This is a genomic window from Shinella sp. (assembly GCF_035998705.1).
Classification (GTDB): domain Bacteria; phylum Pseudomonadota; class Alphaproteobacteria; order Rhizobiales; family Rhizobiaceae; genus Shinella.
On the sequence record NZ_DASYHH010000019.1, the window covers coordinates 55,412 to 111,129 of the forward strand.

55 protein-coding genes (1 of these 55 cut by a window edge) are annotated in these 55,718 nt (G+C 64.9%); 40 read left to right on the top strand and 15 right to left on the bottom strand.

Going from position 1 to position 55,718, the window contains the following annotated elements:
* The first annotated feature begins 183 nt into the window (after positions 1-183).
* From VGN93_RS14680 to VGN93_RS14695, 4 genes are all read left to right on the top strand, one after another.
* Complete coding sequence (locus tag VGN93_RS14680) at positions 184-2,244, top strand: M3 family metallopeptidase (RefSeq protein ID WP_327508032.1); 2,061 nt, start codon at positions 184-186, stop codon at positions 2,242-2,244.
* A 325-nt stretch (positions 2,245-2,569) separates the two neighbouring features.
* Positions 2,570-4,132, top strand: coding sequence for an alkaline phosphatase D family protein (locus VGN93_RS14685; protein ID WP_327508033.1), 1,563 nt, complete (start codon positions 2,570-2,572; stop codon positions 4,130-4,132).
* Positions 4,133-4,280: 148 nt separating this feature from the next.
* A complete protein-coding gene (typA, locus tag VGN93_RS14690) occupies positions 4,281-6,107 on the top strand; it encodes a translational GTPase TypA (RefSeq protein WP_327508034.1) in 1,827 nt (608 codons plus the stop codon).
* Positions 6,108-6,311: 204 nt separating this feature from the next.
* Positions 6,312-6,818: a GNAT family N-acetyltransferase gene (locus tag VGN93_RS14695; RefSeq protein ID WP_256119449.1), complete on the top strand. Its 507-nt coding sequence runs from the start codon at positions 6,312-6,314 to the stop codon at positions 6,816-6,818.
* A 3-nt stretch (positions 6,819-6,821) separates the two neighbouring features.
* On the opposite strand, the gene VGN93_RS14700 is transcribed toward VGN93_RS14695, so the two are convergent.
* Positions 6,822-7,436, bottom strand: coding sequence for a hypothetical protein (locus VGN93_RS14700; RefSeq protein WP_327508035.1), 615 nt, complete (start codon positions 7,434-7,436; stop codon positions 6,822-6,824).
* Positions 7,437-7,574: 138 nt separating this feature from the next.
* Here VGN93_RS14700 and ppa point away from each other — a divergent pair, with 138 nt between their 5' ends.
* A complete protein-coding gene (ppa, locus tag VGN93_RS14705) occupies positions 7,575-8,108 on the top strand; it encodes an inorganic diphosphatase (RefSeq protein WP_327508036.1) in 534 nt (177 codons plus the stop codon).
* A gap of 76 nt (positions 8,109-8,184) precedes the next feature.
* Here ppa and VGN93_RS14710 read toward each other — a convergent pair whose 3' ends face one another.
* The 7 genes from VGN93_RS14710 to hemC form a co-directional block, all read right to left on the bottom strand.
* Complete coding sequence (locus VGN93_RS14710) at positions 8,185-8,478, bottom strand: YggT family protein (RefSeq protein ID WP_256119446.1); 294 nt, start codon at positions 8,476-8,478, stop codon at positions 8,185-8,187.
* A 96-nt stretch (positions 8,479-8,574) separates the two neighbouring features.
* Positions 8,575-9,291 (bottom strand): glutamine amidotransferase, encoded by a 717-nt coding sequence (locus VGN93_RS14715; RefSeq protein ID WP_327508037.1) that lies wholly within the window; start codon positions 9,289-9,291, stop codon positions 8,575-8,577.
* A gap of 3 nt (positions 9,292-9,294) precedes the next feature.
* Entirely contained in the window at positions 9,295-9,783 is a 489-nt protein-coding gene (locus VGN93_RS14720; protein WP_319315716.1) for a TerB family tellurite resistance protein, read from the bottom strand.
* A gap of 80 nt (positions 9,784-9,863) precedes the next feature.
* On the bottom strand, positions 9,864-11,471 hold the full coding sequence (locus VGN93_RS14725) for a heme biosynthesis protein HemY (protein WP_327508038.1): 1,608 nt from the start codon (positions 11,469-11,471) through the stop codon (positions 9,864-9,866).
* A gap of 12 nt (positions 11,472-11,483) precedes the next feature.
* Complete coding sequence (locus VGN93_RS14730; protein WP_327508039.1) at positions 11,484-12,737, bottom strand: hypothetical protein; 1,254 nt, start codon at positions 12,735-12,737, stop codon at positions 11,484-11,486.
* 98 nt (positions 12,738-12,835) lie between these two features.
* Complete coding sequence (locus VGN93_RS14735) at positions 12,836-13,561, bottom strand: uroporphyrinogen-III synthase (protein ID WP_327508040.1); 726 nt, start codon at positions 13,559-13,561, stop codon at positions 12,836-12,838.
* 3 nt (positions 13,562-13,564) lie between these two features.
* On the bottom strand, positions 13,565-14,494 hold the full coding sequence (gene hemC / locus VGN93_RS14740) for a hydroxymethylbilane synthase (RefSeq protein ID WP_327508041.1): 930 nt from the start codon (positions 14,492-14,494) through the stop codon (positions 13,565-13,567).
* A 73-nt stretch (positions 14,495-14,567) separates the two neighbouring features.
* Here hemC and tsaD point away from each other — a divergent pair, with 73 nt between their 5' ends.
* Genes tsaD through VGN93_RS14765 form a run of 5 tightly spaced genes read left to right on the top strand, consistent with a single transcriptional unit; the run spans position 14,568 to position 18,044 of the window.
* The gene (gene tsaD, locus VGN93_RS14745) at positions 14,568-15,662 is read left to right on the top strand and encodes a tRNA (adenosine(37)-N6)-threonylcarbamoyltransferase complex transferase subunit TsaD (protein WP_327508042.1); all 1,095 of its coding nucleotides are present in this window, start codon (positions 14,568-14,570) and stop codon (positions 15,660-15,662) included.
* Positions 15,659-16,645 carry an NAD(P)H-dependent glycerol-3-phosphate dehydrogenase gene (locus tag VGN93_RS14750; RefSeq protein WP_327508043.1) on the top strand — a complete coding sequence of 329 codons (987 nt, stop codon included), beginning with the start codon at positions 15,659-15,661 and terminating at the stop codon, positions 16,643-16,645. The genes tsaD and VGN93_RS14750 overlap by 4 nt, the downstream gene beginning before the upstream one ends.
* A 16-nt stretch (positions 16,646-16,661) precedes the next feature.
* Positions 16,662-16,955 carry a YciI-like protein gene (locus tag VGN93_RS14755; protein ID WP_327508044.1) on the top strand — a complete coding sequence of 98 codons (294 nt, stop codon included), beginning with the start codon at positions 16,662-16,664 and terminating at the stop codon, positions 16,953-16,955.
* A gap of 5 nt (positions 16,956-16,960) precedes the next feature.
* On the top strand, positions 16,961-17,392 hold the full coding sequence (locus VGN93_RS14760; protein WP_327508045.1) for an EVE domain-containing protein: 432 nt from the start codon (positions 16,961-16,963) through the stop codon (positions 17,390-17,392).
* A gap of 4 nt (positions 17,393-17,396) precedes the next feature.
* On the top strand, positions 17,397-18,044 hold the full coding sequence (locus VGN93_RS14765; RefSeq protein WP_327508046.1) for a methyltransferase: 648 nt from the start codon (positions 17,397-17,399) through the stop codon (positions 18,042-18,044).
* Here VGN93_RS14765 and VGN93_RS14770 read toward each other — a convergent pair.
* Entirely contained in the window at positions 18,041-18,487 is a 447-nt protein-coding gene (locus tag VGN93_RS14770) for a hypothetical protein (RefSeq protein ID WP_319315742.1), read from the bottom strand. The genes VGN93_RS14765 and VGN93_RS14770 overlap by 4 nt on opposite strands.
* Before the next feature lie 301 nt (positions 18,488-18,788).
* Between VGN93_RS14770 and sdhC the strand changes: the two genes are divergently transcribed.
* The 18 genes from sdhC to VGN93_RS14860 all read left to right on the top strand — a co-directional run bounded on the left by sdhC (position 18,789) and on the right by VGN93_RS14860 (position 36,533).
* Positions 18,789-19,181: a succinate dehydrogenase, cytochrome b556 subunit gene (gene sdhC / locus VGN93_RS14775; RefSeq protein ID WP_327508047.1), complete on the top strand. Its 393-nt coding sequence runs from the start codon at positions 18,789-18,791 to the stop codon at positions 19,179-19,181.
* Between the two features lie 10 nt (positions 19,182-19,191).
* Positions 19,192-19,572 carry a succinate dehydrogenase, hydrophobic membrane anchor protein gene (gene sdhD, locus VGN93_RS14780; protein WP_327508048.1) on the top strand — a complete coding sequence of 127 codons (381 nt, stop codon included), beginning with the start codon at positions 19,192-19,194 and terminating at the stop codon, positions 19,570-19,572.
* A gap of 6 nt (positions 19,573-19,578) precedes the next feature.
* Positions 19,579-21,420, top strand: coding sequence for a succinate dehydrogenase flavoprotein subunit (sdhA, locus tag VGN93_RS14785; protein WP_319315749.1), 1,842 nt, complete (start codon positions 19,579-19,581; stop codon positions 21,418-21,420).
* An 18-nt stretch (positions 21,421-21,438) separates the two neighbouring features.
* A complete protein-coding gene (locus tag VGN93_RS14790) occupies positions 21,439-22,218 on the top strand; it encodes a succinate dehydrogenase iron-sulfur subunit (RefSeq protein WP_256119430.1) in 780 nt (259 codons plus the stop codon).
* A gap of 141 nt (positions 22,219-22,359) precedes the next feature.
* Positions 22,360-22,896: a protease inhibitor Inh/omp19 family protein gene (locus tag VGN93_RS14795; protein WP_319315754.1), complete on the top strand. Its 537-nt coding sequence runs from the start codon at positions 22,360-22,362 to the stop codon at positions 22,894-22,896.
* Between the two features lie 36 nt (positions 22,897-22,932).
* Complete coding sequence (gene zapE, locus VGN93_RS14800) at positions 22,933-24,126, top strand: cell division protein ZapE (protein ID WP_327508049.1); 1,194 nt, start codon at positions 22,933-22,935, stop codon at positions 24,124-24,126.
* Positions 24,127-24,291: 165 nt separating this feature from the next.
* Positions 24,292-25,254: a malate dehydrogenase gene (gene mdh / locus VGN93_RS14805; protein ID WP_069060766.1), complete on the top strand. Its 963-nt coding sequence runs from the start codon at positions 24,292-24,294 to the stop codon at positions 25,252-25,254.
* Between the two features lie 16 nt (positions 25,255-25,270).
* Positions 25,271-26,464: an ADP-forming succinate--CoA ligase subunit beta gene (gene sucC / locus VGN93_RS14810; protein WP_327508050.1), complete on the top strand. Its 1,194-nt coding sequence runs from the start codon at positions 25,271-25,273 to the stop codon at positions 26,462-26,464.
* 4 nt (positions 26,465-26,468) lie between these two features.
* Positions 26,469-26,840 (top strand): cupin domain-containing protein, encoded by a 372-nt coding sequence (locus VGN93_RS14815; protein ID WP_319315765.1) that lies wholly within the window; start codon positions 26,469-26,471, stop codon positions 26,838-26,840.
* Positions 26,841-26,848: 8 nt separating this feature from the next.
* On the top strand, positions 26,849-27,751 hold the full coding sequence (gene sucD / locus VGN93_RS14820; RefSeq protein WP_327508051.1) for a succinate--CoA ligase subunit alpha: 903 nt from the start codon (positions 26,849-26,851) through the stop codon (positions 27,749-27,751).
* A 147-nt stretch (positions 27,752-27,898) separates the two neighbouring features.
* A complete protein-coding gene (locus VGN93_RS14825; protein ID WP_327508052.1) occupies positions 27,899-30,895 on the top strand; it encodes a 2-oxoglutarate dehydrogenase E1 component in 2,997 nt (998 codons plus the stop codon).
* A gap of 49 nt (positions 30,896-30,944) precedes the next feature.
* On the top strand, positions 30,945-32,177 hold the full coding sequence (gene odhB / locus VGN93_RS14830) for a 2-oxoglutarate dehydrogenase complex dihydrolipoyllysine-residue succinyltransferase (protein WP_327508053.1): 1,233 nt from the start codon (positions 30,945-30,947) through the stop codon (positions 32,175-32,177).
* A gap of 12 nt (positions 32,178-32,189) precedes the next feature.
* Entirely contained in the window at positions 32,190-32,603 is a 414-nt protein-coding gene (locus VGN93_RS14835) for an MAPEG family protein (RefSeq protein ID WP_327508054.1), read from the top strand.
* A gap of 14 nt (positions 32,604-32,617) precedes the next feature.
* Positions 32,618-33,262: a LysE family translocator gene (locus tag VGN93_RS14840; RefSeq protein WP_327508055.1), complete on the top strand. Its 645-nt coding sequence runs from the start codon at positions 32,618-32,620 to the stop codon at positions 33,260-33,262.
* 3 nt (positions 33,263-33,265) lie between these two features.
* Positions 33,266-33,757: a hypothetical protein gene (locus VGN93_RS14845; RefSeq protein WP_327508056.1), complete on the top strand. Its 492-nt coding sequence runs from the start codon at positions 33,266-33,268 to the stop codon at positions 33,755-33,757.
* Positions 33,754-34,506, top strand: coding sequence for an SDR family oxidoreductase (locus tag VGN93_RS14850; RefSeq protein ID WP_256119420.1), 753 nt, complete (start codon positions 33,754-33,756; stop codon positions 34,504-34,506). Before VGN93_RS14845 ends, VGN93_RS14850 begins: the two co-directional genes overlap by 4 nt.
* A 23-nt stretch (positions 34,507-34,529) precedes the next feature.
* Positions 34,530-35,936: a dihydrolipoyl dehydrogenase gene (lpdA, locus tag VGN93_RS14855; protein ID WP_327508057.1), complete on the top strand. Its 1,407-nt coding sequence runs from the start codon at positions 34,530-34,532 to the stop codon at positions 35,934-35,936.
* Between the two features lie 99 nt (positions 35,937-36,035).
* Positions 36,036-36,533, top strand: a complete 498-nt coding sequence (locus VGN93_RS14860) for a DUF2867 domain-containing protein (protein WP_327508058.1) — start codon at positions 36,036-36,038, stop codon at positions 36,531-36,533.
* Here VGN93_RS14860 and VGN93_RS14865 read toward each other — a convergent pair.
* On the bottom strand, positions 36,511-37,593 hold the full coding sequence (locus VGN93_RS14865) for a TraB/GumN family protein (RefSeq protein ID WP_327508059.1): 1,083 nt from the start codon (positions 37,591-37,593) through the stop codon (positions 36,511-36,513). The genes VGN93_RS14860 and VGN93_RS14865 overlap by 23 nt on opposite strands.
* Positions 37,594-37,645: 52 nt before the next feature.
* Complete coding sequence (locus VGN93_RS14870) at positions 37,646-38,581, bottom strand: tyrosine recombinase XerC (protein ID WP_327508060.1); 936 nt, start codon at positions 38,579-38,581, stop codon at positions 37,646-37,648.
* A 126-nt stretch (positions 38,582-38,707) separates the two neighbouring features.
* Between VGN93_RS14870 and VGN93_RS14875 the strand changes: the two genes are divergently transcribed.
* From VGN93_RS14875 to VGN93_RS14915, 9 genes are all read left to right on the top strand, one after another.
* Positions 38,708-39,844 (top strand): AAA family ATPase, encoded by a 1,137-nt coding sequence (locus VGN93_RS14875; RefSeq protein ID WP_327508061.1) that lies wholly within the window; start codon positions 38,708-38,710, stop codon positions 39,842-39,844.
* Positions 39,845-39,902: 58 nt separating this feature from the next.
* Positions 39,903-42,107, top strand: a complete 2,205-nt coding sequence (locus VGN93_RS14880) for a primosomal protein N' (protein ID WP_327508062.1) — start codon at positions 39,903-39,905, stop codon at positions 42,105-42,107.
* 102 nt (positions 42,108-42,209) lie between these two features.
* On the top strand, positions 42,210-42,593 hold the full coding sequence (locus VGN93_RS14885) for a DUF4345 domain-containing protein (protein ID WP_327508063.1): 384 nt from the start codon (positions 42,210-42,212) through the stop codon (positions 42,591-42,593).
* 262 nt (positions 42,594-42,855) lie between these two features.
* A complete protein-coding gene (locus VGN93_RS14890; protein ID WP_319315803.1) occupies positions 42,856-43,422 on the top strand; it encodes a F0F1 ATP synthase subunit delta in 567 nt (188 codons plus the stop codon).
* The gene (gene atpA, locus VGN93_RS14895; RefSeq protein ID WP_319315805.1) at positions 43,422-44,951 is read left to right on the top strand and encodes a F0F1 ATP synthase subunit alpha; all 1,530 of its coding nucleotides are present in this window, start codon (positions 43,422-43,424) and stop codon (positions 44,949-44,951) included. Before VGN93_RS14890 ends, atpA begins: the two co-directional genes overlap by 1 nt.
* Positions 44,952-45,054: 103 nt before the next feature.
* Positions 45,055-45,936, top strand: a complete 882-nt coding sequence (locus VGN93_RS14900; protein WP_319315807.1) for a F0F1 ATP synthase subunit gamma — start codon at positions 45,055-45,057, stop codon at positions 45,934-45,936.
* A 26-nt stretch (positions 45,937-45,962) separates the two neighbouring features.
* The gene (gene atpD, locus VGN93_RS14905) at positions 45,963-47,576 is read left to right on the top strand and encodes a F0F1 ATP synthase subunit beta (RefSeq protein ID WP_327508064.1); all 1,614 of its coding nucleotides are present in this window, start codon (positions 45,963-45,965) and stop codon (positions 47,574-47,576) included.
* Between the two features lie 67 nt (positions 47,577-47,643).
* A complete protein-coding gene (locus tag VGN93_RS14910) occupies positions 47,644-48,051 on the top strand; it encodes a F0F1 ATP synthase subunit epsilon (RefSeq protein ID WP_319315813.1) in 408 nt (135 codons plus the stop codon).
* A gap of 207 nt (positions 48,052-48,258) precedes the next feature.
* The gene (locus tag VGN93_RS14915) at positions 48,259-49,686 is read left to right on the top strand and encodes a mannose-1-phosphate guanylyltransferase/mannose-6-phosphate isomerase (RefSeq protein WP_327508136.1); all 1,428 of its coding nucleotides are present in this window, start codon (positions 48,259-48,261) and stop codon (positions 49,684-49,686) included.
* Here VGN93_RS14915 and VGN93_RS14920 read toward each other — a convergent pair whose 3' ends face one another.
* The 4 genes from VGN93_RS14920 to VGN93_RS14935 all read right to left on the bottom strand — a co-directional run bounded on the left by VGN93_RS14920 (position 49,687) and on the right by VGN93_RS14935 (position 52,918).
* Positions 49,687-50,436, bottom strand: coding sequence for a metallophosphoesterase (locus VGN93_RS14920; protein WP_327508065.1), 750 nt, complete (start codon positions 50,434-50,436; stop codon positions 49,687-49,689). It abuts the gene before it with no gap.
* A gap of 56 nt (positions 50,437-50,492) precedes the next feature.
* Positions 50,493-51,086, bottom strand: a complete 594-nt coding sequence (locus VGN93_RS14925; protein WP_327508066.1) for a hypothetical protein — start codon at positions 51,084-51,086, stop codon at positions 50,493-50,495.
* Positions 51,086-51,847 (bottom strand): DUF6030 family protein, encoded by a 762-nt coding sequence (locus VGN93_RS14930; RefSeq protein WP_327508067.1) that lies wholly within the window; start codon positions 51,845-51,847, stop codon positions 51,086-51,088. Before VGN93_RS14930 ends, VGN93_RS14925 begins: the two co-directional genes overlap by 1 nt.
* 144 nt (positions 51,848-51,991) lie before the next feature.
* Positions 51,992-52,918, bottom strand: coding sequence for a LysR substrate-binding domain-containing protein (locus VGN93_RS14935; RefSeq protein ID WP_327508068.1), 927 nt, complete (start codon positions 52,916-52,918; stop codon positions 51,992-51,994).
* A gap of 92 nt (positions 52,919-53,010) precedes the next feature.
* Between VGN93_RS14935 and VGN93_RS14940 the strand changes: the two genes are divergently transcribed.
* The 3 genes in view from VGN93_RS14940 to VGN93_RS14950 are tightly spaced (at most 12 nt apart) and all read left to right on the top strand, a layout consistent with a single transcriptional unit that may run on beyond the window.
* Positions 53,011-54,153 (top strand): iron-containing alcohol dehydrogenase, encoded by a 1,143-nt coding sequence (locus tag VGN93_RS14940; RefSeq protein WP_327508069.1) that lies wholly within the window; start codon positions 53,011-53,013, stop codon positions 54,151-54,153.
* Positions 54,154-54,162: 9 nt separating this feature from the next.
* A complete protein-coding gene (locus tag VGN93_RS14945) occupies positions 54,163-55,662 on the top strand; it encodes an aldehyde dehydrogenase (RefSeq protein ID WP_327508070.1) in 1,500 nt (499 codons plus the stop codon).
* A gap of 12 nt (positions 55,663-55,674) precedes the next feature.
* A protein-coding gene (locus tag VGN93_RS14950) for a mandelate racemase/muconate lactonizing enzyme family protein (RefSeq protein ID WP_327508071.1) crosses the window boundary here: on the top strand, positions 55,675-55,718 show its start. The gene runs 1,081 nt beyond the window's last position; only the first 44 of its 1,125 coding nucleotides appear in the window; it begins with the start codon at positions 55,675-55,677; its stop codon lies beyond the right edge, outside the window.

A 55,718-nucleotide genomic window follows, 5' to 3' on the forward strand; every position in this document is an offset into this window, starting at 1 on the left:
TCAAAGGCCGCGGATGGCGTTGTTCTCTCCGAAGTTGCCGTCCGCGTCAAGAGGCAGGGTGCCACATCGCCCTAACGCGGGTAGGCGCGTCCGGTTCCCGTATTTTCTGACGGCGCCCTGTACCAATGCCCCTGTCCCTTCCTATATTCGCCGCACGATGATTTGCCAGGAAGGACCTGCCCCATGACCGAAACGCGCATCGATCCCGCCCTCGTCGAATGGACCGGCCTCAACGGCCTGCCGCGTTTCGATCTCGTCAAGGACGAGGCCTTCGCGGCGAGCTTCGATGCGGCGCTGGCGTCGCACGAGGCGGAGATCGACGCGATCGCCGGCAATCCGGAGCCGGCGACCTTCGACAATACCATCGTCGCGCTGGAAACCGCCGGCGACGAGCTTTCCCGCGTCTCGGCGCTGTTCTGGAGCCGGGCGGGCGCCAACACCAACGACGTGATCCAGGCGCTGGAACGCGACATCGCGCCAAAAATGTCGCGGCACTATTCGAAGATCGGCACCAATGCCGCCCTCTTCCAGCGCATCGATGCGCTGTGGGAAGGCCGCGCGGCGCTTGGCCTTTCGCTGGAGCAGACCCGCGTGCTGGAGCGGCACTGGAAGGGTTTCGTCAAGTCCGGCGCCAAGCTTGAAAAGCCGGAGCAGGAGCGGCTGTCCTCGATCAACGAGACGCTTGCCGGGCTCGGTGCGAAATTCGGCCAGAACGTGCTCGCCGACGAGAAGGAGTGGGTGCTCTATCTCGACGAGGGCGATGCGCTGGACGGCCTGCCGGACTTCCTGAAGGATGCCATGGCGGCGGCGGCGCGCGAACGGGGCCATGACGGGCGCTATGCGGTGACGCTGTCGCGCTCGATCATCGAGCCGTTCCTCACAGCCTCGGCGCGGCGTGACCTGCGCGAACAGGCGTTCAGGGCCTGGGTGGCGCGCGGCGAGAACGAAGGGGCGACGGACAACCGCGGCATCGTCAAGGAGACGCTGGCGCTGCGCGCCGAAAAGGCCGGCCTGCTCGGCTACGAGAATTTCGCGGCGCTGAAGCTCGACAACACGATGGCGAAGACGCCGGAGGCGGTGAACGGGCTCTTGATGCAGGTCTGGGAAAAGGCCGTGGCGCGGGCGCGCGAGGAGGAGGCGGAGCTTGCCTCCCTCGTCGCGGAAGAGGGGCGCAACCACGAGGTCATGCCTTGGGACTGGCGCTATTATGCGGAAAAGCAGCGCTCCCGGAAATTCAACTTCTCCGAGGCCGAGCTGAAACCCTATCTCCAGCTCGAAAAGATCATCGAGGCCTGCTTCGACGTTGCCGAACGCCTGTTCGATATCCATGCGATCGAGAAGAAGGACGTGCCCGTCTATCATCCGGATGTGCGGGTCTTCGAAATCCGCGACCGCAACGACAAGCTCGTCGCCATGTTCCTCGGCGATTATTTCGCCCGTTCCTCGAAACGCTCCGGCGCCTGGATGAGCTCCTACCAGAGCCAGCATCGCCTGCCGCTCAAGAATGGCACCGTCGGCGAAATCCCGATCATCTACAATGTCTGCAATTTCGCCAAGCCTGCCGAAGGCAAGCCGGCGCTGCTTTCGATCGACGATGCGCGCACGCTGTTCCACGAATTCGGCCATGCGCTGCACGGCATGCTCTCCGACGTCACCTATCCCTCGGTCTCGGGCACCGGCGTGTCGCGCGATTTCGTCGAACTGCCCTCGCAGCTCTACGAACATTGGCTGACCGTGCCGGAAATTTTGACGCGCTATGCGGTGCATTACCAGACAGGCGAGGCGATGCCGCAGGCGCTGCTCGACAAGGTTCTCGCCGCCCGCACCTTCAATTCCGGCTTCGCGACCGTGGAGTTCACCTCCTCGGCGCTGGTCGACATGGCGTTCCATATCCGCGGTCCGGTGGACGATCCGATGGCTGTGCAGGCGGAGGTGCTGGACAAGATCGGCCTGCCGAAGTCCATCGTCATGCGCCACGCGACGCCGCACTTCCAGCACGTCTTCTCCGGTGACGGCTACTCGGCCGGCTACTATTCCTACATGTGGTCGGAGGTACTGGATGCCGACGCCTTCGCCGCCTTCACCGAGACCGGCGACGCCTTCAACCCGGCGATGGCCGAACGCTTGAAGACCTACATCTACGCCGTGGGCGGCTCCGTCGACCCGGAAGACGCCTACAAGGCCTTCCGCGGCAAGCTGCCGAGCCCGGAGGCGATGCTGGAGAAGAAGGGGCTGGCAGCCTGACGGGCCGTCTTCTCTCGCGAAGGTCGTCCCCCACCCACCAACGTCAGCCTCGGGCTTGACCCGAGGATCCACATACACGGCGTGCCGGTGGGTGGATGGTCGGGTCAGGCCCGACCATGACGGAGGAGAGGTTGCAGCTGTGGCCGGAAACCTGCCGCATGGGGGCGGTGGCTTCTGCTGGCAACTGCTCGCGCCATCTCGTGTCGTCATGCTCCCGTCACCGAACTTTCGGCAAAACGTCATGCTCCCGTTACCGGACTGACATGGCGAAGACTCATGGTCTGCCCGCCTGGCGTTTCGATTCGCGGGTCAGGCCGGAGGTGGCATGGCGATTGTTCCCGAGACGCTGACGCGGCGCTCGTTTCTTCTGACTGCGGGCGCCGGCGCGTTGGCCACATCCTCGGCGCTGGCGGTTCCCTATTATGCGCGGCGGCATGGCAGTCCGGTCTTCTCCCACGGCGTGCAGTCCGGCGACGTCGATTGTTCCTCCGGTATGGTCTGGGCGCGGACCGACCGCCCGGCGGAGGTGATGCTCGAATATTCGACCACCGACAGTTTCACCAATGCGGCCCGGATGCCGGTGCAGAGGGCGCTGGGGACGTCCGACAACACGGTCAAGGCCATGCTGCAGGGCCTGCTGCCGGACCAGGACATTTTTTACCGCTTCACGGCGAATGATCCCTATTCCAGCCATCTCGTCTCCGAGCCGATCGTCGGGCGCTTCCGCACGGCGCCGATGCGCAAGCGCTCGGTGCGCTTTGTCTGGTCGGGCGATACGGCGGGGCAGGGCTGGGGTATCGACGATGTCGGCATGAAGACCTATTCGACGATGTTGCGCCACGAGCCGGATTTCTTCATCCATTCGGGCGATACGGTCTATGCGGACGGACCGATTCCGGATGAAATCCCGCTACGCGACGGCGGGGTGTGGAAAAACCGCATCGTCACCGACGAAAAACGCAATGTGGCGCGCACGCTGGAAGAGTTCCGGGGTCAGTGGAAATACAATCTGCTCGACGACCACCTGCTCGCCTTCAATAGCCAGTGCCCGACCCTCTTCCAGTGGGACGACCACGAGGTGCTGAACAACTGGTCGGAATCGAGCGATCTCACCGGCGACCGGCGCTATCCGGACAAGGAGATCGGCATCTACGAAGCCCGTGCGCGGCGCGCCTTCCACGAGATGACGTCGATCCGTTACTTTCCCACAGAGCCCGGCCGCATCTTCCGCAAGGTCGCCTATGGGCCGCTGCTCGATGTATTCTTCGTCGACCTGCGCTCCTATCGCAGCCCCAACCGGGGCGGCACGGAGAACGGCCTGTTCGGCTGGCGGCAGGCGGACTGGCTGCGGCGCGAGCTTGCGGCGTCCAAGGCGGTCTGGAAGGTGATCGCCTGCGACATGCCGCTCGGCCTCGTCATCTGGGACGATTTTTCCAGCAGCCTCGGCTACGAGGGCGTGGCGGACGGGTTGAACGGGCCGCCGGCGGCGCGCGAGCGGGAAATCGCCGACCTGCTCTCCTTCATGCGCGACAATGCCATCCACAATGTCGTCTGGCTGACGGCGGACGTGCACTATACCGCTGCGCATCACTACGATCCGTCGCGGGCGAAATTCCAGGCGTTCAATCCGTTCTGGGAATTCGTCTCCGGCCCGCTGCATTCCGGCACCTATGGGCCAAAGCCGCTCGACAGCACCTTCGGGCCGGAAGTCCGCTTCATCAAATCGTCGAAGGGCGGCGTCGACAGCAATCTTCCGCCGTCCGCCGGCCTGCAATTCTTCGGCCTCGTCGACATCCATGGGGCGAGCGAGGAGATGACCGTGCGGCTGATGGACCGGGAGGACCAGGAGCTCTGGCGGGTGACGCTGCCGCCGGTGCGTACGTCGTGAGATGTGGCATCCGGGCGAGCCTTGAGCCGGAAGGATAACAGAGTTGCGTCCCGCCCCTTTCGCAATTGCGGAAAAACATGTAAGAGCCCGGCCATTGAAGACGGCGCCCTCATACCCTGCGCGCCCCGAACCTCAGAGATTATGACCCATGTCCATCCGCAATATCGCGATCATCGCGCACGTCGACCATGGCAAGACCACGCTCGTTGACGAGCTTCTGAAGCAGTCCGGCTCGTTCCGTGAAAACCAGCGCGTCGCCGAACGCGTGATGGACTCGAACGACCTCGAAAAGGAACGCGGCATCACCATTCTCGCCAAGGCGACCTCGGTGGATTGGAAGGGCGTTCGCATCAATATCGTCGACACCCCCGGCCACGCCGACTTCGGCGGTGAAGTCGAGCGCATCCTCTCGATGGTGGACGGCGCGATCGTTCTCGTCGATAGCTCGGAAGGCCCGATGCCGCAGACCAAGTTCGTGGTCGGCAAGGCGCTCAAGGTCGGTCTGAAGCCGATCGTCGCGATCAACAAGATCGACCGTCCGGACGGTCGTCACGAGGAAGTGTTGAACGAGGTCTTCGACCTCTTCGCCAATCTCGACGCCACCGACGAGCAGCTCGACTTCCCGATCCTCTACGGTTCGGGCCGCAATGGCTGGATGAACGTCAACCCGGAAGGCCCGAAGGACGAAGGCATGGCGCCGCTGCTCGACCTCGTGCTGAAGCACGTGCCGGAGCCGACGGTCGCCGAAGGCCCGTTCCGCCTGATCGGCACGATCCTCGAAGCCAACCCCTTCCTCGGCCGTATCATCACCGGCCGCGTCCATTCCGGCTCGATCAAGCCGAACCAGGCCGTCAAGGTTCTCGGCCAGGATGGCAAGACCATCGAAACGGGCCGTATCTCGAAGATCCTCGCTTTCCGCGGCATCGAGCGTCAGCCGATCGACGAAGCCCATGCGGGCGACATCGTCGCGATTGCCGGCCTCTCCAAGGGCACCGTCGCCGACACGTTCTGCGATCCCTCGGTCACCGAAGCCATGAAGGCGCAGCCGATCGACCCGCCGACGGTCACCATGTCCTTCATCGTCAACGACAGCCCGCTCGCCGGCACCGAAGGCGACAAGGTGACGAGCCGCGTCATCCGCGACCGCCTGTTCAAGGAAGCTGAAGGCAATGTCGCGCTGAAGATCGAAGAGGCCGAAGGCAAGGATTCGTTCTATGTTTCCGGCCGCGGCGAACTGCAGCTCGCCGTTCTGATCGAGACCATGCGTCGCGAAGGTTTCGAACTGGCCGTGTCGCGTCCGCGCGTCGTCATGCACAAGGACGAGAACGGCACCACGATGGAGCCGATCGAAGAAGTCGTCGTCGACGTTGACGAAGAGCATTCGGGCGTCGTCGTGCAGAAGATGTCCGAGCGCAAGGCCGAGATGACGGAGCTTCGTCCGTCGGGCGGCAACCGTGTCCGCCTGAAATTCCTGGCGCCGACCCGCGGCCTGATCGGCTACCAGTCGGAACTCCTGACCGACACGCGCGGCACGGCCGTCATGAACCGCCTGTTCCACGACTACCAGCCCTACAAGGGTGCGATCGGCGGCCGCGTCAACGGCGTGCTGCTGTCGAACGCGTCGGGCGAAGCCGTTGCCTATGCCATGTTCAACCTCGAAGACCGCGGCCCGATGATCATCGAGCCGGGCGAAAAGGTCTATGCGGGCATGATCATCGGCATCCACACTCGTGACAACGACCTCGAGGTCAACGTGCTGAAGGGCAAGCAGCTCACCAACATCCGCGCCGCCGGCAAGGACGAAGCCGTGAAGTTGACCCCGCCGATCCGCATGACGCTCGACCGCGCTCTGTCGTGGATCCAGGACGACGAGCTGATGGAAGTGACGCCGAAGTCGATCCGTCTGCGCAAGATGTTCCTCGACGCCAACGACCGCAAGCGATTCGACAAGCAGCGCGCCGCCGGCGCGGCATAAGCGCTTCTTCCCGAAACGAGACATTCTGGACCCCGATGCCTGCACCGGGGTTTTTCATGTGTGTGCCATCGTTTTACGACTTGTGACGTTTGTTAAAAAAGCGTTAACTTTTCCGTGTGCCATACGGAACTCGCCTGTGGGGAAAGAGAGACTTCTCCGCCCATGGGATTCCGGTGGAATCGGTGCCGGAATAAGAGTCGTGTTATGAAAACACTGTCGATCGATGTGCGGCGCGCCGAGCCGCAGGACGCACGCGCGATATCCGAAACCCATCGGGTATCGTGGCTGCAGGCCTATGGCGGCCTCATTCCGCACAAACCGCTGATCCAGATGGTCGACCGCCGCAACGAGACCTGGTGGCGCAAGGCGACGCGCGGTCCGGCGACGCTTCTGGTGCTCGACGTCGCGGGCACGGTTGCCGGTTATGCCACGCTCGGCCTCAACCGCGCCCGCGCGCTGCCGCAGGAAGGCGAGATCTACGAGCTTTACCTTCGCCCGGAATACCAGGGCATCGGCCTTGGCCGGCTGCTGTTCGGCGAGGCGCAGCGCCTGCTGAAGTCGCTCGGCTGTAACGGCATGATCGTCTGGTGCCTGGAAGACAGCGAGCACGCCGACCGGTTCTTCCGCTCCGCCGGCGGGCGCGACATTGCCGAAGGCATGGAGAATTTCGGCGAGAAGGAACTGAAGAAGGTCGGTTTCGTCTGGTCCTGACCGCTATTCGGTTTTTTCCGGCAGATAGCGCATCGGCTCCCCGGCAAGCTTTCCGCGCGCGCCGTGCCATTGCGGCTCGCTCTTGCCGCAGGTGAAGCCGGATGCCTCTTCGTCCGCCACCGTGCGGGCGAGCGTGTTGGCCTCCTTGTTCTCCAGCGCATCGACATAACCGAGGACGCAGCTCGACGGGTCTTTCGCCGTCGCCACTGTCGAGACGACGAGGACCTGGCCGTAGCGCGTGGTGGTGTCGCTCGTCGTTTCCGGATCGGAGACGAACCAGCGCACGATGGTGGCGATGGGCGCGCCATCCGCGGCAAGCCGCCATTCGATCCTGGCGTTGGTATGGTTGAACGGTCCAAAACTCTCGAAGGCCTCGTCGAGCCAGACCTTGCCGATCGGCCCATAGGCTTGGCTCTGCCGGAGGTCACCCTCCTTGAAATAGACGGAAAAATCCTTGTAGCCGGCGCATTTCATCGTGATGCTCGGGCCTTCGTCGGTTTCCGACAGGGTCTCGCAGGCGTCGAGATTGCGCTCGGTATAGGTGCTTTCATTGGCCAGAGCAGCCGTCGCCGAGGCGGCGGCAAGGGCGGCGGCGAGAACGAGGTGTATCGGGCGCATCGGGTATCCTCCAGGTCCTTTTGGAGACGGCGGACCGGGCCGGTCTATTCGGGCCCCCGGCGAAAGTCATGTTGCGCTGCAACGGGATTCGCATTAGGAAGCCCGCAAACAAACCACCGCAGTTCAGGGAGCCCCTCCATGCGTATCGATGCGATTTCCGTTGGCAAGAACCCGCCCGACGACGTGAACGTCATTGTCGAGGTGCCGGTCGGCGGCCACCCGATCAAGTACGAAATGGACAAGGAAGCCGGCGCGCTCGTCGTCGACCGCTTCCTCTACACGCCGATGACCTATCCGGGCAATTACGGCTTCGTGCCGCACACGCTGTCGGAGGACGGCGACCCGATCGACGTGCTGATCGCCAACACCCGCCCGCTCGTTCCGGGCTGTGTGATCAATGTGCGCCCGATCGGCGTGCTGGTCATGGAAGACGATGGCGGCAAGGACGAGAAGATCATCGCCGTGCCGGTGCCGAAGCTGACGCGCCGCTACGACAAGGTCGCCAACTACACCGACCTGCCGGACATCACCCTGAAGCAGATCGAGCACTTCTTCACGCATTACAAGGATCTGGAGCCCGGCAAGTGGGTGAAGATCGCCGGCTGGCAGGACGTCGAGGTCGCCAAGAAGATGATCCTCGAAGCCGTCGCCCGCTACAACGAAGGCAAGTAAGCGCTTCGTACCGTTCGACGAAATCCTCCGGGTCGCCAGCGATCCGGAGGATTTTCTTTTTCCGGGTGCAGCTGCCTTAAGAAAGCAGGGCGGGCGCCAGCACGGTGCGGATCACCTGTTCCAGGAAGAACAGGATGACGAGCACGACGAGCGGCGACAGATCCACGCCGCCGAAATTCGGCAGGATGCGGCGGATCGGGCGGTAGATCGGCTCGGTCAGCTGGTAGAGCGAGCGGCCGATGGTCGCGATCACCTGATTGTTCGCGTTGATGACATTGAAGGCGTAGAGCCAGGAGAAGATCGCCGAGGCGATCACCAGGAACCACGCTATGTTGATGATGAACAATAGGGTGTTGATGACCGCTATCATTGATGTCTCCAATTGGTTTCGTGCTGACATGTAGCCATTGCGGGCGCAGCCAGCAAGGCCGCGCGCCGGATGCGCCGCCAACATGTTTAATTGCCGTCAGTCTTCGTGGAAGATGCGGTCGAGGAAGGACGTCATCCAGAGGCGCAGCGCCGCGTCGTGCAGCAGGCGGCCATCGAGATGGGCGCGGCCCATCTGGGCGCCCGGCAACTCGAAGCGGTGCGCGCCGCGCACGACCCAGCGATGCATCATGGCGAGCGTCAGCTCGCCGTGGAACTGGATGCCCCAGGCCTTGTCGCCATAGCGGAAGGCCTGGTTTTCGTAATGATGGCCGGTCGCCAGCAATGTCGCGCCCGAGGGCAGGTCGAAACCTTCGCGGTGGAACTGGTAGACCATTTCCGGCCAGGGCAGCAGGGCGGTGCCGGCCTCCGTCGCCTTCAGCGGATACCAGCCGATTTCCGTCCAGCCCTCTTCATGGCCGAACACCCTGCCGCCGAGGTTCTTGACCAGCATCTGCGCACCGAGGCAGATGCCGAGGAAGGGGCGGTTCTCCTTCAGGGGCACCGACAGCCAGTCGATCTCCTCGCGCACATAGGGCTCGTCGTCGTTGGCGCTCATCGGCCCGCCGAAGACGACGGCGCCGGCGTGGTGCTCGAGCGTGGCGGGCAGGGGATCGCCGAGCACGGGGCGGCGGATATCCAGCGCATGGCCCATCTGCTGCAGGATTTGGCCGACGCGGCCCGGGCTGGAGGTCTCCTGGTGCAGCACGACCAGCACGGGCGGTCCGCGGCGCGGTTTACGGGGGAAATCGAGCATGGCTCAGGCTTCGTCCTCTCCTTCTTTCTCCCCCATGGCTCCCACCCGTTCGGCCACCTGCTGCCGTTTCATGATGCGTTCGCGGCCCGAGACGGCGAGCAGGTCGGCAATGCGCCAGATCGCGTGATCCTCCATCTCGCTCCTCTCGCCATCCGCATAGACGATTTCCCAGAGCAGGCCGATCAGGTCGACGCGCTGGTCCTCAGAAAGCTGGCGCTTCAGTTCCGAGGTGAAGCGGAAGAAGTCGATCGCTTCGCTCTCGGCATCGGTGCCGGCGGCGACGAGCGCATCGAGCTCCGCCTCGTCGACGCCATAGAGCTCCTTGAAGCGGGCGCGCAGCGCCGTCTTCTCGACCTCCAGCACCTTGCCGTCGGCTTCCATCACCTGGATGCAGAGCGCGATGACGGCGACCCGCGGGTCGTCGGCGGCAAAGGCCGGTTTGCTGTCGCCACCGGAAAGGCTCGCCAGAAACTGCTGCAAGCGTTCGAACATCTGTTGTCGCCCCGTTTACCCTCAAGCCCTTTGCGCATGCCCATCACGTCCAGCAAACCGTTGCTCTGCCGGACGTGTTTTCAGAACAAGCGGAAACCGCTCGTGCCGTCCCGTTTGGCGGCGCCTTCCTTGACGCCCGGATCGTCCGGCAGGCCGAAGAAGGGTCGTTCCTCCTCCTCGGCCACCACGGGTTCCGGTTTCGCCTTCGCCTTTTCCGCGACGATGATTTCCTTCACCGGGGCCGGTTCGACGACGGCCGCGACGACCACCGGCTTTTCGGCTTCCTTCGTCTCGGCCGGTTGGATCTTGACGGCCGGCTTCGCCTCGATGGCGAGCGGCGGCAGGGTGCGGATCGCCTCGTCGACGCTGTCGGCGGAGCCTTGCTCGATCGGGCCCTGAAGCTCGCTCACCGGCGTCTTCCATTCGAAGGCGTCGAGGCGGCCGGTGACGGGCGAGATGGCGCGCCATTCCGGCGCGGTGATGCCGTCGGCCGTCCAGGCCGGATCGCGCGGCGCCTTCAGCGCCTGGTTCATCCAGTGGCGGATGCGGCCCTGGTCGCCGGTCTCGGCGTCCTCGATATCGGCGAGCAGCAGGAAGGCGCTTTCGCGCGGCGAGAGGCGCGCGGCGGCTTCGGCCTTGGTGCGGGCAAGGGCGAAGTCGCGCGTCTCCAGTGCTGCCTCGGCGATGGCGTAGAGCGCCTCGGCGTTGTTCGGCCGAATGGATTCGAGTTTTTCCGCCCGCTTCAGCCGGTCGGTCGCCGAATCGCCGCTGCGGGCGCGCACGTAAAGTTTCGCCACGTCGCCATGCGCCGTCGCCTTCCAGAGCTTTTCGAGAATGGAGGCGGCCTTGCGCAGGTTGTCTTCGCGCAGATAGGCCTTGGCGGCGATGAGGCCGGCCGGCACGAAATTCTCGTCGAGCTTCAGCGCGTGCTGGGCGTCGTCGCGCGCGCCCTTCGGGTCGGCATCGAGCTTGGCGGAAGCGCGGGCGGTGAGCAGCACGGCCCGGCGGCGGGCATGCGCCTTCTTCTCCTCGGCCGAGCCGGAGCGGCCATCACCGAGCAGGCGCAGCGCCTCGTCCCAGTCGCCGGCCTCGGAGCGGTATTCGAGGGCTGCTTCCGTCGCCCAGGGAAGCTGCGGCGCCTTTTCGGCGGCACGCTCGGCATATTGCCGCGCGGCCTCGTTGGCGCCGAGGCGGCGGGCCTCCAGGTAGAGGCCACGCAGGCCGAGCTCGCGGGTTTCCGGATCGTCGGCCATCAGCTCGAATTTTTTGCGCGCGTCGTCGTAGCGGCCTTCGATCATCGCGGCCTGCGCTTCGAGCAGGTGGATGAGCGGCTCCTGGTCGGCGCTCAGCAGGCCCTTGGTGCGGCCCAGCATTTTCCGGGCACCGGCGGCGTCGCCCGCGCCGGCGGCGATCAGGCCGGTCGAGAGCGCCTGGTAGCCACGGTCGCGCTTGCGGGCGCGAAAGAACCGCTGGATCGAGTGCGGCGAGGTCCAGACGACGCGCACGATCCACCAGGTGAACATGACGGCGGCGATGAGCGAGACGACGAGCGTGGCGGCGACCATCAGGCTCATATCCGCCCGCTGGCCCTGCCAGATGATGGAGAGTTCGCCGGGACGGTCGGCAAGCCAGGCAAAGCCCGCCGCGAGAGCCAGGACGAAGAGGGCGAAGACCAGAATGCGAATCATGAAGTCTTCTCCTCAGCCCTGGTTGCCGGTGGTCGCGCCGTTCATGGCGCCGGAAACGACGGCGCCGATCAGGCCTTCGACGGCCACACGCTGGTCGAGCGTGCGCTTGTAGTCTGCTGCCGCGGTCTGGCCCACCTCCGGCAGGGTCTGCCATTCGATCTGCGCGCCCTTGAAGTCGCCGTTCTGCAGCTTGGTTTCGATGCGCGCGACGATCGCTTCGGGTGAATCCCCCTCGACGGTGCCGACCGGGCGCACGCGGATCGCCGAGGCTGCGCTCGACATCAGGCGGTTGAAGACGCCCTGGTCGCCGTCCGGCTGGTGCACGGCATCGAGAATGGCATCGGCCGTCTTCTGGAAGTCCCGCACGAGATCCGAGCGCGACGGCACGCCGATGGCCGCCTGTTCGCGCAGGCCCGCAACGGACGGGTCGTCCGGCGAGATGCTGGCGAAGGCTTCCAGTTCGGCGAGATAGGGGCCGCCGCGGTCGATCGCGGTCTTAAGGGCGCTTGCGGCGACGGCGCGGGCCATCGCGATGTCGCTGCGCGGCTCGTCGAGTTTCTGTTCGGCGGCGGCGATGCGCTCGGTCAACTGGCTTTCGGTCGAACTCACGGCCGCAATGGCTTCGCGCAAGGCCGCAAGTTCCGTCGTCAGCCGCGTCACGTCGCCTTCGAGCTTGGTGACGGCTTCGGGGGCGGCGCCGGTCGCACCCGTGCTTTCACCGGCCGTTTTTTCGAGCGCGACGATGCGTGTTTCGATCGGCTGGAGATCGACCGGGCTTGCGGTGCCGGCCTCGGAAAGGCTGGTCTTCAGCGCCTCGACCTCGTTGGAAAGGGCGGAAACGGCGCTGGTGTCGTCGGCCCGGTCGGGACCGATTGCGGGCAGGTAGCCGCCATATTGCAGGCTGCCGGCGCCCAGAAGTGCGATCAGGCCGCCGAGAATGCTGGCGGCAAGCGCGCCGGCATTGCTTTTCTGCGGGGGCGGCGGCGTTTGCGCGCGCACCGGCTCCTCATAGGTCGCGCGGGCCGGCTCCACCGGCTCCTGCTTTTCCTCGATGACGGTTTCGGGCTCGGCTGCTACGGCCTCTTCGGTCACGGTTTCCGCGGTTTCCGTTTCGGTCGTCGTCGTTTCCGTGGGCTCGGCGTCGGTTTCCGTCTTATCCTCGGCGGCCAGCGTCTCGTTGCTGACGGAGGCCGGGACCGCTTCGAGGTCGATCGTCACGGGTTCGTCGCCGGCTTTCTTGCGACGGGACGGGGTTTCCGGTTCCATGGCGACCTCCTGCTATTCATGTGCACTGCACTAAACCTAGACAGGGAAGGCGGCGAGGGAAAGACCCCGGTGGCAGATTCATCCGCCGGCACTTGCGGCTATAGCAGGTCGAGCAGGCTTTCCTCGTTGGGCGAGGAGGCGACGACCGTCAGCGCCGCGAAGCGCTGCGGCACGGCCTTTGCGACATTTGCGCTCATGCAGAGCATCAGCGTCGAGAGGAAACGTTCCGGGATTTCGGCGAGCGGCGACAATTCGAAGAAGGCGCGGGCACTCTCCCGCGAATAGAACAGCACGGCATCCGGCACCGGGCGCAGCAGGGCTGTCTCCGTCGCCGTGCGCCTGGGGATGATCGGCACCATGCGGTAGGCTTCCACGGTGCGGAACGGGATGCCCGCTTCCGTCAGCCGGCTTTCGAAGCTGCGGGCGCGGGGGATGCCGGCGAGATAGAGGATCGGCTCGGCGGGCATGCCGAAATCGCGGCAATGCGTGACGATCATATCCGCGAGGTCTTTGCCGTCGCCGCCGGGGGTGAGCACGGTGCGGAAGCCCGCCTCTTGCGCGGCCTGGGCCGAGGCCTGGCCGACGGAAAAGATGGTCGTCAGCAGGTGGCGGTCGAGGTCTTCGCCGATTGTGCCGAACAGGCGCGCCACTTCCGCGCTGGTGATGGCGATGGCCGAATGGCGCTCGGCAAGTGCTGCCTTCACCGCGTCGATGTCATGTTCAGGCTTGGACAGCGGCAACAGGGCCGTCTCGTGCCCCAGGGCCACGAGTTTGCGCGCCGTGCGGGTGGCCGCGGGCTCCGGGCGAAGAACGAGAACGCGCACGGATCAGCCCCAGCTTTCGAAGAAATCCGCTCCCGCCTTGTCGCGGATAGCCTGCCCCGCCGCTGCGCCGAGCCGCTCGGCATCACCCACCGGGCCGCTCGTTTCGGTTTCATGGAACTGGCTGCCGTCGGGCGTGAGAATCATGCCGCGGAACTGGAGATGCTCGCCCTCGACGGTCGCGTAACCGGCGATCGGCGTGCGACAGGAGCCGTCGAGCGTGCCGAGGAAGCCGCGCTCGCAGGAGACGGCGGCGCGGGTCGGCCGGTCGTCGATGGCCGACAGCAGCGCATCGATGCGCGCATCGCCGATACGGCTTTCGATGCCGATCGCGCCCTGGGCCGGGGCGGGCGGGAAGGACACGGGGTCGAGAATTTCCGTCGGTACGTCGAGCCTGCCGAGCCGCTTCAGGCCGGCATAGGCGAGCAGCGTCGCATCCGCCTGGCCTTCGGCGAGCTTGGCCAGACGGGTCTCGACCTGGCCGCGGAAGACGATGACATTGAGGTCCGGCCGCAGACGCTTGATGAGCGCCTGGCGCCGCAGCGACGCCGAGCCCACGGTAGCGCCCAGCGGTAAATCGAGAAGGCGGGCGGCGGAACGGCCGATGAAGGCGTCGCGCATGTCCTCGCGGGGCAGGAAGGCGGAGAGGTAGAGGCCGTCCGGCAGCTTCGTCGGCATGTCCTTGGAGGAGTGCACGGCGAAATCCAGCTCGCCGGAGGACAGCTGCGCCTCGATCTCTTCCGTGAACAGGCCCTTGCCGCCGATCAGCGCCAGCGAGCGGTCGGTGATGCGGTCGCCCTTCGTCGAGAGCACGACGATCTCGAACATCTCTTCCGGCAGGCCGTGGGCGGCCATCAGGCGTGCGCGGGTCTCGTGGGCCTGGGCGAGCGCCAGCGGGCTGCCGCGCGTGCCGATCCTGAAAGGTTTTGTTTGCATCCGCCTTGATCCGTTGTTACCGGGATGTCTCGTAACCGGCTTTAAAGCCGCCCGCAATCAATCCTAGTGCTTCATGTCGTCCCAATTGACCATTCTCGGCATCGAAACGAGCTGCGACGAGACCGCCGCGGCCGTCGTGCTGCGCGATGCGGATGGCAGGGGCGAAATCCTCGGCGAGGTGGTGCTGAGCCAATTGGAAGAGCACAGCGCCTATGGCGGCGTGGTGCCGGAAATCGCGGCGCGTGCCCATGTGGAAGCGCTCGACAGCCTGATTTCCGAGGCGCTCCTGCGCTCCGGCCGGTCGCTGAAGGATGTCGATGCGATTGCCGCGACGAGCGGGCCGGGGCTGATCGGCGGGCTCATCGTCGGGCTGATGACGGGCAAGGCGATCGCGCGGGCGACGGGCAAGCCGCTCTATGCGGTCAACCATCTGGAAGGCCATGCGCTGACGGCGCGGCTGACGGACGGGCTCGCCTTTCCCTATCTCATGCTGCTCGTCTCCGGCGGCCATACCCAGCTCGTGCTGGTGCGCGGCGTCGATGATTACGAGCGCTGGGGCACGACGATCGACGACGCGCTGGGCGAGGCCTTCGACAAGACGGCCAAGCTGCTCGGCCTGCCCTATCCCGGCGGGCCGGCGGTAGAGCGCATGGCGAAGACCGGCAATCCGGAACGTTTCACCTTCCCGCGGCCGCTCGTCGGCGAGGCGCGGCTCGATTTCTCGTTTTCCGGGCTGAAGACCGCGGTGCGCCAGGCGGCGCAGTCGATCGAGCCCGTCACCGAGCAGGATATCGCGGATATCTGCGCCTCCTTCCAGCGCGCCGTGTCGCGCACGCTGAAGGATCGCATCGGTCGCGGGCTGGAACGGTTCCGCACGCTCCATCCGACTGTCGAGACGCCGGCGCTGGTCGTGGCCGGCGGTGTGGCGGCGAATGCCGAGCTGCGCGCGACCTTGCAGGCGCTCTGCGACAAAAACAAATTCCGTTTCATCGCGCCGCCCTTAGCGCTCTGCACCGACAATGCCGCGATGATCGCCTGGGCGGGGCTGGAGCGCATGGCGGCCGGTTTCGCGCCGGATGACCTTGCCGTCGCGCCGCGCTCGCGCTGGCCGCTCGACCGCGAGGCGGCGACGATGCTCGGTTCCGGCAAGCGGGGAGCCAAGGCATGAGTTCGAGCCCGAAGATCGCCGTCATCGGCGCCGGCGCCTTCGGCACGGCGCTGGCGAGCGTCGCTGCGGCGAGCGGCGGCGATGTCACGCTGATCGGCCGCAATTTAGAGGCCGTCGAGGCCATCCGCGCCTCGCGGCGCAACGAAAAGGTTCTGCCGGGCATCGACCTGCCGCCCGCACTCGCCTTCAGTGCGGATGTCGAGGCGGTTCGCGGCGCCGGCATCGTGCTCTTCGCCATGCCGTCGCAGGCACAGCGCGAGGCGGCGCGGGCCTTTGCCCATCTGCTGGCAGCCGGCACGGCGGTCGTCATCTGCGCCAAGGGCATGGAGAAGGGCACCGGCCGCCTCCTGACCGAGGTGCTGGAAGAGGAACTGCCCGGCCGCGAGATCGCGGTGCTCTCCGGTCCCGGTTTTGCCGCAGATATCGCCAGGGGCCTGCCGACGGCGATGGTCGTTGCCGCGCGCATCGCGGAGATCGGCGCGACGCTGGCGCATGCGCTGTCCGGGCCGACCTTCCGGCTCTATCCCTCGACCGACCGGATCGGCGTGCAGCTCGGCGGCGCGTTGAAGAACGTGCTGGCGATCGCCTGCGGCATCGTCGAAGGCGCGGGGCTCGGCGATTCGGCGCGCGCGGCGTTGATTTCGCGCGGACTTGCGGAACTGTCGCGTTTCGTCGCGGCGCATGGCGGGGAGGGTGGCACGGTGACCGGGCTTTCCGGCCTTGGCGACCTCGTGCTCACCGGCACCAGCCACCAGTCGCGCAACCTGCGCTTCGGCATCGCGCTCGGCCGTCATGGCACAGCCGCCGGCTGGTCGGGCGATCTCGTCGAAGGCGCCTTCGCCGCCTCCGTCGCTTCCGGCGTTGCCGCGGACAAGGGCATCGACATGCCGATCACCGACGCGGTCGCCCGCATCATCGACGGCACGCTCGACGTGAAGACCGCCATCGGGCAGCTGATGACGCGCCCGATCACCCAGGAATAGAAGGAAGGATCGTTTCATGCTTTTCGCATTCATCTGCGCAGACAAGCCCGGCGCGCTCCAGGTGCGCCTCGATACGCGCCCGGAACACGTCGCCTACCTGAACGAGCTCAATGCGAGCGGCAAGCTCGCCTTTGCCGGCCCGTTCCTGGGCGAGGACGGCAAGCCGACCGGCAGCCTCGTCGTGGTCAAGGCCGAGACCATCGAGGATGCGCGGCAGATCGCCGACAACGACCCCTATGCCAAGGCGGGCCTCTTCGCCTCCGTCGAGGTGAAGGCCTGGAACTGGGTCTTCAACAATCCGGAGGCCTGAGACGCATGGCATACTGGCTCTACAAGTCCGAACCCTTCAAATGGTCGTGGCAGATGCAGAAGGACGCGGGCGCCGCGGGCACCGAATGGACCGGCGTGCGGAACTATCTGGCGCGCAACCACATGCGGGCGATGAAGATCGGCGACAAGGGCTTTTTCTACCACTCCAACGAGGGGCTGGAGATCGTCGGCTTCACCGAGGTCTGCGCCCTGTCGCACCCCGATTCGACGGCCGGCGAGGATCCGCGCTGGGACTGCGTCGATATCCGCGCGGTGCAGGACATGCCGAAGCCGGTGACGCTCAAGGCCATCAAGGCCAATCCGAAACTCTCCAACATGGCGCTCGTCACCTCCATGCGCCTTTCGGTGCAGCCGGTGACCGAGGAGGAGTGGATCGAGGTCTGCCGCATGGGCGGCCTTTCCAAGCCGCCGCGCTGATTTCGTGAAGACGGACCCCGAAGTCTTCATCCGCGACAATACCGGCGTGCTGTCGCCGCCGCATGTGCCGGAGGTGACGCTGAGGCTCGCCACCGAGGCGCATGACCTGTGGTTGAAGACGGAGGAGGAGCTGGAGGCGATCGGCCTGCCGCCGCCGTTCTGGGCCTTCGCCTGGGCCGGCGGGCAGGGTCTGGCGCGCCATGTGCTCGATCATTCCGCATTGGTCGCCGGCAAGTCGGTGCTCGATTTTGCCAGCGGCTCCGGCCTCGTCGGCATCGCCGCGCGTCTTTCCGGCGCGTCGAGCGTGCTGGCGGCGGATATCGATCCCTGGAGCGAGACCGCGATCCGGCTGAATGCCGCGCTCAACGGCGTCGCGCTGGGCTATACCGTCGAAAACATGATCGGCCGGGACGAGGGCTGGGACGTCGTGCTCGCCGGCGATGTCTTCTACGACCGCGGCTTTGCCGATGTGCTGATCCCGTGGTTTTCAGCGCTTGCCGCCCGCGGCGCTACCGTGCTCGTCGGCGATCCCGGCCGCGCCTATTGCCCGCGTGAACGCATGGAAGCGCTCGCCACCTATACGGTGCCGGTGACGCGGGCGCTGGAGGACAGCGAAGTCAAGAAAACCACGGTCTGGCGTTTCCTCGCCTAGGGCCGGACGACGCAGACGCCGGATTCCCAGGAACAGGCGCTCAGGCCCGGAATGACGTCGATGACCTTCGGACCGCGGCGTTCGGCGAAGGGTCGCTCGATGACGCGCGGATAGGAATCGCCGTCGAAGTAGAAATAGATGCCGTTGCCGGGATCGTTGTAGGCCGCGACGCTACCGCCGTAGAAATTCCGGTCCTTGTTGCGCCAATGGCGGTCACGGTGCCGCTCGGTGCGGCGATCGTCGAATGACCGGCGATCACGCTGGCGGAAGCCGTCGCGGCCATGCCGGTCGCGGCGCGTCACCATGTAGCCGTTGACGTTGCCGTTCGACCAGCCCGAGTTGAAATTGCCGTCGCCGGCCTTTGCGGTCGTCATGCCGCCTGCCACGAGCGCGACCGCAAGCACGAGCACTTTGGTCGCATGGGGCGCTGAAAACAGAGTCATTCTGTCCTGCCTTCCGGATTACGCTTAACAGATCCTTAACGGCAAGATGGCGCAGGCAGGGGCAAAAGTCACGGATTTGGTTATGAATTTCGTCGATATCGTTAACGCTGGAAATGCGTCCCAAAATGGCGCAATTTCAGACGCGCCGTCTAATCGATTAAATTCATTTTGCACTGCAATGAGGCTTGTGGTTCCGCACGCTGGTGATTAAACGTCGCAATCACTACATTGTGCACAACATACTGCAATTCCGGAGAAAATTTGTCCAGTTTTTGGCTCTCCGGGGTTCCGTGAGGTTCAGATGGCGAATGTCACTCGAAGCCGGCCACTCTCGCCGCATCTCCAAGTCTACAAGCCTATTCCGACGATGGTCATGTCCATCGTGCATCGCATAACCGGTGCCGCACTTTACTTCGGGACCGTGCTCGTCGCCTTCTGGCTGATCGCGGCCGCCTCCGGCGAAGCTTATTTCGACTGGGCCAACTGGCTCTTCGGCTCGCTGATCGGCCGCCTCGTGCTGTTCGGCTATACCTGGGCGCTGATGCAGCACATGCTGGGAGGCCTGCGCCACTTCATGTGGGACATGGGCCATGGTTACGAGAAGAACTTTTCCACCAAACTCGCCATCGCAACCCCGATCGTCGCCGTCGCCCTGACGGTGCTGATCTGGGTCGTCGGCTATCTGGTCCGCTGAGGAGAGCCCCATGGACATGCGCACGCCCCTCGGCAAGGTTCGCGGCCTCGGCTCGGCAAAGGACGGCACGGAGCATTTCTGGCGCCAGCGCCTGACGGCGGTCGCCAACGTTCCGCTCATCCTCTTCTTCATCGGTTTCCTCATCTGCTACAACGGCGCCTCCTACGGCGAAGTGACGGCGGCGCTTTCGAACCCGATCGTCGCCGTCCTCATGGGCCTTGTCGTCGTCTCCGGCCTCATCCACATGAAGCTCGGCATGCAGGTCATCATCGAGGACTACGTGCATGCGGAAGGCATCAAGATCGGCCTTCTCATGCTCAACACCTTCTTCGCGATCCTGGTCGGCGGGCTCTGTCTTTTCGCCGTCCTCAAAATCGCCTTTGCAGGATAATCCATCATGGCAGCGAACTCCTCCCCGGCGGCCAACGGCAAGGCCTATACCTATGTGGACCATTCCTTCGACGTGATCGTCGTCGGCGCCGGCGGCGCGGGTCTGCGCGCCACGCTCGGCATGGCCGAACAGGGCCTCAAGACGGCCTGCATCACCAAGGTTTTCCCGACGCGCTCGCACACCGTCGCCGCCCAGGGCGGCATCGCGGCCTCGCTGCAGAACATGACGCCGGATAGTTGGCAGTGGCACCTCTACGACACCGTCAAGGGTTCGGACTGGCTCGGCGACGTCGATGCCATGCAGTATCTCGCCATGGAAGCGCCGAAGGCGGTCTATGAGCTTGAGCATTATGGCGTGCCCTTCTCGCGCAACGAAGAGGGCAAGATCTACCAGCGGCCGTTCGGCGGCCACATGCAGAATTACGGCGAAGGCCCGCCGGTGCAGCGCACCTGTGCCGCCGCCGACCGCACCGGCCACGCCATCCTGCACACGCTCTACGGCCAGTCGCTCAAGCACAATGCGGAATTCTTCATCGAATATTTCGCGCTCGACCTGATCATGGCGCCCGATGGCCGCTGCACCGGCGTCGTCGCCTGGAACCTCGACGACGGCACGATCCATCGCTTTGCCGCCAAGATGGTGGTTCTGGCGACCGGTGGCTACGGTCGCGCCTATTTCTCCGCCACTTCGGCACATACCTGCACGGGCGACGGCGGCGGCATGATCGCGCGTGCCGGCCTGCCGTTGCAGGACATGGAATTCGTCCAGTTCCACCCGACCGGCATCTATGGTGCGGGCTGCCTCATCACCGAGGGCGCGCGTGGCGAAGGCGGTTATCTCGTCAATTCCGAGGGCGAGCGCTTCATGGAGCGTTATGCGCCGTCGGCGAAGGATCTGGCGTCCCGCGACGTCGTCTCGCGCTGCATGACGATGGAAATCCGCGAAGGCCGCGGCGTCGGCAAGAACAAGGACCATATCTTCCTGCATCTCGACCATCTCGATCCGGCCGTGCTGCACGAGCGCCTGCCCGGCATTTCCGAGAGCGCGAAGATCTTTGCCGGCGTCGACGTGACGCGCGAGCCGATCCCGGTTTTGCCGACCGTGCATTACAATATGGGCGGCGTGCCGACGAACTATTGGGGCGAGGTGCTGAACGCCAACAGCGAGAACCCGGAGCGCATCGCCCCCGGCCTGATGGCTGTCGGCGAGGCCGGCTGTGCCTCGGTGCACGGCGCCAACCGTCTCGGCTCCAACTCGCTGATCGACCTCGTGGTGTTCGGCAGGGCCGCGGCCATCCGCGCCGGCCAGGTGATCGACCGTGCCGGCGCCATTCCGCCGCTGGACATCGCCGCCTGTGACAAGATCATGGACCGCTTCGATCGCCTCAGGAACGCCAATGGCGGCACGCCGACGGCGATCCTGCGCGACAAGATGCAGCGCACCATGCAGGACGACGCCGCCGTGTTCCGCACCCAGGAATCGCTGGAAAGCGGCTGCAAGCGCATGACGGCGATCTGGAAGGAAATGCCGGACATCAAGGTCACCGACCGCTCGATGATCTGGAATTCCGACCTCGTCGAGACGCTGGAGCTGGAAAACCTGATGGCGAACGCCATCACGACCGTCTACGGTGCCGAGGCCCGCAAGGAAAGCCGCGGCTCGCATGCCCGCGAGGACTATGTCGACGGCCCCTTCGGCGGCCGCGACGACGTCAACTGGCGCAAGCACACGCTGTCCTGGGTGAACGAGGCGGGCGACGTGACGCTCGACTATCGCCCGGTGCACACCGACCTCATCGCGGACGGGATCGATCCCAAGAAGATCGAGCCCAAGGCCCGCGTCTACTGATCCCGAGGAGAACAGGACATGGTTGAACTCGCTCTCCCGAAAAACTCGCAGATGACCGAAGGCAAGGTCTGGCCGAAGCCGGACGGTGCCACGAACACCCGCGAGTTCCGCATCTACCGCTGGAACCCGGACGACGGGAAGAACCCGTCGATCGACACGTTCTACATCGACGTCGACGATTGCGGCCCGATGGTGCTGGACGCGCTGCTCTACATCAAGAACAAGATCGACCCGACGCTGACGCTGCGCCGCTCCTGCCGCGAAGGCATCTGCGGCTCCTGCGCCATGAACATCGACGGCACCAACACGCTCGCCTGCACCAAGGGCATGGACGAGGTGAAGGGCACGGTGAAGGTCTATCCGCTGCCGCATATGCCTGTGGTCAAGGATCTCATTCCGGACCTCACCAACTTCTACGCCCAGCACCGCTCGATCGAGCCCTGGCTGAAGACCGTGTCGCCGGCGCCCGCCAAGGAATGGAAGCAGAGCCATGAGGACCGTCTCAAGCTCGACGGCCTCTACGAGTGCATCCTGTGCGCCTGCTGCTCGACCTCCTGTCCGAGCTACTGGTGGAACGGCGACCGCTATCTCGGCCCCGCCGTGCTCCTCCAGGCCTATCGCTGGCTGATCGACAGCCGCGACGAAGCCACCGGCGAGCGCCTCGACAATCTGGAAGATCCCTTCCGCCTTTATCGCTGCCATACGATCATGAATTGCGCCCAGGCCTGCCCGAAAGGCCTTAATCCGGCCAAGGCAATCGGCGAGATCAAGAAGATGATGGTCGAGCGTCGGCTCTGATATATGACCGACCGTTCACGAAACGTGAAAGACGGCCCGATCAATCGGGCCGTTTCATCTTGATTCGTACGGGCGATTCACGTTAATTCGGCGGAAATTGCTGCATGGCAGCAGTATCGGGCAGATATCGGGAGTATCGACATGCGGATTGTACATGTGGCAGGCGGGCTGATGATGGCGCTTGCTCTGGCCGGGTGCCAGCGGACCTCCTCGTCGATGGACAGCGTGAACACGCAGCGGAACATCACGCCGCTGGAAGCGGCACCCGTCGGCACCGTTTCCTCAAGCCAGCTTCCCGATCCGACGACCGACACCTCGCAGTTCCCGGAAAAGCCGACGACCGATACGGCGATGGCGACCGGCACCGGCACGGGCGATGCGGCAGCGGCGACGGCGCTCGACGTCACCAAGGAATCCATGGTCGGCAACTGGCGCGTGGCAAGCGGCCCGTCCTCCTGCGACATGTTCCTGACACTCACCAATCTCGGCAGCGGTTCGCGCGGCGGCACGCGCGGTTGCGCCGGTGAACTGACGGCAATGGGTTCCTGGGAAGTGGCCGGCAAGCAGGTCGTGCTGAAGGACCGCGCCGGCAATGCGATTGCCCGCCTCTACAAGTCGGCGGATGCGCGCTTCGACGGTTCGACCAATTCGGGCCAGCCCGTCAGCCTCTCGCGCTGATCCTTGTCCTCCGACACGAAACGGTAGCCTCCGCCCATGGGCAAGGACTGGGACAGCGGGTCGACACATCCGAACCACGGCGTCTCGGATCGGTTGCAGGCCCTTGTCACGAGCGGTGAATTGAAGGCCGATCCGGCGCAGAAGGCGATGGCGGCGCGGTTCGACCGGCTGCTGCGCGACCTGCATGCCCAGCGCCCGGCGCGCAAGTCCAGCGCGCTCGGCTGGCTCTTCGCCTCCCGCAAGCCCGAAACCGTCAGCGCCCCCAAGGGCCTCTACCTCTACGGCGGGGTCGGGCGCGGCAAGACCATGCTGATGGACATGTTCTTCGAGCAGGCGCGGATCAAGCGCAAGCGCCGGGCGCATTTCCATGAATTCATGGCCGATGTGCACGACCGCATCCACAAGCACCGCCAGAAGCTGAAGGCCGGCGAGACGAAGCAGGCCGATCCCGTGCCGCCGGTGGCCGAAAGCCTGATCGAGGAGGCGCGGCTTCTCTGCTTCGACGAGTTCTCGGTGACGGACATCGCCGATGCGATGATCCTGTCGCGGCTTTTTAGCGAGCTGTTCCAGCGCGGCTGCATCCTGGTGGCGACGTCCAATGTCGAGCCGGACAATCTCTACAAGGACGGCCTCAATCGCGGCCTCTTCCTGCCCTTCGTCGATCTCCTGAAACAGTATGTCGAGATCGTGCCGCTGGATTCGCTGACCGATTACCGGCTGGAGAAGGACAGCGGCCTGCCGGTCTTCCGCTATCCGCTCGGCCCCGAAGCCGACATGGCGATGGAAGCGGCCTGGCGGCGCGAGGTGGCGGGCAAGACGGTCAGTAACGAGACGATCGCCTTCCGCGGCCGCAGCATAACGGTGCCGCAGGCGGCGGGCCGGGCGGCGCGCTTCTCCTTTGCCGATCTTTGCGAGCGGCCGCTGGCGGCGGCCGATTATCTCGAAATCCTGTCGCACTACGACACGCTTTTCGTCGATCACATTCCCTTTCTCGGTGCCGACAAGCGCAATGAGACGAAGCGCTTCATCAATCTCGTGGATACGGTCTACGACCATCGCGTCCGGCTGTTCGCCTCCGCGGCCGCGGCCCCGGAAGCGCTGCTGGTCACCCGCAAGGGCACCGAAGGCTTCGAGTTCGACCGCACGGTCTCGCGCCTCATCGAGATCCGCAGCACGGAATATCTCGCAGATCATACTGCCCGATATGGCGACGACGTGACGAAAGCGTGACGGAATTTCTTACGTTTACGTAAGATAATTTGCATCTAACCGATTGAAAAACTTCATCTCAAAAGTATTGGTTGAATTTTTAACCGGAGGGGTCTAAGCCCTTCGCCGAAAGGTCCCGCGATTGCGACATTTCGGGACCGTTGATCGGAGCAAGAGGAAGCTTTCATGGCCCGCAAGAAGATCGCACTTATTGGTTCTGGAATGATCGGTGGCACGCTGGCGCATCTCGCCGGCCTGAAGGAGCTGGGCGACATCGTCCTCTTCGACATCGCCGACGGTATTCCGCAGGGCAAGGGCCTCGACATTGCCCAGTCCTCGCCGGTCGAAGGTTTCAATGCCTCGCTGACGGGTGCCAGCGACTACGCCGCCATCGAAGGCGCGGACGTCTGCATCGTCACCGCCGGCGTTGCCCGCAAGCCGGGCATGAGCCGCGACGACCTGCTCGGCATCAACCTCAAGGTCATGGAACAGGTCGGCGCCGGCATCAAGAAGTACGCGCCGAACGCCTTCGTCATCTGCATCACCAACCCGCTCGACGCGATGGTCTGGGCGCTGCAGAAGTTTTCCGGCCTGCCGAAGAACATGGTCGTCGGCATGGCCGGCGTGCTCGACTCGGCGCGCTTCCGCCTCTTCCTCTCGGAAGAATTCAAGGTTTCCGTGCAGGACGTCACCGCCTTCGTTCTCGGCGGCCACGGCGACACGATGGTGCCGCTCGCCCGCTACTCGACCGTCGGCGGCATTCCGCTGACCGACCTCGTCAAGATGGGCTGGGTCACCAAGGAGCGCCTCGAAGAAATCATCCAGCGCACCCGTGACGGCGGCGCCGAGATCGTCGGCCTCTTGAAGACCGGCTCGGCCTATTACGCACCGGCCGCTTCGGCGATCGAGATGGCCGAATCCTTCCTCAAGGACAAGAAGCGCGTCCTGCCCTGTGCCGCCTACCTCTCCGGCCAGTACGGCGTGAAGGACATGTATGTCGGCGTGCCCACCATCATCGGCGAAGGTGGTGTCGAGCGCATCATCGAGGTCGAGTTCAACAAGGCCGAACAGGAAGCCTTCGAAAAGTCGGTCGGTGCCGTCGCGGGTCTTTGCGAAGCCTGCATCAACATTGCGCCTTCGCTGAAGTAAGAACAGGATTATTCCCATGAATATTCATGAATATCAGGGCAAGGCTCTCTTGAAGAGCTTTGGCGCACCGGTTGCCGAGGGCGTCGCAATCTTCTCCGCCGACGAGGCTGAAGCGGCTGCGAAGTCGCTTCCCGGCCCGCTCTACGTGGTCAAGAGCCAGATCCACGCCGGCGGCCGCGGCAAGGGCAAGTTCAAGGAACTCGGCCCCGACGCCAAGGGCGGCGTGCGCCTCGCCTTCTCGATCGAGGAGGCCAAGGCCCATGCCAAGGACATGCTCGGCAACACGCTGGTCACCGCGCAGACCGGCCCCGCCGGCAAGCAGGTGAACCGCCTCTATATCGAGGACGGCGCCGATATCGAGCGCGAACTCTACCTGTCGCTGCTCGTCGACCGCTCCGTCGGCCAGGTTGCCTTCGTCGTTTCGACCGAAGGCGGCATGGACATCGAGGCTGTGGCACACGACACGCCGGAAAAGATCCTCACCGTCGCGATCAACCCGGAAGCGGGCGTGACCGCCGACGACCTGGCGAAGCTCACCTCGGCCCTGAAGCTCGAAGGCGAAGCCAAGGCCGACGCCGAAAAGCTCTTCCCGATCCTCTACAAGGCCTTTGTCGAGAAGGACATGAGCCTCCTGGAGATCAACCCGCTGATCGTCATGAAGAACGGCCGCATGCGCGTTCTCGACGCCAAGGTGTCGTTCGACGGCAACGCGCTGTTCCGCCACGACGACATCAAGGCGCTGCGCGACGAGACCGAGGAAGACGCCAAGGAAATCGAGGCTTCCAAGTGGGACCTCGCCTATGTGGCGCTCGACGGCAATATCGGCTGCATGGTCAACGGTGCCGGTCTCGCCATGGCGACGATGGACATCATCAAGCTCTACGGCAAGGAGCCGGCGAACTTCTGCGACGTCGGCGGCGGCGCCGGCAAGGAGAAAGTCGCGGCGGCCTTCAAGATCATCACGGCCGACCCGAAGGTCGAGGGCATCCTCGTCAACATCTTCGGCGGCATCATGAAGTGCGATGTCATCGCTGAAGGCGTCGTTGCGGCCGTGCAGGAAGTGGGCCTCAAGGTTCCGCTGGTCGTTCGTCTCGAAGGCACGAATGTCGAGCTTGGCAAGAAGATCCTGAACGAGTCGGGTCTCGCGATCACCGCCGCCGACGATCTGGACGATGCTGCCAAGAAGATCGTCGCTGCGGTGAAGGGCTGAGACGATGCCGCCCCGCAAGATCAATCTCGTCGAGGCAGCCGATCGCCTGATCGACAAGGTCTTCGACCCGCATGTCGCAGGCGACGTCAACGATTCGCAGGCGAAGGTCGCCAAATTCGGCGAGATGTTCGACTGGCACGCGCATGAGAACGAAGACGAGGCTTTCCTTGTCCTGCGCGGCAGGATCGCCATCGATTTTCGCGATGGCACCGCCGAGCTTGGCGAAGGCGATTTCATCGTCGTGCCGCGGGCCGTCGAACACCGGCCGCGCTCCCTGACCACGGAGCCGGTCGTGCTGATGTTCGAGCCGGCGACAACCCTCAACACCGGGAACGCCAAGAGCGATCTCACCGTGACCGACCTCAAGCGACTTTAGGAAGCTCCATGTCCATTCTTATCAACAAAGACACGAAGATCCTGGTTCAGGGCTTGACCGGCAAGACCGGGACCTTCCACACCGAACAGGCGCTTGCCTATTACGGCACGCAGATGGTCGGCGGCATCCACCCGAAGAAGGGCGGCGAAACCTGGACCGGTTCGAAGGGCGAAAGCCTGCCGATCTTCGCCTCGGTTGCCGAAGGCAAGGAAAAGACCGGCGCGGACGCCTCCGTGATCTACGTTCCGCCGGCAGGAGCCGCGGATGCGATCATCGAGGCGATCGATGCGGAAATCCCCTTCATCACCTGCATCACCGAAGGCATTCCGGTTGCCGACATGGTGCGCGTCAAGGCCCGCCTCGACCGCTCCTCCTCGCGGCTGCTCGGCCCGAACTGCCCGGGCATCCTGACGCCGGAAGAATGCAAGATCGGCATCATGCCGGGCTCGATCTTCCGCAAGGGTTCGGTCGGTATTGTTTCGCGCTCCGGCACGCTTACCTATGAAGCAGTCTTCCAGACCTCCAATGAAGGCCTCGGCCAGACCACGGCCGTCGGCATCGGTGGCGATCCGGTCAAGGGCACCGAATTCATCGACGTGCTGGAGATGTTCCTGGCGGACGACGCCACGACCTCCATCATCATGATCGGCGAAATCGGCGGCTCGGCGGAAGAAGATGCGGCACAGTTCCTCATCGACGAAGCCAAGAAGGGCCGCAAGAAGCCGATGGCCGGCTTCATCGCGGGCCGTACCGCTCCGAAAGGCCGCACCATGGGCCATGCCGGCGCCGTCGTTTCCGGCGGCAAGGGTGACGCGGAATCCAAGATCGCGGCGATGGAAGCCGCGGGTATCCGCGTTTCGCCCTCGCCGGCCCGCCTCGGCAAGACGCTGGTCGAAGTCCTGAAGGGCTGAGAAATCAAACCTGGTGGGCCGGCTGAAAATGCCGGCCGATCCATCTCTTCCCGGCGCGCGGCGGACAGGCCTGCGGCGGGCGGCAATCCGGGGAAAGCCCGGTCAACACGATCGTTCGGGAGGCGGGCGCGGCGCCCGCGAAACACCATGGCACGACTAGACGCCAACGAACAATTTCTGGCCACGTCCTTCCTCGACGGGGCGAACGCGGCCTATATCGAACAGCTCTACGCGAAGTATGAGGCGGACCCCGCTTCCGTCGGCGAAGAGTGGCAGGCCTTCTTCAAGGCCCTGGAAGATCAACCCTCCGACATCGTGAAGGCCGCCAAGGGCGCCTCCTGGCAGCGCGCCAACTGGCCGATCGCGGCCAATGGCGAACTCGTCTCGGCGCTCGACGGCAACTGGGGCGTCGTCGAGAAGGTGCTTGAGAAGAAGGTGCAGGCCAAAGCGGAAGCCGTCGCGGTCCAGACCGGCGCGCCCGTCAACCAGGCCGACGTCAACCAGGCGACGCGCGATTCGGTGCGTGCCATCATGATGATCCGCGCCTACCGCGCCCGCGGCCACCTGCATGCCAAGCTCGACCCGCTCGGCATTGCGGCCCCCGTCGAGGACTACCACGAGCTGTCGCCGTCGAACTACGGCTTCACCGATGCCGACCTCGACCGCAAGATCTTCATCGACAACGTGCTCGGCCTCGAATACGCGACGATCCGCGAGATGGTCGATATCCTCGAGCGCACCTATTGCTCGACGATCGGCGTCGAGTTCATGCACATTTCCAACCCGGAAGAAAAGGGCTGGATCCAGGAACGTATCGAAGGCCCGGACAAGGGCGTCGATTTCACGCCGGAAGGCAAGAAGGCGATCCTGCAGAAGCTGATCGAGGCTGAGGGTTTCGAGCAGTTCATCGACGTCAAGTACAAGGGCACCAAGCGCTTCGGCCTCGACGGCGGCGAAGCGCTGATCCCGGCGCTCGAGCAGATCATCAAGCGCGGCGGCCAGCTGGGCCTGAAGGAAATCGTGCTCGGCATGGCGCATCGCGGCCGCCTCAACGTTCTGACGAACGTGATGGCCAAGCCCCACCGCGCCGTCTTCCACGAATTCAAGGGCGGCTCCTACGCGCCAGACGAAGTCGAAGGTTCGGGCGACGTGAAGTACCACCTCGGCGCGTCGTCCGACCGCGAATTCGACGGCAACAAGGTGCACCTGTCCTTGACTGCAAACCCCTCGCATCTCGAGATCGTCAACCCGGTCGTCATGGGCAAGGCACGCGCCAAGCAGGACCAAATGGCGAAGGTTTTCGAGGGCGACATCATACCGCTGTCCGAGCGGGCCCAGGTCATGCCGCTGCTGCTGCACGGCGATGCCGCCTTTGCCGGCCAGGGCGTGACGGCTGAAATCCTCGGCCTGTCGGGCCTGCGCGGCCACCGTGTCGCCGGCACCGTGCACGTCATCATCAACAACCAGATCGGCTTCACCACCAATCCGGCCTTCTCGCGCTCCTCGCCCTATCCGTCGGATGTGGCGAAGATGATCGAAGCGCCGATCTTCCACATCAACGGCGACGATCCGGAAGCAGTGACCTACGCCGCGAAGATCGCGACCGAATTCCGGATGAAGTTCCACAAGCCGGTCGTCATCGACATGTTCTGCTACCGCCGCTTCGGCCACAACGAGGGCGACGAGCCGTCGTTCACCCAGCCGAAGATGTACAAGGCGATCCGCGCCCACAAGACCGTGGTCAACATCTATGGTGCGCGCCTGATTGCGGAGGGCGTGATCAGCGAAGGCGAATTCGAGAAGATGAAGGCCGACTGGCGCGCCAGCCTCGAACAGGAATTCGAGGCCGGCCAGTCCTACAAGCCGAACAAGGCCGACTGGCTGGACGGTGTGTGGTCGGGCCTGCGCTCGGCCGACAATCAGGACGAACAGCGCCGCGGCAAGACCTCCGTGCCGATGAAGCAGCTCAAGGAAATCGGCCGCAAGATCTCGACGATCCCGGACGGTTTCAAGGCCCACAAGACCATTCAGCGGTTCATGGACAACCGCATGCAGATGGTCGAGACGGGCGAGGGCATCGACTGGGCGATGGGCGAGGCGCTGGCCTTCGGCACGCTCTGCGTCGAGGGCACGAAGATCCGTCTTTCCGGCCAGGATTGCGAACGCGGCACCTTCTCGCAGCGCCACTCGGTGCTCTACGATCAGGAGACCGAAGACCGCTACATCCCGCTCGCCAACCTCGCACCCGCGCAGGCGCGCTACGAGGTCATCAACTCGATGCTCTCGGAAGAGGCCGTGCTCGGCTTCGAATATGGCTATTCGCTCGCCCGCCCGAATGCGCTGACGCTGTGGGAAGCCCAGTTCGGCGACTTCGCCAACGGTGCGCAGGTCGTCTTCGACCAGTTCATCTCGTCGGGCGAACGCAAGTGGCTGCGCATGTCGGGCCTCGTCTGCCTGTTGCCGCACGGCTATGAAGGCCAGGGTCCGGAACACTCGTCGGCCCGCCTCGAGCGCTGGCTGCAGATGTGCGCCGAGGACAACATGCAGGTCGCCAACGTCACGACGCCGGCGAACTACTTCCACATCCTGCGCCGCCAGGTGAAGCGCGACTTCCGCAAGCCGCTGATCATGATGACGCCGAAGTCGCTGCTGCGCCACAAGCGCGCCGTCTCCTCGCTGTCGGAAATGGCGGGCGAAAGCTCGTTCCACCGCCTGCTCTGGGACGACGCGGAGGTCATCAAGGACGGCCCGATCAAGCTGCAGAAGGACGCGAAGATCCGCCGCGTCGTGATGTGCTCGGGCAAGGTCTATTACGACCTTCTGGAAGAGCGCGAAAAGCGCGGCATCGACGACGTCTACCTGCTGCGTCTGGAACAGCTCTACCCGTTCCCGGCTAAGGCTCTGATCAACGAGCTGTCGCGTTTCCGCAACGCCGAGATGGTGTGGTGCCAGGAAGAGCCCAAGAACATGGGTGGCTGGTCCTTCATCGACCCCTATCTCGAATGGGTGCTCGCCCATATCGACGCCAAGTACCAGCGCGTGCGCTACACCGGCCGTCCGGCCGCCGCGTCGCCCGCAACGGGCCTGATGTCGAAGCACCTCGCGCAGCTCGCCGCCTTCCTAGAGGACGCGCTGGGCGGTTGATCCGTCCGGCTATCCAGTAACCACGAAGAATCACGAACGGAAAACACTCATGGCTACCGAAATCCGCGTCCCGACTTTGGGAGAATCCGTCAGCGAAGCGACCGTCGGCACCTGGTTCAAGAAGGTCGGCGACGTCATCAAGGCCGACGAGCCGCTCTGTGAGCTCGAAACCGACAAGGTGACGATCGAAGTGCCGGCACCGGCCGCCGGCGTCCTGTCCGAAATCGTCGCGAATGCCGGCGACACGGTCGAGCCGGGCGGCCTGCTCGGCCAGATTTCTGCGAGCGGTTCCGCCGGTGCGAGCGCGCCTGCCGCCGCCGAGAAGGTCGAGAAGGTTGCGGCCGCCCCGGCTGCCGAAGCCACGCCCGCCGCGGCCGCCTCTTCCATGCCGGCCGCACCGTCGGCCGCCAAGCTGCTTGCTGAGAACAACATCTCCGCCGATCAGGTCGATGGTTCGGGCAAGCGTGGCCAGGTGCTGAAGGGTGACGTGCTCGCCGCCGTCGCCAAGGGCGTTTCGACGCCGGCCGCTGCCGCCGAGCCGGTCAAGGTCGTCGCCCGCGCGGCCTCCTCCGAAGCCGATGCGCCGCGCGAAGAGCGCGTGAAGATGACGCGCCTGCGCCAGACCATCGCCAAGCGCCTCAAGGACGCGCAGAACACCGCCGCCATGCTCACCACCTATAACGAGGTGGATATGTCGGCCGTGATGGACCTGCGAAACCGCTACAAGGACCTCTTCGAGAAGAAGCACGGCGTGAAGCTCGGCTTCATGGGCTTCTTCACCAAGGCCGTGACGCACGCGCTGAAGGAACTTCCCGCGGTCAACGCCGAGATCGACGGCACGGACATCATCTACAAGAACTACTGCCATATCGGCGTCGCCGTCGGCACCGACAAGGGCCTCGTGGTTCCGGTCGTGCGCGATGCCGACCAGATGTCGATCGCCGAAATCGAAAAGGACATCGGCCGCCTCGGCAAGCTCGCCCGTGACGGCGCACTGTCCATGGCCGACATGCAGGGCGGCACGTTCACCATCTCGAACGGCGGCGTCTATGGCTCGCTGATGTCCTCGCCGATCCTGAATGCCCCGCAGTCCGGCATCCTCGGCATGCACAAGATCCAGGAGCGCCCGGTCGTCGTCGGCGGCCAGATCGTCATCCGTCCGATGATGTATCTCGCCCTTTCCTACGATCACCGCATGGTCGACGGCAAGGAAGCGGTCACCTTCCTCGTCCGCGTCAAGGACAGCCTGGAAGATCCGGAACGCCTCGTTCTCGATCTCTAAGAGGGGATGGTCATGGAGGCGGCAGCGTCAGCGTCTTCGCCCATGCTCGTGCTTCTGGCATTGAGCGTGGCGCTGCTCGTCTTCCATATCGGGCTCCAGGGCGTGCTTTCCACGCGCGAACTCGGTTCCGCCTGGAATGCCGGCCCGCGGGATGGCGGACGGGAGCCGACAGGCAGGCTTGCCGGCCGCGCCGGCCGCGCGTCGGCCAATTTCCGGGAAACCTATCCCGGCTTCGTCGCCCTCGCCCTGGCGCTTGCCATTGCGGGTGATCCGGCGGGCTGGGGGCTGGCCGGCGCCTGGCTGTGGTTCGTCGCCCGGCTCGTCTATCTTCCGCTCTATCTGGCAGGCATTCCCTATATCCGTTCGATCGTCTGGCTCGTCGCGCTGGCGGGTCTCGCGGTCATGGCGGGCGTGGTCATCTTCTAGGAGGCAGGTATCCCATGAGCAGCTATTTCCTGGAACTCGCCTCGCTGATGGCGATCTTCTCCTTCGCCATCGTTTCGCCGGGTGCCGACCTTGCCATGGTCATGCGCCAGTCGATCGTGCATGGCCGCCGCGCGGCGATCATCACGTCCTTCGGCGTCGGCACGTCGCTGATGTTCCACGTCACCTACACGATCCTCGGCCTCGGCATCATCATTTCCCAGTCGATCTACCTCTTCAACATCGTGAAGTGGTGCGGCGTCGCCTATCTCATCTATATCGGCATCAAGGCGCTGCGCGCCGGCAAGACGGACATGTCCGTGGAGGCGGTGAAGGGCGACGAGGACGGCAAGGGCGAGCAGTCGGCGCTGCGCGCCTTCGGCCTCGGTTTTCTTGCCAATGCGCTGAACCCCAAGCCGGTGTTCTTCTTCCTGTCGATCTTCTCGACGGTCGTCAGCGCCCACACGCCGATCGCCGTCAAGTTCGGCTACGGCCTCGTCATGGCCTCCTGCCTTATCGCCTGGTTCGTCGGCGTCTCACTGTTCATGACGACGCCGAAGATGCGGGCCGCCTTCTCGCGCATGAGCCAGTGGATCGATCGCGCCAGCGGTCTCGTCTTCATCGCGCTCGGCATCAAGCTCGCGACGGAAAAGGCCCACTGAACCATGCGCACCGCCCTCGTCGTCGCCGGACTTTTCGCCGCGACCGCCGCCTGCGCGGCGGAGTGCCGTCAGGATCGCGCGATCTATGCGGATCGCGACGGGGGCTATGAGCTGATCTTCGAGCCGGTCGGCTCGAGTGCTGCCGCGACCAGCCATCATTTCAAGGTGAAGGTGCTCTCCAGCGGCACGGTGCTGGACGGCATCGTCATGCCCGGTGACGATCCCGCCCGCTCGAACGGCATGGTCATGCACAATTGCCCGGAGGGCGACGTGACCGGCGAAGAGATCGCCGCCTGCACCGTCTGGGAAGGCGTGGTCTACACGCTCGATGGCGCCGGCGGTGCGGACCTGCTGCCCGCCGAGGGCGCCAAGGCGGCCGAAACGCTGCTGCTCGCCGGCTTCGGCCCGTCCGTGCGTTACTCGACGCTGTGGGACGAGGGCAGGGCCAAGGTCGCACCGTGGGATGTGCTCAAGCTGAAAGGATGCGCCGCATGACTGAAGCCCCCGTTCTTCTCGTCACCGGCGGCAGCCGCGGCATCGGCGCCAGCGTCTGCCGCATGGCGGGTGCCGCCGGCTGGCAGGTCGCGGTGAATTACGTTTCGAACCTCGAAGCCGCCGAGGCCGTGGTCGCCGATATCCACGCCATGGGCGGTTCGGCGATCCCCGTTCAGGGCGATGTCGGCAGTGAGCTTGGCCTCGCCAATATCTTTTCCACCATCGATGGCACGTTCGGCCGGCTCGAAGGGCTGGTGAACAATGCGGGCATCGTCGCCCTGCCGCAGCGCGTCGACGAAATGTCCGCCGAGCGGCTGGAGCGCATGTTCGCGGTCAATGTGATGGGCTCGATCCGCTGTGCGCAGGAAGCCGTGCGGCGCATGTCGACGCGCCATGGCGGCAAGGGCGGCTCGATCGTCAATATCTCATCGGTGGCGGCGCAGCTCGGTTCCGCCGGGCAATATGTCGACTATGCCGCCAGCAAGGGCGCGATCGAAAGTTTTACCATCGGGCTTGCCCGCGAGGTCGCGACGGAGGGCGTGCGCGTCAATCTCGTGCGCCCCGGCATCATCGACACCGACATCCACGCTTCCGGCGGCCTGCCGGACCGGGCGCGCGACATGGCGTCGCTCATCCCCATGCAGCGGCCGGGCACGGCCGATGAAGTCGCCCATTCCATTCTCTATCTTCTCTCCGATGCGGCATCCTACGTCACGGGTGCCGCCCTCAACGTCAGCGGCGGCCGCTAGGCCCCGCGCAGGAAGGACTTGTCATGGCATATGATCTCATCGTTATCGGTTCCGGCCCCGGCGGCTATGTCTGCGCCATCAAGGCGGCCCAGCTCGGCCTGAAAGTCGCGGTCGTCGAGAAGCGTCAGACCTATGGCGGCACCTGCCTCAATGTCGGCTGCATCCCGTCGAAGGCGTTGCTGCACGCTTCCGAGGTCTTCCATCAGGCCGGCCATGGCATGGAAGCGCTCGGCATCGACGGCGTGAAGCCGACGCTCAACCTGCCGAAGATGATGGCGCACAAGGATGCGACCGTGAAGTCGAATGTCGACGGCGTCGCCTTCCTCTTCAAGAAGAACAAGATCGACGGCATCCAGGGCACCGGCAAGGTGCTGGGCGCGGGCAAGGTCTCGGTCACCAATGACAAGGGCGAGGAGCAGGTTCTCGAAACGAAGAACATCGTGATCGCCACGGGTTCCGACGTCGCCGGCATTCCGGGTGTGCAGGTCGAGATTGACGAGAAGATCATCGTCTCCTCGACGGGTGGCATCGCGCTCGACAAGGTGCCGGGCCATCTCATCGTCGTCGGCGGCGGCGTCATCGGCCTCGAGCTCGGTTCGGTCTGGGCGCGCCTCGGCGCCAAAGTGACCGTCGTCGAATATCTCGACACCATCCTCGGCGGCATGGACGGCGAGGTCTCCAAGCAGTTCCAGCGCATGCTGGCCAAGCAGGGCATCGACTTCAAGCTCGGCGCCAAGGTGACCGGCGTTGAAAAGGCGGGTTCGGGCGCCAAGGTGACCTTCGAGCCGGTCAAGGGCGGCGACGCCACCACCATCGACGCCGACGTCGTGCTGATCGCCACGGGCCGCAAGCCCTATACCGAAGGTCTCGGCCTCAAGGAAGCCGGCGTCGCGCTCGACAGTCGCGGCCGTGTCGAGATCGACAAGCACTTCCAGACCAACGTTGCCGGCATCTATGCGCTCGGCGACGTCGTGCGCGGCCCGATGCTGGCCCACAAGGCGGAAGACGAGGGCGTCGCCGTCGCCGAAATCCTCGCCGGCCAGGCCGGCCATGTGAACTATGACGTCATCCCCGGCGTCGTCTATACCCAGCCGGAAGTCGCCTCCGTCGGCAAGACCGAGGAGGAGCTGAAGGCTGCGGGCGTCGCCTACAAGGCCGGCAAGTTCCCCTTCACCGCCAACGGCCGCGCCCGTGCCATGCTGGCGACGGACGGTTTCGTGAAGGTTCTCGCCGACAAGGAGACCGACCGTGTTCTCGGCGTGCACATCGTCGGCTTCGGCGCCGGCGAGATGATCCACGAGGCGGCCGTGCTGATGGAATTCGGCGGCTCGTCCGAAGACCTCGGCCGCACCTGCCACGCGCACCCGACCATGTCGGAAGCCGTCAAGGAGGCCGCACTCGCGACCTTCTTCAAGCCGATCCATATGTGATCCGCATCATATGCGACAGGGGTGGGCGGCTGCGACAACCGGCCGCCTGTCCTCCTCTCCCGAACGAGGGCACCATGCAGGCCGCAAAGGATGGCCTTCATGTCCCCCGTCTCGAGACCCGTCTCGCTCCCGCATCCGCTTCTGCCCGCTGCCGACTGGGCGGATCGTTTCACGCTCGGCCTGCCCGTCGATAACCTGACGGCGCGGGAAGCCGCGCGGCTGGCGCTGGAACATCCGCCGGGCTGGGTGCGCAGACTGATGGCGCTGCGCAATGCGCTGGTCGCACCTTTCGGCTTGAAGCGGGCGGCAGAACAGGCCGCGACATCGGAGACGGAGATCGGCGGTTTTCCGGTGGTGAGCGCCAGCGACGACCGGGTCGTGCTCGGCTTCGACGACAAGCATCTCGATTTCCGCATCGTCATCGATATCCGGCAGGACCGGCCGAGCGGCCAGACCCTGAGCGTGATGACGCTCGTCCACCGCAACAACCTGATGGGCCGGCTTTATCTCGCCGCCATCATGCCGTTCCACAAGCTGATCGTGCGAAAAATGCTGTGCGGCGTCGGGCGCCGGGTCAGTTCGCCGCGGTCACCGTAAAACCCTGCTTGCGCAGGAGTTCGACCACGCCTTCCGGTCCGGCGAGATGCAACGCGCCGACGGCGATGAAGACGTTGCCGTCCGCCAGGATCGGTGCTGCGCGTTCCGCCATCGTGTGGTTGCGGTCGATGATGATGCGCTGCTCGAAATCGGCATAGGCCTCGGCGTCCTCGTCCGTCTCGGGTGCGGATGCCCGCATCATCGGCATGATCATGCCCGTATCGCCGGCGAGATAGAGCTGGCTCATCGTCTCGATGACATCCTTCAGCGTATCGCCGAGTTCCAGCGTCTGCACGAGGCCCTGGACCTGCGGTTCGACCGGCAGCGAATCGAGGGCGGAGATCTGCTCGATCAGCGTTTCGAGGCCCTTCAGCGTCTTGCCTTCGGCGAGCGCGGTCTTGGCGAGCTGCTGGTCGAGGAAGGCGGCACCCGCGGTCTTGCGGGCGATCTCGCAGGCGGGCAGTGCCACGAAGCTCGCGATCATCCATGGCTTCATGCGGCCGACGGCGGCGAGCGACAGGCCGCGTCCCTTCAGGCCTTCCGCAAGCTTCTCCGCATCCTGCTTGTCGAGGAAATCGGTGATGGATTTTCCGTCGGTGAACATGGTGAGGTCCGGCCGCGCCATGATGGTGGCCCCCGCCTTCTTCTCGTCGGCGATCTCGTCCGATTCGACGACGATGGTGGCGGCATCGGCATAGGCGGTGCGCGCCGCCTCGGGCATGGCGAGCACGCGCGGGTCCGTCACATGCATGGTGCCGAGCAGCCAGGAGGCGGGTTTGCCGTCCTTCTCGATCTTCCAGAAGATGCCCTTGCCGTTCGGCATCGCGTCCGCCTCGGCGCGCAGTTTTGCGAAGCCGGCCGGGTCGTCCTTTTCGAATTTCGTCAGCAGGTTGTCGCCGCCGCAGGCCGGCGGTTCCTGCGCATGGGCGGGGGAGAGGGTGGCCAGCACGACGAGGACGGAGAGGGCGACCAGCAGATGGATCGCCGCCAGCACCCAGAGGCCGGCATCGGCCAGCCGGTCGGCCAGCACCATGCGGCTCTTGTGAAGAAGGACTGTCATGGTCGAACTCCCTGCATATTTTTGGCGACCCTAGCCGCAAGCCGTTAACGGTTCAGGCGCGGGGGTGCGCCCGGTCGTAGATTTCCAGCAACCGGGCCGAATCGACACCGGTATAGACCTGCGTGGTAGAAAGGCTTGCATGGCCGAGCAGTTCCTGGATGGTGCGCAGGTCGCCGCCGCCGGCGAGAAGATGCGTGGCGAAGGAATGGCGCAGCGCATGCGGCGTGGCGCTGTCGGGCAGGCCGAGCGCGCTGCGCATCTTCTGCATCTCGCGCTGGATGATGGCCGGCTGCAACGGCCCGCCGCGCATGCCGCGAAACAGCGGTCTGTCCTCGGCCAGCGGGATGGGGCAGAGTTTGATGTAATCCTCGACGCCGGTCAGCGCCGGGGCGATCAGCGGGACGATGCGCATCTTGTCGCCCTTGCCGGTGATGCGCAGCGACGTCGGCGTGCCGGCGAAATCAGCGGGCGTCAGCGACAGCGCTTCGGAGATGCGCAGGCCGCAGCCGTAGAGCAGCGTCAGCACCGCGGCATTGCGCACGCGGATCCACGGCTCGTCGGCCAACTGTTCGCTGGCATCGACAACCGAAATCGCCTGCCCGGCGGAGAGCGGCTTCGGCAGCGATTTCGGCTGTTTCGGCGAGCGCACGGCGGAGGCGCCCGCCGCATTGGCGAGGCCTTTGCGCTCCAGATGGCGCAGGAAGGAGCGCAGGCCCGCAAGGCCGCGGCCGAGCGTGCGCGCACCCACGCCGTCGCGGCGCCGGGCGGCGAGGAAGCCGCGGAGATCCGCGGGGCGCAGGTCGCCGATATCTTTCAGGCGTGCGGGGGCGGCGAGGTGCTGGGTCAGGAAGGCGAGGAACTGCCGCGTGTCGCGCTCATAGGCGTCCAGCGTGTTCTCCGACAGCCGCCGCTCGTCGGCGAGGGCGGCGAGCCAGCTCTGCCGCTCGGTCATCAGGGTCTGGTCGGCGATGATGAGAAGTTCGTTCATGTCATGCCCGTCGGCTATTTGCCGCATGGTCGGCGATTTGCGTTAACGTTTGCTTCACCGGCCGCCTTCCTCTGGACATGGTGCCCGGTATAGAGACGATCGTCCTTCTCACTCCGGATACGCGTCATGCTGCTGCGCTCCATGTCCGCCGAAAACTACCGTTCGCTGCGCTCGATCCGCATGGATCTCGGGCGGGTGAATCTGTTCGTCGGCGAGAACGGGGCGGGCAAATCCAACCTCTATCGCTCGCTGCAACTGGTGCAGGCGGCGGTGCGCGGCAATTTCGCCCATGAGATCGCGGCGGAAGGCGGCATGGCCTCGGCGCTGTGGACGGGCAAGCGCCGGGTGAACGACCCGGTGCGCATCCGGCTGGAAGCCGAGCTGCTCGACGAGGACCGGGCGATCACCTTCCGCTACCGCGTCGAGGCGGGATTGCGGCCGCCGATCGATGCCGCGGGTTTTGCCTTCGAGCCGCAGGTCAAGGCCGAGGAATTGTCGATCGAAACCGGCCGCCGGCCGGTGACCATGATGAAACGCGGCGGGCCGGGCATCATGGTGCGCAGCGAGGTGGGCCGGATGGTGGAATATCCCGAACAGGCCCTGACCTCCGAGACCGCCATTGCACTTCTCGGCGATGCCGGCCACTATCCGGAGGTCGGCACGTTCCGTCGCGCGGTGTCGCAATGGCGCTTCTTCCACGGTTTCCGCTCGGACCGCGATTCGGCGCTGCGGCAGCCCTGCCTTGCCGTCACCGCGCCGCTGCTCGACGAGGACGGGGCGAACATGGCGGCGGTCTTCGCGACGCTGAAATGGACGCGGGGCGACACGGTCGATCTCGACCGGGCGGTGGCGGATGCCTTTGGCGGCGCCCGGCTTTCCGTGTCGGAGCCGGAGGAATTCGCGTCCTACGGGCTGACCTTCCCGCAGTTTCCCCAGCGCATCTTCCAGCCGCGCGAGCTTTCCGACGGGCAGATCCGCTTTTTGGCGCTCGCGGCTGCGCTGCTTTCCTACCGCACGCCGCCGTTGATTGCGCTCAACGAGCCGGAGGCGAGCCTCCATCCGGACATGCTGTCGCCGCTTGCCGAGATGATCGCACGCGCCGCCGAGACGAGCCAGTTGTGGATCGTCACCCATTCGGAACGGCTGGCGCAGGAGGTGGAGACGCGCTGCGGCGTGCGGGCCAAGCGCGTCGTGCGCAATGAGGGGGCGACCTGGATCGACGGCATGCGGCTGACCGGCGCAATGGATGAGGACGACGAATGAGCGGGCCGGCGATCTTTGCGGTTTTCTTCCCGCACCGGCGGGGGCATCTTCGCGGGCAATGAGCAGCGATTCGATCGACCTTTTCGGGGAAAAACTCTTTCCGCGCACGGTGCCCGTCATGGTGCCGGTGCCCACGCCCACGCCCTATTCCTATTCCGTGCCGGAGGGCATGGCGGTGGAGCCGGGCTCGATCGTGCAGGTGCCGCTCGGGCCGCGGCTGGTGCCGGGCGTCGTCTGGGACGGCGGCGATGACAGCCAAGTCGATCCGAAGAAGCTGCGGCCGATCGAGAAGGTGTTCGATTGCCCGCCGCTCTCGAAGGAGATGCGTGATTTCCTCGACTGGGTGTCCGCCTATACGGTGACGCCGCCCGGCCTCGTTACGCGCATGGCGTTGCGCGCGCCGACGGCCTTCGATCCCGAACCGATGATCGAGGGCCTGCGCTTCACCGGTCACCGGCCGGAGCGGCTGACGAGTGCCCGTGAGCGGGTGCTGGAAATGGTCGAGGACGGCATTCCGTGGACCCGCTCGGGCCTCGCACACGCCGCCGGCACCTCGACGAGCGTGGTTGACGGGCTGGTGAAGCAGGGCAGCTTCGAGACGGTCTTCCTGCCGCCGCCGCCCGTCGTGGCGGTGCCCGATCCGGAGCATGTGGAGCCGCGGCTCGAAGGGCCGCAGACGGAGAGTGCGGCGGAGCTTGTCGAGAGCGTGCGCGCCGGCGGCTTCAACGTCTCGCTGATCGACGGCATTACCGGTTCGGGCAAGACGGAGGTCTATTTCGAGGCGATTGCCGAGACGCTGCGGCGGGGCAAACAGGTGCTGATCCTGCTGCCGGAAATCGCGCTGACGGCGAGCTTTTTGGAGCGTTTCCAGGACCGGTTTGGCGCCAAGCCCGCCGAATGGCATTCCGATCTCGCGCCGCGCATCCGCGAAAAAGTCTGGCGGCAGGTGACGACGGGGGATGTGCGGGTCGTTGCCGGCGCGCGGTCGGCGCTGTTCCTGCCCTTCGAGAATCTCGGCCTCGTCATCGTCGACGAGGAACACGACCCGGCCTACAAGCAGGAGGACCGGGTCTTCTACAATGCGCGCGACATGGCGGTGGTGCGGGCGCGCATCGGCGATTTCCCGGCCGTGCTCGTCTCCGCCACACCCTCGGTCGAAAGCCGGGTCAACAGCGATGTCGGGCGCTATCGCAAGCTGCATCTGCCGACGCGCTACGGCGACGCCGCCCTTCCTGACCTGCACCTCATCGACATGCGCCGCCATCCGCCGGCGCGCGGCGGGTTTCTCTCGCCCGTCATGCTGCGCGGCATCGCCCGCACCATCGAGAAGGAGCAGCAGGCGCTGCTCTTCCTCAATCGCCGCGGTTATGCGCCGCTGACGCTCTGCCGTGTCTGCGGCCATCGTTTCCAGTGCCCGCAATGCTCCAGCTGGCTGGTGGAGCACCGCTTTCGCGGACAGATCCAGTGCCACCATTGCGGCTATGCCGAGCGCACGCCGGAAGCCTGCCCGGAATGCGGCACCTTCGATCATCTCGCCGCCTGCGGTCCGGGCGTCGAGCGCATCGCGGAGGAGGTGGAGAAGCATTTTCCGGAAGCCCGCACCATCGTGCTCTCATCCGACCTGATGGGCGTCAAACGGCTTCGGCTGGAGCTGGAGGCGATTGCGCGCGGCGAGGCGGATATCGTCATCGGCACGCAGCTCGTCGCCAAGGGGCACAATTTCCCGCTGATGTCGCTGGTCGGCGTGGTCGATGCCGACCTCGGGCTTTCGAACGGCGATCCGCGCGCGGCGGAGCGGACGTTCCAGCTGCTCTCGCAGGTGACGGGGCGCGCCGGGCGCTCCGGTCTCAAGAGCCACGGCCTCATCCAGACCTACCAGCCGCTGCATCCCGTCATGCAGGCGATCGTCTCGGGCGATGCGCAGGCCTTCTACGACCGCGAGATCGGCGAGCGGGAAAAGGCGCTGCTGCCGCCGTTCGGACGGCTCGCCTCCGTCATCGTCTCGGCCGACACCCGCGGCGAGGCGGAGGCGCATGCGCGGGGGCTGCGGCAGGCGGCACCCCATGTGGACGGCATCTCGATCCTCGGTCCGGCGGAAGCGCCGCTCGCTCTCGTGCGCGGCCGCCATCGCTTTCGGCTGTTGATCCACGGACGGCGCAACAGCGACATGCAGACGTTTTTGCGCACAATGCTTGCCAACGGGCCGAAGGAGCGGGCGTCGCTCCAGGTGCAGCTCGATATCGATCCGCAGAGTTTCCTCTGAGCGTTGGTTAACAAAGAGTTGTGCGAAGTCGGCACGCCCGCTTCTGTGCCTTTGGCGCCTGTGCGATAGAGGGCGGGCGAGCACAACCGGAGAAACGTCGCGATGGAATTCTACATCCCCACCGAAACGGGCGAGCTGCTCGCATTCTCGGCGGCCATCGTGACCGCGCTCTTCGGCCTCTTCGCCCTCTTCGCGCCCGGCACGGCGTTGAAGCTTGCCGGCCTCCAGACCCGCGAGGGCAGCCGTGAAGGATATGCTTTCGCCCGCTCGGCCGGCGGCTTCTACGCGGGGCTCGCCATCGTCGCGCTGATGATGGCGCAGAGCTGGATCTATATGGGCATCGGCGGCGGTTTCGCACTCGCCGCTTTCGGCCGCATTCTCTCGCTGATGTCGGACGGGTCCTTCACGCTTAAAAACCTCGTCGTGCTCCTCGTGCAGGCGGGCCTCGCCGCGCTGCCTTTGGCCTACGCATTCGGCTTCATCTGAGCGAAAAACCGGCCTGGTCTCACCCGCCGACGCAAGAACATAGTCTGCGCAGTCAACTTTTGCTCCGACTATGGCCGACTTATGGCGCATTCCTGCGCCGCGTGTGTTGCGAGTCCCGGTTTCCTATGCTAGACGAACCGCGAAATTCAGAAAAAACGGGCGCAAAAGCCTGTAGGGACTGAAGATTACCGCAACGATTTCAAGTTGTTAGGACCGTAGCACCGCTACTGCCCTGTTTCTTGAATGAAAAGAAGAGAAGCTTGTGCCCGTGGCAGACACATCCCAGCTCGTTTCCGGTGTTGCAGAAAGATACGCGTCTTCGCTTTTCGACCTCGCTCAGGAAGCCGGTTCGGCTGATGGTGTCGGTGCCGATCTCGCCCGTTTCCAGGCGCTGATCGACGGGAGCGAAGACCTCAAGCGGCTGATCCTCAGCCCTGTCTTCTCCGCCGAAGAACAGACCAAAGCCATTTCCGCCGTTGCCGCCAAGGCCGGCATCACGGGCCTCGTGGCAAACTTCCTCAAGGTGGTTGCGTCAAATCGCCGCCTGTTCGCCGTTCCGGGCATGATCAAGGCCTACCGCGTCATCGCGGCCCGCGCCCGCGGCGAAGTTACTGCCGATATCACCTCGGCCCATGCGCTGACCGCAGCGCAGGAAACAGAATTGAAGGCGGCGCTGAAAGGCGTCACCGGCAAAGACGTGACGATCGCCGTCACCGTCGACCCGTCCATTCTCGGTGGCCTGATCGTCAAGGTGGGTTCCCGCCAGATCGACACGTCCCTTCGCACCAAACTCTCTACTCTTAAGCTTGCACTGAAAGAGGTCGGCTGATGGATATCCGCGCCGCGGAAATTTCCGCAATTCTCAAAGATCAGATCAAAAACTTCGGCAAAGAGGCGGAAGTCTCGGAAGTCGGCCAGGTGCTCTCCGTCGGTGACGGTATCGCCCGCGTTTACGGCCTCGACAATGTCCAGGCCGGCGAAATGGTCGAATTCCCGGGTGGCATCCGTGGCATGGCGCTGAACCTCGAAAGCGACAATGTCGGTGTCGTTATCTTCGGTTCGGACCGTGACATCAAGGAAGGTGACACCGTCAAGCGGACCGGCGCCATCGTGGACGTGCCGGTCGGTCCGGAACTGCTCGGCCGCGTCGTCGACGCGCTCGGCAACCCGATCGACGGCAAGGGCCCGATCAATGCCAAGCAGCGCTCGCGCGTCGACGTCAAGGCTCCGGGCATCATTCCGCGCAAGTCGGTGCATGAGCCGATGTCGACCGGCCTCAAGGCCATCGACGCCCTCATCCCGGTCGGCCGTGGCCAGCGCGAGCTGGTCATCGGCGACCGCCAGACCGGCAAGACCGCGATCATCCTGGACGCGATCCTGAACCAGAAGGCGATCCACGACAACGGCCCGGAAGGCGACAAGCTTTACTGCGTCTACGTCGCTATCGGCCAGAAGCGTTCGACCGTCGCCCAGTTCGTGAAGGTTCTCGAAGAGCGTGGCGCTCTCCAGTACTCGATCATCGTTGCTGCAACCGCCTCCGACCCGGCGCCGATGCAGTATCTCGCACCGTTCGCCGGTTGCGCGATGGGCGAATACTTCCGTGACAACGGCAAGCACGCCCTCATCGGTTACGACGACCTGTCCAAGCAGGCCGTTTCCTACCGCCAGATGTCGCTGCTGCTGCGCCGCCCGCCGGGCCGCGAAGCCTATCCGGGCGACGTCTTCTACCTGCATTCGCGTCTCCTCGAGCGCGCTGCAAAGCTCAACGACGAGATGGGCGCTGGTTCGCTGACGGCTCTGCCGGTCATCGAAACCCAGGGCAACGACGTTTCGGCGTTCATCCCGACCAACGTGATCTCGATCACCGACGGCCAGATCTTCCTTGAAACGGACCTGTTCTACCAGGGTATCCGCCCGGCCGTGAACGTCGGTCTGTCGGTTTCCCGCGTGGGCTCGTCCGCGCAGATCAAGGCGATGAAGCAGGTTGCCGGCTCGATCAAGGGCGAGCTCGCCCAGTATCGCGAAATGGCGGCCTTCGCCCAGTTCGGCTCGGACCTCGACGCCGCAACGCAGCGCCTGCTCAACCGCGGTGCCCGCCTGACCGAACTCCTGAAGCAGCCGCAGTTCTCGCCGCTGAAGACGGAAGAGCAGGTCGTGGTGATCTTCGCCGGCGTCAACGGTTACCTCGACAAGATCGCGGTCAACCAGGTCGGCAAGTTCGAGCAGGGCGTGCTCGGCTACTTCCGCTCCGAGGGCAAGGATATCCTCGACGCGATCCGCACCGAAAAGGCGATCAGCGACGACACCAAGGGCAAGCTCAAGGCTGCTCTCGATGCCTTCGCCAAGAGCTTCGGCTGAGGCCTAACGGTTCGAGCCCTGCGCGCTAGTCTAGCGCGCGGGCAGCCCGGGAACTTTGATTGACGCATGATCTTTCGGGATCGTGTTACAGGACGGAAAACGGATGCCTTCACTTAAGGATCTGAAAAACCGGATCGCCTCCGTCAAGGCGACGCAGAAGATCACCAAGGCGATGAAAATGGTCGCCGCGGCGAAGCTTCGGCGTGCCCAGGAAGCGGCCGAGGCCGCCCGGCCCTATTCGCAGCGCATGAGCGCCGTGCTCGCCAACATCGCCCAGGCCGTCGGCCAGGACGATTCGGCGCCGCGCCTCATGACCGGCACGGGCAAGGACCAGGTTCATCTGCTCGTCGTCTGCACGGCCGAACGCGGTCTTTGCGGCGGTTTCAACTCGCAGATCGCGCGTCTGGCGCGTGACCATACCCGCAAGCTTCTGGCGAGCGGCAAGACGGTCAAGATCGTCTGCGTCGGCAAGAAGGGTTTCGATATCCTGCGTCGCGAATTCGCCTCGCTGATCATCGACCGCGTCGACCTGCGTGAAGTCAAGCGCATCGGCTTCGAAAACGCTGACCAGGTCGGCCGCAAGGTCATCGGCCTGTTCGAAAAGGGCGAGTTCGACGTCTGCACGCTGTTCTATTCCGAGTTCAAGTCGGTCATTTCGCAGATCCCGACAGCACTCCAGCTCATCCCGGCCTCCGCTCCCGCGGCTGTCGCCGAGACGACCGGTGCAACGGCGATCTACGACTACGAACCGGATGCCGGCGCGATCCTCGGCGATCTCATCCCGCGCAACATTTCCGTCCAGATCTTCCGGGCCCTGCTCGAGAACGTCGCCGGCGAAATGGGCGCCAAGATGAGCGCCATGGACAACGCGACCCGCAATGCTGGTGAAATGATCAACAAGCTGACGCTGAACTACAACCGTCAGCGCCAGGCTCAGATCACCAAGGAACTCATCGAAATCATCTCGGGCGCTGAAGCGCTCTAAGGACCAGGACAAAGAGGGTAAGAGACATGGCTAAGGCAGCTACCCCGAAGGACACCGCAGCGGCGAAGAAGCCGGCTGCGACCAAGACGGCAGCAGCAGCGGCGGCTCCGGTCGCAGCAGCAGCAACCAAGGCTCCGGCCGCAAAGGCAACGGCTGCCAAGGCATCGGCTGCGAAGACCGCTGTCGCCAAGGCCGCCACGAAGGCTGCGGCTCCGGCCGCATTCGTTGCGACCGGCCGCGTGACGCAGGTCATCGGCGCCGTCGTCGACGTTTCGTTCGACGGTGAACTGCCGCAGATCCTGAACGCGCTGGAAACCGACAACAACGGCAACCGCCTCGTTCTCGAAGTCGCCCAGCACCTCGGCGAAAACACCGTTCGCACGATCGCCATGGACTCGACCGAAGGTCTCGTCCGCGGCCAGCCGGTCGCCAACACCGGCGCCCCGATCACCGTTCCGGTCGGCCCGGAAACGCTCGGCCGCATCATGAACGTCATCGGCGAGCCTGTCGACGAAGCCGGTCCGCTGGTGACCGTCGGCAAGCGCGCCATCCACCAGGATGCGCCGTCCTACGTCGAGCAGTCGACGGAAGCCCAGATCCTCGTCACCGGCATCAAGGTCGTCGACCTGCTGGCACCCTACGCAAAGGGCGGCAAGATCGGCCTGTTCGGCGGCGCCGGCGTCGGCAAGACCGTTCTCATCATGGAACTGATCAACAACGTCGCCAAGGCGCACGGTGGTTATTCGGTGTTTGCAGGCGTGGGTGAACGTACCCGCGAAGGCAACGACCTCTACCACGAAATGATCGAATCCGGCGTGAACAAGCACGGCGGCGGCGAAGGCTCCAAGGCAGCCCTCGTTTACGGCCAGATGAACGAACCGCCGGGCGCACGCGCTCGCGTCGCCCTGACGGGTCTGACGATCGCCGAAGACTTCCGCGACAAGGGCCAGGACGTTCTGTTCTTCGTCGACAACATCTTCCGCTTCACGCAGGCCGGTTCCGAAGTGTCCGCTCTGCTCGGCCGCATCCCGTCGGCCGTGGGCTATCAGCCGACGCTCGCCACCGACATGGGCCAGATGCAGGAACGCATCACCACCACGACCAAGGGCTCGATCACCTCGGTTCAGGCCATCTACGTTCCCGCCGACGACTTGACCGACCCGGCGCCGGCAACCTCGTTCGCCCACCTGGACGCAACGACCGTTCTGTCGCGCTCGATCGCCGAAAAGGGCATCTACCCGGCCGTGGACCCGCTCGACTCGACCTCGCGCATGCTCGACCCGATGGTTGTCGGCGAAGAGCACTACGAAGTCGCCCGTAAGGTCCAGACGACCCTGCAGCGCTACAAGTCGCTCCAGGACATCATCGCCATCCTGGGCATGGACGAACTGTCGGAAGACGACAAGATCGCCGTTGCCCGCGCCCGCAAGATCGAGCGCTTCCTGTCCCAGCCGTTCTTCGTCGCCGAAGTCTTCACCGGTTCGCCGGGCAAGCTCGTCGCGCTCGAAGACACGATCAAGGGCTTCAAGGGCCTCGTCAACGGCGAGTACGATCATCTGCCGGAAGCAGCGTTCTACATGGTCGGTTCCATGGAAGAGGCTGTCGCGAAGGCCAAGAAGCTGGCCGCTGAAGCCGCTTAAAGACTGGCGGGCGCCCCAACAGGGCGCCCATTTACCGGCCGTATGAAATCAGAAGAAGTGAATGGTCATGGCTGACAGTTTCAACTTTGAACTCGTTTCTCCCGAGCGCCTGCTGGTTTCCGGCAGCGTCAGCTCCGTCGTCATTCCGGCGACCGAGGGTGAAATGACCGTCATGGCCAACCACGCGCCGACCATGACGACGATCAAGCCGGGTATCGTCACCGTGACGTTCGCGGATGGCAAGAAGGACCGCTACGTGGTCTTCGGCGGCTTCGCCGATATCGTCCCGACCGGCTGCACGCTGCTTGCCGAATCGGCCGTCCATGTCGACGACCTGAATCGCGAGGACATCACGCGGCGGATCGAAGCGACGCGCGCCGAATTGCAGCATGCCTCCTCGGACGAGCACAAGTTCGGTATCGAGAGCTACCTCGCGCAGCTCACCACGCTGCACGGCGCGCTCCTGCCGGCGTGATCCGGAACCGGATTTCGCACAGACAAAACCCGCTCCGGCGGGTTTTTTGTTGACTTCAACCCGCTTGTCGGCCGCACAAGGTCTCTTTACCTTATCCGCAGAATGCTTTCCGGCGTGGGGCTGCCGGGGGTCCTGTTTTGCTGTTTCTTTACGGCAGGGATGGAGAGTGGCCCCAAAAGGCTGGCTCCAGCAGCAGGACGAGGAATGATGACCCGCAAGATCGTACCCGTAATCATGGCCGGCGGTAAGGGCACGCGCCTGTGGCCGCTGTCGCGCGCCTCCGCGCCAAAACAGTTCCTCGAATTCCTCGGCGAAACGACGCTGTTCCAGAAGACGCTGGCGCGCGTTGCCGACACGGCGCTCTACGAGCCGGCGATCGTCGTCACCAACAACGATTTTCGGTTCCTCGTCGCCGAGCAGGCGCGCGCTGCCGGCGCGCCGCTGACCTCGATCCTGCTTGAACCCGTCGCACGCAACACCGCGCCGGCATTGGCTGCCGCCGCCACGCTCATCGCGCGCATCCACGGCGACGATGGCGTCATGCAGGTGCTGGCTTCCGACCACGAGATCGATGCGAACAGCGTTTATTTCGACTGCATCGCCCGCGCCCAGGCCGCAGCCCAGGCCGGCCGGCTCGTCACCTTCGGCATCACGCCGAGCGAGCCCGCGACCGGCTATGGCTATATCGAGATCGGCGAGGATCTCGGCAACGGTGCCAATGCCGTGCGCCGCTTCGTCGAGAAGCCGGACCGCGACAAGGCGGCGGAGATGCTTTCGGCAGGCGGCTATCTCTGGAATTCAGGCATGTTCATGCTGCCAGTCGGCCTCTTTCTGCGCGAGCTTCGGCAATATGCGCCCGAGGTGCTGGACGCGGCGAGCGAAGCCGTTGCCAAGGCGAAACAAGACCTCGATTTCGAGCGGCTCGATGAGGCGGCCTTTTCGCGCGCCCCCGATATTTCCGTCGACTATGCGATCTTCGAGAAAACGCCGATCGCCGCCGTCGTGCCGTCACCCATCACCTGGTCCGACCTCGGCAGCTGGGATTCCGTCTGGAAGACCGGCAAGCAGGACGAGGCCGGCAACGTGGCGGATGGCAGCACGACCGTGCTCGACACGCGCAATTCGCTGGTCATCTCGCGCGACATCCACGTCGCCGTACAGGGCCTCGACAATGTGGCCGTCATCGCCAGCGAAGACGCCGTCTATGTCGGCCGCATGGAAGACAGCCAGAATGTCGGCAAGCTGGTGAAGCATCTCGCGGCGCTGCCGAAGACGGCGAAGCTGACGGAGACCCACCCGACCTCCTACCGCCCGTGGGGCGGCTATACCTCCGTGCTGAACGGTGAGCGTTTCCAGGTGAAACGCCTCTTCGTGACGCCCGGAAAACGCCTTTCGCTGCAGAAACACCACCATCGCTCCGAACACTGGATCGTCGTGCGCGGCACGGCGGAGGTGACGATCGGCGACAAGACGGTCATGCTGCGCGAAAACGAATCCGTCTATATCCCGCAGGGCGAGGTGCACCGCCTCGCCAATCCCGGCAAGATCCTGCTCGAACTCATCGAGGTGCAGACCGGCTCCTATCTCGGCGAGGACGACATCATCCGCATCGAGGACGAGTTCGGCCGCGGCTGATTAGAGGAGTGTCGCGCCATCCTGCGTCACCTTCAGCGCCGTCAGGCGGCCGCTTGCATAACAGGTGGTGTCGATGCAGATGCGCCCGGTGCCGAAGACCGGCTCGGGTCCTGCTGTATGGCCGTGGATGACGGTGATCGGCAGGCCGGGGCCTTCGCTGAGGAAGGGTTCGCGGATCCAGATTATGTCGTAATCCTTCTGCTGCGGCAGGGGCACGCCCGGCTGGATGCCGGCATGCACGAAGAGCCGGCGGCCGCTCAAGGCTGCGATCGGCAGCTCTTGTAGGAAGGCGATGTGATGCGAAGGCACGCGGCTGCGCAGCGCCTCGCCGAGCGCCCGCATGCCGCGCTCGCCATAGAGATAGTCCGCAAGGTCGATGCCGTAGGAGCGTAGCGTCGCATCGCCGCCATAGTCCAGCCAGCGCAGGTGCTGTAGCGGGTCGATGATGAATTTCAGGAACGTATCGTCATGATTGCCGCAGAGCGCGATGCGCTCGATGCCGTCGGCATGGCGCTTCGTCGCGAGATGCTCGATTACCGCGTTGGAGGCCGGTCCGCGGTCGACATAGTCCCCCAGATAGAGAATCAGCGGCGGCACGCCGGGATGGGTCGCGGCATCGGCGCGGATCTTCTCCTCCAGCGCCAGCACCGCGTCGTGGCAGCCGTGCACGTCGCCGATCGCGTAGATCAACGGCTGGTCGGCGGGAAGCGTCAGACGGCGGCGGCGCAGCGGGGGTGGGGCAATGCTCATGCTTCGACCTCATAGCCGGGAAGGCGGCAGACGGGAACCGGCAAAGTGGCGCATCGCTAACGCCGCTTAACGGGTGGGCAGCGGCCGAGCGCGCGGCAGTCCGCGTCGATCCAGATGCCGGCCTTCTGCTGCATCGCCCGCTGCTGGGTGGCCACTCCTTCCGGCGTCGCGGCCCACGCCGCGCCGGCTGCAATCAGCGTTTCGGCAATGTCCTTGCCTCTGACCGTGCAGGTAAGGAACGCGGCGGGGCCGATGCGAAAATCCTGTTGGCAGAAGAGCGTGCGGTTGGCGATAAGGCTCCTCAGCGCAATTCGCGCTTTCTGGCCGCACACCGCGATGGCGCCCCCTTCGCCGCGGCAGAACCGCTTCGCCTCGACGGCGACGGCATTCGTCAGCACATAGAGACGGTCGCCTTCACGAAAGGACGTGCTGTCGAGCACGGTGACGCGGCTGCTGATGGCAATGCGCAGCGGCGTCATGACATGCTCGACCGCAAGCCGCTCATAGGTCTGCTTGCGGCGGTCGACGCGTACGGGCTTGTCGGTCCAGATCGGGTCGTCGGAGGCGGCACTGGGCCGCAGGTCGGTCGCCGCTGCCACGAAGGGCAGCAGGAGGAATGCCGCCAGCCATGCCATCATCCAGAAGCGCATCACGGTTTTTCCACCAGCGGCAGCCAGCGGCTACGGTCGAAATAATCCGGCAGATAGGAGCCGCGGTTCAGCGTGGGGTCCGGCGCGACGGTGAAATTGTAGCGCGGCGTTTCGCTGAATTCCTTCTTGAGCTGGATGCGGTTGCCGAAACGCACGATATCGAACTCCCTGAGTGCGCGGATGTTTTCGAAAATATCGGGCGCCTCTTCCCAGCGCACCTCGTCGAGAAAGACCTCGATGGCGGTGAGGACGGCGTCGGTCACCTGCGTCTGTGTTGCCGGGTTCTCGATGTTCAGCTTGATGCGGAAGGAGGAGACACGTGTTTCCGCATTGCCCTTGATCGACAGGAAGGCGGAGGAGGGCGGGTTCGTTCCATCGCGTGCGTCGGCGAATTCGCGGTAGGACTGGCACTCCCAGCTCTGCTGGTCGAAAATGCCGGCCTTCCAGCCGGAATTGACGAAGCCGCCCCGGCGCAGCGCCTCGCAGAGCGCTTCCGGCGCCTTGCGGATCGTGCGCACGAACTGGGTCTGCATGGGCGTGACGGGGGTCAGCAGCCGTTCGGAAATGAGGCCCTTTGGGCGCGGCATGCGGTTGCCCTTCATCTCGTAGGGGCGCAGCGCGCGTTCGCGCGGCTGGGCCTGTATCTGATCATAGCCGAAGCGGGCGAGCAGCAGGTTGAGATTGCGGTAGTCGTTGGCCAGAAGCACGGTGGCGCCGATTGTCCCGAGCAGCACGATGGCGAACAGCCCGAAGACAACCAAGCCGGATCTGCCTTGCTTCCGCTCCGTCATGCCGAACCGCGCCGTTGCCCGTGTCGATCCGGCCGGCAGGCCCCGGCCGCGGTCGATCTTCCGTTCCTGATAGGCTACAAGGCGAACGCCTGCAAGCGCGGCCGGTCCCGCGCCTCACGGACCGGCACGGGAGGCCAGCAGGCTTTCATGCAGCCTTAGCACCTCCGGCGGCGCGGTGCGAAATTTCGGCAGGCCGAGATGATAGCCGTAGCCGGTGACGAGGCTGGTCTGCCCGAGCTGCACGAGGGTGCCTGCTGCAAGCTGGCCCGAGATGAGGCCGAGGCTGCCGAGCGCGACGCCATCGCCGACGAGTGCGGCGTCGATGGCCAGTGCATAGGTGGAGAAGGTGAGATGCGGCCGGGGAAGCGGGCGGCGGCGAAAGGCGTCCGACGCGACGCGCTCCAGCCAGGGGCGAAAGGAGATCCAGTTGGCGTTGAAACGCTCGTAGTCGATGAGGTCGAGGCCGGCGAGATCGGCCGGGGCCAGCGTGGCGGGATCGAGCCCCTTGCGGGCGATGTAGCCGGGGGCCGCGACGGGCGCCAGTTCCTCGGCGATGAGTGGCGTCAGGGTCCAGCGCGGGTGTTCGCCCGCGGAATAGAGGATGACCAGGTCGTTGTTTTCCGAGGCGAGGTCGGCGGGGCTGTCGACGGTGACGAGGCGAATGGAAACGCCGGGATTGTCGCGGGCGAAATCGCGCAGGCGCGGCCCAAGCCAGAGATGCGAGACGGAGCCGCTGGCGGCAAGCGAGATGCTCTGGCCGGCGCCGGTGCGGAAGGGTTCGAGGCTTTCCTCCAGATAATCGAGCGAGGCGCGCACGCGCTGGAACAGTTTTTCGCCGCGCGGCGTCAGCGACAGGTTCTTGCCGGCGCGGGCGAAAAGCTGGGTGCCGAGATGGTCTTCAAGCCCCTTGATGCGGCGGCTGACGGCGGCTTGCGTGATATTCAGCTCGCGCCCCGCCCGGGAAAAATTCATGTGCCGGCAGGCGGCGTCGAAGACGCGGAAGGCTTCCAGCGGGATATGGGCGAGCAGATTGGCTTTCATAATCTCAAGTTATCAAAAAGCCCGAAAAATCCAAGGATTTGAAAATCTGAAATCGTGATGCACGGTCCGGGAAATCGTCTGGGGGATTTTTCGTGAAGTTCGCAACGTCTTTCGTGCCTGATATCCGCTTCGGCGAAGGGGTGCATGGCACCATCGCCGCCTCCGCCCGCGCGTTCGGCGCGGAAAAGGTGCTCGTCGTCATCGATGGTTTCCTTGCCAACAGCGGCCTCGGCGCGCGTCTTTCGGCGCAGTTCGCCGCGGAAGGCGTGGCCACAGAGTCCTATTCCGACTTTGCCGGCGAGCCGAAGCTTGCGCATGTGCGGGCCGCAACGGCGGCGGCGCGCGGCAAGGATCTTGTTGTCGGCATCGGCGGCGGGTCGGCGCTGGATATTGCCAAGATCGCGGCCTGCGCGGCGGCGGCTTCCGAAGACCCGATGTTTTATGCGCTCGCCGCCAATCCGCTGCCGAAGGCGCCGCTGAAGAAGATCATGGTGCCGACCACGGCGGGCACCGGCTCGGAAACCTCGGCAACGACGATCTTTGCCGGGCCGGAGGGCAAGAAACTCTGGATCTGGGGGCCGGAGACCAAGGCGGATCTCGTGCTGCTCGACCCGGCGCTGACGGTGACGCTGCCGGCGAACCTGACGGCCTGGTGCGGCCTCGATGCCTTCGTGCACGCCTTCGAGGCGGCGACCAACCGCAATGCCCATGCCGGCGCGGCGCTCTATGCCCGTGCGGCGCTCGGCCTGCTGACCGGAGCGCTGGAAACGGCGGTGAAGAACCCGGCGGATATCGAAGCGCGCGGCAAGGTGCTGCTCGGCTCGTGTTATGCCGGCGTCGCCATCGACAATTGCGGCACGGCGGTTGCACACAATATCAGCCATGCATTGGCCGGTCTCGCGCCGGTGCATCATGGCCTCGCCACGGCGCTCGGCTTCGAGGCCACGCTCGCCTGGCTGGTCGAGGCCGACACGGCGGACCTTGCGGCTGCGGCGCGGGCCTGCGGGCTCTTCGATGCAGCGATGCTGCCGGGCTTCGTCGGCGATCTGATGGACCGCTGCGGCATCGTCCGTGCGCTGCCAAAGGCCTTTGCGGATTTCACCACCGCCGATCTCGCCCGGGAAATGCGCGCGCCGGAAAACCAGCCGATGCGGCGCTCGACGGCGCGCGAGATTTCCGATGCCGATATCGAAACCTTTGCGGCCGCGATGATGGCCCTGCCCAAGACGCTCTGAGGACCCGATATGACCGAACAGTTCAGCCGCGCCTATTGGGAAGACCGCCTTGCCGGCCTTTCGCTCGGCCGCGGGCATTTTATCGACGGCAAGGTGCAGGCGGCGTCATCCGGCAAGACATTCGTGCGCACACGCCCGATGGATGGCCAGCCCGGTGCGGTGCTGGCGCGTGGTGATGTCGCGGATGTCGATCTCGCCGTGGCTTCCGCCCGCAAGGCCTTTGCGAGCGCCGTGTGGCGCGGCAAGGAGCCGATCGAAAAGAAGAAGATCATGCTGCGCTGGGCGGAACTGATCCGCATCCATGGCGAGGAACTGGCGCTGCTGGAGACGCTCGATGTCGGCAAGCCGGTGCAGGCGTCGCTCGGCGTCGATGTGCGGCTCTGCGCCGAGGGCATCCAGTATTACGGCGAGATGATCGACAAGCTCTATGACGAGATCGCGCCGACGGGGCCGAAGGCGCGCGCGCTGGTGCGCAAGGTGCCGCTCGGGGTCATCGCGGCCATCACGCCGTGGAACTACCCGATGATCATCGACGCCTGGAAGCTCGGGCCGGCGATTGCAGCCGGCAATTCCGTCGTACTGAAGCCGGCGGAACAGTCGTCGCTCTCGGCGCTGCGGCTGGCGGAACTGGCGATCGAGGCGGGCCTTCCCGCCGGGGTCTTCAATGTCGTCACCGGCTTTGGCGAGGAGGTCGGCAAGCCGCTGGCGCTGCATATGGATGTCGACATGGTGGCCTTCACCGGCTCCACCGAAGTCGGCAAGCTGATCATGGGCTATGCCGCGCAGTCGAACCTCAAGCGCGTGGCACTGGAGCTCGGCGGCAAGTCGCCGCTCGTCGTCTTCGAGGATGCCGATCTCGATGCGGCTGCCAGTGCGGCCGCCTGGGGCTGTTTCTACAATTCCGGCGAGACCTGCCATGCCGCCACCCGCCTCGTCGTGCAGCGCTCGGTGCAGGACAGGCTGATCGAGAAGATCGAGGCGGTGGTGAAGCGCGAGATCGCGCTGGCGCATCCCTTCGAGCCGTCTGCGCAGATCGGCGCGCTGATCGAGGCGGAGCATATGGACAAGGTGCTGGGCCTCATCGCCGCGGGCGAGAAGGATGGCGGGCGCCGTGTGTTCGGGGCGGAGCGGGTGCTGTTGGAGACCGGCGGTTATTATGTCTCGCCGGGCGTCATCACCGATGTGACGAACGACATGCGCATCGCGCGGCAGGAGATCTTTGGGCCGGTGCTGGCGGCAATCGCCTTCGATACGGAGGAGGAGGCGCTCGCGATCGCCAACGACACGATCTACGGGCTGGCGGGCGCGGTCTTCACCCGCGACATGGACCGGGCGCACCGCTTCTCCGAGGCGATCCATGCCGGGACTGTCTGGATCAACACTTACGACATGTCTAACTTCGCAACGCCCTTCGGCGGCTTCAAGCAATCAGGCTTCGGCCGCGACCGCTCGGTGCATGCGGTCGACAAATATTGCGACTACAAGACGATCTGGCAGCAGTTCGGCTAAGGGGGAAGGCGTATGAGCAAGATCGTTTCCATCGGCATCAGCCACCACCGGCTGCC

What these genes read in the sequence shown, in the direction of transcription:
- VGN93_RS14680 (WP_327508032.1), top strand. Translation starts at nt 184, where the DNA reads ATGACCGAAACGCGCATCGATCCCGCCCTCGTCGAATGGACCGGCCTC.
- VGN93_RS14685 (WP_327508033.1), top strand. Translation starts at nt 2,570, where the DNA reads ATGGCGATTGTTCCCGAGACGCTGACGCGGCGCTCGTTTCTTCTGACT.
- typA (WP_327508034.1), top strand. Translation starts at nt 4,281, where the DNA reads ATGTCCATCCGCAATATCGCGATCATCGCGCACGTCGACCATGGCAAG.
- VGN93_RS14695 (WP_256119449.1), top strand. Translation starts at nt 6,312, where the DNA reads ATGAAAACACTGTCGATCGATGTGCGGCGCGCCGAGCCGCAGGACGCA.
- VGN93_RS14700 (WP_327508035.1), bottom strand. Translation starts at nt 7,436, where the DNA reads ATGCGCCCGATACACCTCGTTCTCGCCGCCGCCCTTGCCGCCGCCTCG.
- ppa (WP_327508036.1), top strand. Translation starts at nt 7,575, where the DNA reads ATGCGTATCGATGCGATTTCCGTTGGCAAGAACCCGCCCGACGACGTG.
- VGN93_RS14710 (WP_256119446.1), bottom strand. Translation starts at nt 8,478, where the DNA reads ATGATAGCGGTCATCAACACCCTATTGTTCATCATCAACATAGCGTGG.
- VGN93_RS14715 (WP_327508037.1), bottom strand. Translation starts at nt 9,291, where the DNA reads ATGCTCGATTTCCCCCGTAAACCGCGCCGCGGACCGCCCGTGCTGGTC.
- VGN93_RS14720 (WP_319315716.1), bottom strand. Translation starts at nt 9,783, where the DNA reads ATGTTCGAACGCTTGCAGCAGTTTCTGGCGAGCCTTTCCGGTGGCGAC.
- VGN93_RS14725 (WP_327508038.1), bottom strand. Translation starts at nt 11,471, where the DNA reads ATGATTCGCATTCTGGTCTTCGCCCTCTTCGTCCTGGCTCTCGCGGCG.
- VGN93_RS14730 (WP_327508039.1), bottom strand. Translation starts at nt 12,737, where the DNA reads ATGGAACCGGAAACCCCGTCCCGTCGCAAGAAAGCCGGCGACGAACCC.
- hemC (WP_327508041.1), bottom strand. Translation starts at nt 14,494, where the DNA reads ATGCAAACAAAACCTTTCAGGATCGGCACGCGCGGCAGCCCGCTGGCG.
- tsaD (WP_327508042.1), top strand. Translation starts at nt 14,568, where the DNA reads ATGTCGTCCCAATTGACCATTCTCGGCATCGAAACGAGCTGCGACGAG.
- VGN93_RS14750 (WP_327508043.1), top strand. Translation starts at nt 15,659, where the DNA reads ATGAGTTCGAGCCCGAAGATCGCCGTCATCGGCGCCGGCGCCTTCGGC.
- VGN93_RS14755 (WP_327508044.1), top strand. Translation starts at nt 16,662, where the DNA reads ATGCTTTTCGCATTCATCTGCGCAGACAAGCCCGGCGCGCTCCAGGTG.
- VGN93_RS14760 (WP_327508045.1), top strand. Translation starts at nt 16,961, where the DNA reads ATGGCATACTGGCTCTACAAGTCCGAACCCTTCAAATGGTCGTGGCAG.
- VGN93_RS14770 (WP_319315742.1), bottom strand. Translation starts at nt 18,487, where the DNA reads ATGACTCTGTTTTCAGCGCCCCATGCGACCAAAGTGCTCGTGCTTGCG.
- sdhC (WP_327508047.1), top strand. Translation starts at nt 18,789, where the DNA reads ATGGCGAATGTCACTCGAAGCCGGCCACTCTCGCCGCATCTCCAAGTC.
- sdhD (WP_327508048.1), top strand. Translation starts at nt 19,192, where the DNA reads ATGGACATGCGCACGCCCCTCGGCAAGGTTCGCGGCCTCGGCTCGGCA.
- sdhA (WP_319315749.1), top strand. Translation starts at nt 19,579, where the DNA reads ATGGCAGCGAACTCCTCCCCGGCGGCCAACGGCAAGGCCTATACCTAT.
- VGN93_RS14790 (WP_256119430.1), top strand. Translation starts at nt 21,439, where the DNA reads ATGGTTGAACTCGCTCTCCCGAAAAACTCGCAGATGACCGAAGGCAAG.
- VGN93_RS14795 (WP_319315754.1), top strand. Translation starts at nt 22,360, where the DNA reads ATGCGGATTGTACATGTGGCAGGCGGGCTGATGATGGCGCTTGCTCTG.
- zapE (WP_327508049.1), top strand. Translation starts at nt 22,933, where the DNA reads ATGGGCAAGGACTGGGACAGCGGGTCGACACATCCGAACCACGGCGTC.
- mdh (WP_069060766.1), top strand. Translation starts at nt 24,292, where the DNA reads ATGGCCCGCAAGAAGATCGCACTTATTGGTTCTGGAATGATCGGTGGC.
- sucC (WP_327508050.1), top strand. Translation starts at nt 25,271, where the DNA reads ATGAATATTCATGAATATCAGGGCAAGGCTCTCTTGAAGAGCTTTGGC.
- VGN93_RS14815 (WP_319315765.1), top strand. Translation starts at nt 26,469, where the DNA reads ATGCCGCCCCGCAAGATCAATCTCGTCGAGGCAGCCGATCGCCTGATC.
- sucD (WP_327508051.1), top strand. Translation starts at nt 26,849, where the DNA reads ATGTCCATTCTTATCAACAAAGACACGAAGATCCTGGTTCAGGGCTTG.
- VGN93_RS14825 (WP_327508052.1), top strand. Translation starts at nt 27,899, where the DNA reads ATGGCACGACTAGACGCCAACGAACAATTTCTGGCCACGTCCTTCCTC.
- odhB (WP_327508053.1), top strand. Translation starts at nt 30,945, where the DNA reads ATGGCTACCGAAATCCGCGTCCCGACTTTGGGAGAATCCGTCAGCGAA.
- VGN93_RS14835 (WP_327508054.1), top strand. Translation starts at nt 32,190, where the DNA reads ATGGAGGCGGCAGCGTCAGCGTCTTCGCCCATGCTCGTGCTTCTGGCA.
- VGN93_RS14840 (WP_327508055.1), top strand. Translation starts at nt 32,618, where the DNA reads ATGAGCAGCTATTTCCTGGAACTCGCCTCGCTGATGGCGATCTTCTCC.
- VGN93_RS14845 (WP_327508056.1), top strand. Translation starts at nt 33,266, where the DNA reads ATGCGCACCGCCCTCGTCGTCGCCGGACTTTTCGCCGCGACCGCCGCC.
- VGN93_RS14850 (WP_256119420.1), top strand. Translation starts at nt 33,754, where the DNA reads ATGACTGAAGCCCCCGTTCTTCTCGTCACCGGCGGCAGCCGCGGCATC.
- lpdA (WP_327508057.1), top strand. Translation starts at nt 34,530, where the DNA reads ATGGCATATGATCTCATCGTTATCGGTTCCGGCCCCGGCGGCTATGTC.
- VGN93_RS14860 (WP_327508058.1), top strand. Translation starts at nt 36,036, where the DNA reads ATGTCCCCCGTCTCGAGACCCGTCTCGCTCCCGCATCCGCTTCTGCCC.
- VGN93_RS14865 (WP_327508059.1), bottom strand. Translation starts at nt 37,593, where the DNA reads ATGACAGTCCTTCTTCACAAGAGCCGCATGGTGCTGGCCGACCGGCTG.
- VGN93_RS14870 (WP_327508060.1), bottom strand. Translation starts at nt 38,581, where the DNA reads ATGAACGAACTTCTCATCATCGCCGACCAGACCCTGATGACCGAGCGG.
- VGN93_RS14875 (WP_327508061.1), top strand. Translation starts at nt 38,708, where the DNA reads ATGCTGCTGCGCTCCATGTCCGCCGAAAACTACCGTTCGCTGCGCTCG.
- VGN93_RS14880 (WP_327508062.1), top strand. Translation starts at nt 39,903, where the DNA reads ATGAGCAGCGATTCGATCGACCTTTTCGGGGAAAAACTCTTTCCGCGC.
- VGN93_RS14885 (WP_327508063.1), top strand. Translation starts at nt 42,210, where the DNA reads ATGGAATTCTACATCCCCACCGAAACGGGCGAGCTGCTCGCATTCTCG.
- atpA (WP_319315805.1), top strand. Translation starts at nt 43,422, where the DNA reads ATGGATATCCGCGCCGCGGAAATTTCCGCAATTCTCAAAGATCAGATC.
- VGN93_RS14900 (WP_319315807.1), top strand. Translation starts at nt 45,055, where the DNA reads ATGCCTTCACTTAAGGATCTGAAAAACCGGATCGCCTCCGTCAAGGCG.
- atpD (WP_327508064.1), top strand. Translation starts at nt 45,963, where the DNA reads ATGGCTAAGGCAGCTACCCCGAAGGACACCGCAGCGGCGAAGAAGCCG.
- VGN93_RS14910 (WP_319315813.1), top strand. Translation starts at nt 47,644, where the DNA reads ATGGCTGACAGTTTCAACTTTGAACTCGTTTCTCCCGAGCGCCTGCTG.
- VGN93_RS14915 (WP_327508136.1), top strand. Translation starts at nt 48,259, where the DNA reads ATGACCCGCAAGATCGTACCCGTAATCATGGCCGGCGGTAAGGGCACG.
- VGN93_RS14920 (WP_327508065.1), bottom strand. Translation starts at nt 50,436, where the DNA reads ATGAGCATTGCCCCACCCCCGCTGCGCCGCCGCCGTCTGACGCTTCCC.
- VGN93_RS14925 (WP_327508066.1), bottom strand. Translation starts at nt 51,086, where the DNA reads ATGCGCTTCTGGATGATGGCATGGCTGGCGGCATTCCTCCTGCTGCCC.
- VGN93_RS14935 (WP_327508068.1), bottom strand. Translation starts at nt 52,918, where the DNA reads ATGAAAGCCAATCTGCTCGCCCATATCCCGCTGGAAGCCTTCCGCGTC.
- VGN93_RS14945 (WP_327508070.1), top strand. Translation starts at nt 54,163, where the DNA reads ATGACCGAACAGTTCAGCCGCGCCTATTGGGAAGACCGCCTTGCCGGC.